The sequence below is a fragment of the uncultured Pseudophaeobacter sp. genome, from assembly GCA_905479575.1.
Classification (GTDB): domain Bacteria; phylum Pseudomonadota; class Alphaproteobacteria; order Rhodobacterales; family Rhodobacteraceae; genus Pseudophaeobacter.
Genome location: CAJQNB010000020.1, coordinates 1 through 57279, shown reverse-complemented (window position 1 = coordinate 57279; position 57279 = coordinate 1). Strand labels below are relative to the sequence as shown.

Genomic DNA, 57279 nt, shown 5'->3' with positions numbered 1-57279 from the left:
CGGCCTCGCCACCGCTTACGAGCTGTTGCAACGCGGTGCCAAGGTGACGCTGTTTGAACGCGGGCCAGGCCCGGGTGCGGCCAGTGTGGCGCGCTTTGCCGGCGGTATGTTGGCGCCCTTTTGCGAAGGCGAAAGCGCCGAAGAAGAGGTTGTCAGCCTCGGCAGCCGCGCCTGTGACTGGTGGGCCAAGATCACACCGGTGCATCGGCGCGGCACGCTGGTGGTTGCGCCTGCCCGCGACCGGGCCGAGCTCACCCGCTTTGCCCAACGCACCCGGGGCCACCAGCTGCTGGGCGGCAGTGATATCGCCGAACTGGAACCCGCCCTGGCAGGTCGCTTTGCCGGTGGCTTGTTCTACAAGGACGAAGCCCATCTCGATCCGCGCCGCGCGCTGGTTGACCTTGCCACCGCCGTAGAAACCCTCGGCGGACAAATTCGCTATGACACCCCGGCTCCACCGCGCGTGGATCTGGACTGCACCGGCATGGCCGCCGCCCTGCCAGACCTGCGCCCGGTGCGCGGCGAAATGGCGCTGCTGCACTGCCAGGGGGTCGAGATCAACCGCACCCTGCGACTGCTGCACCCGCGCATTCCGCTGTATCTGGTGCCGCGGGGCGACCAGCATTTTATGATCGGTGCCACCATGATTGAAAGCGCATCCACCCGCGCGCCCAGTCTACGATCGGTCAATGAGTTGCTCAGCGCCGCTTTTGCGCTGCACCCCGGCTTTGGCGAGGCCAGCGTGGTTGAGCTCGGCGCTGGTCTGCGCCCCGCCTTTGCCGACAACCTGCCCCGCCTGATCGAACAGGACGGCGTGCTGCACCTCAATGGGCTGTACCGCCACGGCTTTCTTCTGGCGCCAGCCATGGCGCGCCGTGCCGCCGAACGGTTGCTGCCACAGCCCGCAGACCTCGTGTTACTGGAGACCTCTGGATGAACATTACCGTAAACGCCAAACCGCATGACATCTCTGCCACCACGCTGGGCGCCGCCCTGCACGAGCTGGGCCTGACCAGCCCGGCGCTGGCCACCGCCCTGAACGGCAGCTTTGTTTCGCGTGCGAAACGTGTTGACACCCCGTTAACTGAAGGCGACCGGATCGAAGTCCTGGCGCCGATGCAGGGAGGCTGAGCCATGCAGTTTTACGGCACCACGCTCAGCTCTCGGCTGTTTCTGGGCACCGCGCAATACCCCTCCCCCAAGGTGCTCTGTGAGGCCATTGCCGCCAGCGGTTGCGAGGTCATCACCCTGTCCCTGCGCCGCGAAACCAGCGATGGCGCCGGCACCGGGTTCTGGCAGATGCTGCGCCAGACCGGCGCCCGTATCCTGCCCAATACCGCCGGCTGTCACAGCGTGCAGGAGGCGGTGACCACCGCTCAGATGGCGCGCGAGATCTTTGACACCGACTGGATCAAGCTCGAGGTCATTGGCCATGCCGACAGCCTGCAACCGGATGTCTTTGGCCTGGTGGAGGCCGCAAGGATCCTTAGCGACGATGGCTTTAAGGTCTTTCCCTACACCACCGAAGACCTGGTGGTGGGCGAGCACCTGCTGCAGGCCGGTTGCGAGGTCCTGATGCCCTGGGGGGCGCCGATTGGATCTGGCCAGGGGCTGCGCAATCCCGATGGGCTTCGGGCCATGCGGGCGCATTTCCCGGACACGCCCTTGGTGGTGGATGCCGGCATTGGCCGCCCCTCGGATGCGGCGGCGGCGATGGAGCTGGGGCTGGATGCGGTGCTGCTGAACACGGCGGTGGCCAAGGCCGGGGACCCGGTCGGAATGGCCCGCGCCATGGCCCAGGCCGTGGCGGCCGGTCAGGCCGGATATCAGGCCGAGCCCATGCCGCGCCGCGACATGGCGGTGCCCTCGACCCCGGTTTTGGGACTGGCAGAGCTGACATGAAGGACGATCAGGCAATGGAACGGTTTTATCTCATCGTCGGCCACGTGGGCCGGCTGGAATTGCTGGTGCCCCAGGGGGCCAGATTGGTGCAGCTGCGGATCAAGGACGCCTCCGAGGCTGAGCTGCGCCGCCAGATCGCCCGCGCCCGTGATTTCTGCGCCGTGCATGGCGCGCAATTGGTGGTCAATGATCACTGGCAGATCGCGCTGGATCTAAACTGCAGCTTTGTGCACCTGGGTCAGGAGGACATGGAAACCGCCGATTTTGCCGCGCTCAACCGCGCCGGGGTGCGCTATGGGCTGTCGACCCATGACGAAGCAGAACTGGAGCGGGCGCTGCGCCATGATCCCGCCTATGTGGCGCTGGGGCCGGTCTATCCGACCCTGTTGAAGAAAATGAAATGGGGGCCGCAGGGGCTGGACCGCGTCAGCCGCTGGAAACAGATCGCGGGGCAAACCCCGCTGGTGGCCATCGGCGGCCTAACGCCCGAGCGCCTGCCCGGTGTTTTTGCCGCCGGCGCAGATAGCGCCGCCGTGGTGACCGATATTCAACAGGCACCGGACCCCGAGGCGCGCTGCCGCCAATGGGCCGAGGCCTGCGCCTGATGTCGCGCTACGCCCGACAGATGACCCTGCCCGAGGTCGGCGCTGTGGGCCAGGCACGACTGGCCCGCGCCCATGTGCTAGTGGTGGGCGTTGGCGGGCTGGGCGCGCCGGTGTTGCAGTATCTTGCCGGTGCCGGTGTCGGGCAGCTCACCCTGCTGGATCCAGACCGGGTGGAGGCGAGCAATCTGCACCGTCAGGTGCTGTTTACCATGGCCGATATCGGCCAGCCCAAAGTCCGCGCGGCGCAGGCGCATCTGATGGCCAGAAACCCAGGCCTGACAGTGCACCCCCTCGCAGAGGCTCTGAGCGCGGCAAATGTGGCGCGGTATCTGGGCGACAGGGATCTGGGCGACGGGGATCTGGGCGCGGTGGATCTGGTGGTGGATGCGGCGGATAGTTTTGCCACTTCCTATATCCTGTCGGATGCCTGTCTGGCGCGGGGATTGCCGCTGATCTCGGCCTCGGTGCTGGCGCAACGGGGCTATGTCGGTGGCTTTTGTGGCGCGGCGCCCTCGCTGCGCGCCCTGTTTCCAGAGCTGCCAGAAAGTGCCGCCAGCTGCGCCAGTGCCGGGGTGATGGGACCGGTGGTGGGCGCCATTGGCGCGCTGCAGGCACAGATGGCGCTTAAGACCCTGCTGGGCCACAGCCCCGCGCCGCTGGGCCGGGTGATGCAGATAGACATGGCGGATCTGACCCTGAGCAGTTTTGACTTTAGCTCTGCCTGCGAACCCGCAGATCCCCTGCGGTTCACCAGCCCCGAGCTGATCCCGGCGCAGGCCCAAGTGATAGATCTGCGACCCGTTGAAGAAGCGCCCCAGCCTGCTGTCAGCGGGGCGCGGCGCTGCCTGCCCGATGACCTGATTGCTGCAAATAGCATCGCCGCGGCCCCGGCCCCTGCCAGGCTTGAGCCCAGGCTGCCAACGGTTCTGTGTTGCCGATCCGGCGTCCGGGCATGGCGCACGGGGCGCGCGCTACAGGCTCAGGGTTTTAACCAGATTGAAATTCTCGCCGTTGGTGACCCCGCATGAGCCGCATTCTGGTGGTGGCCGGCACCGACAGCAGCGGCGGTGCCGGCCTGAGCCGCGATGTGGCCATGGCCCAAAGCCTGGGCTGTTCGGTTGCACCGGTGGTGACTGCCGTCACGGTGCAGACCAACTCGGCGCTGATTGCCACCCAGCCAATCCCACCGCAGATTATCGCAGATCAGGTCACAGCCGCCTTTGATCCGGCGGGGCAGATCCCACGCGCCATCAAGATTGGCATGATCGGCACCCCAGAAGCCGCCCGGAGCCTGGCACAAGCGCTGCCCGCCCAGGTGCCAATTGTGCTGGATCCCGTCCTAAAAAGCTCCTCTGGCGGCGACCTGATGTCTTTGGAAGCCCTGACGCCCCTGCTGCCAAAAGTGACGGTGTTGACCCCTAATCTGGAGGAAAGCGCCCGGCTTGCCAGCACCTGCCACTACCCCCAGGAGCCGCCAGAACTGGCAGAATTGAAAATTCGGGCGCAGATCATTTTGGCGACGGGCGTTGCTGCGGTATTGATCAAGGGTGGACATGGCCAGGGCACCCACAGCACGGATCATTTGTTTACCGCTGACAGCCATCAGATGTTTTCAGCCCCACGTCTGCCCATAAGCAAACGCGGCACCGGCTGCAGCCTGGCAACCGCTCTCGCCTGTGCGCTGGCGCAGGGCGCATCTGTGACAGAAGCCTGCGCCCAGGCCAAGGCGCAGATGACCCTTTGGTTGAGCAATCCAGGTTAAGCCATAAACCCTGTTATCGCGGCAAAATCCCAGGATCAGCCGGATTGGCCGTTATTTTCATCCTGGCCAATGCGCAGCATGGTCAGGGTGCGCAACAAAACCGATTTACTGATAGGTTTTTGCAGAAAATAATCCATCCCCGCAGCCAGACAGGCCTCGCGGTCGGATTCAAAGGCATTGGCGGTCAGCGCAACAATCACCGGCTGCTCGATCTCAAGAGCGCGAATTTCCCGCGTTGCCGCAAGCCCGTCCAGCTCGGGCATGGACATATCCATCAAAATGATATCCGGCGCCATTTCCTCCTGACACAGGGTGACTGCCTGTCGGCCATTATGGGCTTCGCTCAGGGTGATGCCCAGATCGGCCAGATACTTGCGGACCAGCAAACGGTTGGTCCTGTTGTCCTCTGCCAGCAAAACCCGGCAGCCTGCCAAAGCTGCAGTGTCCATCATGGTCTCAACCCGAGAGGCGCCGCTGGAATTGACCGCCTCGGCCAGTTGAACTTTCAAGCGAAAGCACGAGCCCTTTTCCTTGAGACGACACAGATCAATGCCGCCTCCCATGCGCTTTGCCAGGATGCTGGAAATCGTCAATCCCAGCCCAGTGCCGCCAAAGGCCCGCGTGGTGGCCGCATCCGCCTGCTTGAAGCGATCAAAAATATATTCGGCCTGGTGGTCTGAGATACCAATGCCGGTATCATCCACCGCAATCACCAGATTGTAGGGGTCGTCTGCGCGGCAGCTGACGCTGATGTCCACGCCGCCCTCAGAGGTGAATTTCACCGCATTGCCGATAAGGTTCACCAGAATTTGCCGCAAGCGGCCATCGTCACCATGCACCCGTTCCGGCAGGTTGTCCGCAAAACTCACCGACACCCAAAGGCCTTTTTCCCGAGCTTTGGGCCGCAACAGATTGACCGCGCCAGCCACACAGTTTTGCAGATCAAAATCAATCGGGCTGATCGCCAGGCGCCCCGCTTCGAGACGCGACAGGTCAAGAATATCGTTGATGATTTTAAGCAGCGCGTTGGAGGAATCCTGAATGGTGCTCAGATATTGTCTTTCCTCCGGGCCCAGATCGAACTCCGACATCAGCTCCGCCATGCCCAGAATGCCATTCATCGGCGTGCGGATCTCATGGGACATGTTGGCCAGAAATTCCGATTTGGCGCGATCGGCACTTTCAGCTGCGATCTTGGCATCATTCAGATCATTGTTGCGCTGCAACAGCGCCGTATTTGCCTCGATCAGCTTTTCGCGCAGTTGCACGTCCTGGGTCACATCCAGATTGACCCCGACCATCCGCAGCCAGCCATCGCTATCGGCATAGGCGGTTCCCATACTGCGGATATGGCGCACCTCCCGGCTGGGCAAAATGATGCGGTATTCCGATCTGTAGCTGCCCCCGACGTGACAGGCATTGCGGAATTCAAGAACCGTCTTCTTATGATCATCGGGGTGCAGGCAACTCTCCCAGGTGTCAATCGACAGCGGATCATTGAGCTTGAACCCATAGATTTCGCGCAGGTTTGGATCCCAGACGGTTGTACTGTTCTTGGTATTCAGCTCCCAAATGCCGATCTTTGAAATATCCACCGCAATCTCAAGCCGCCGCGACAGGGTCTCCAACTGCCGTTCGCGCCGCTTTAAGGTTCGAATTGCATCGCGCCGTGCCGCCGACAGGCGACTGATCATATAGATCGGCACAACAATAAATCCGCCGGCAATAAAAACCAACAGACGCCAGGGCCAGGGATTGGCCCTGCTGGCCGACCACCCGCCCTTGGGGCGCGCTGCAATTTGCCAGGACCCAACCGGGAGCGGGATATCCAAAAGGACCGGGTTATCGGTAAAAACGGATGGGTCGCCAAAGAACTGTACGCCCTCGGCCCCCATACCGTCCTGTCCCCGTATTCCAACCTCGATGCCCAGGTCGGGAGAGTTGAACCCATGCGACTCGTACAGAGGTTCAGCCTTCATGACCGAGGATAAAATCCCCCAAAACCGGCGATTTTCCCCTGTTCCGACAAAGACCGGAAAGCGGCCAATAAAGGCCTCATCGCCCTGCACCAGCTGGACCGGACCTGCCAGAACCACTGCGCCCTTATCGCGGACTTTGTAGGCAGCCTCTCGCTGGGCGGCGTTTTGGTTATAATCCAGTCCCAAGGCCGCCTCGTTGCCGTGCAGCGGGTAGATCATCGAAACCACAAGGTCCGGCGCCGCTGCAACATGGCTAATGCCCGATTGTCTGCCCAGCACCATTTCCCCCAGCTGGGTGAACCGCTCCTGTGACATGTCCGGCTCGGTGGACAACACCGCAACCAGCCCGCGCACCAGCTGAAGATCGGCATTGAGCGCCCCTTCAAGACTGACCTGCAGCTCGTTGACTTCGCGGCGCACATCGGCCCGCAGCGCCTGATTATGGATGATGTCGTTTTGTTGTTCTGAATAATAGCCCGCAGCCAGAACCATAACGAGAGCGACCAGAACCGGGATATGGGCGCGTCGCACTAGCCCGCCAATGGGTTTTGCAGAAGAACCTCTCACGGAACAGACACCACTCAACCTTACCCATTTTGGCCCTTCATATAAAAGACCAAACCAATTCACCATTATCTATCGTTCGTCATGCAAGCTGCCGCACAGATGTTCATATCTGCTTAAAAACGCTTCCATTCAACGAAGTTCTTTACAGACCTAATCCTACCGTAACATTTACATGTCACAAAAAGCAGAGCGTTTATCAGATGAATTCATCACCACCACCCCCTGCAGTCATTGCCCCGACCGGCCCCTAGTGGCGCTGGATGTCCAGGCTGGCGCGCAGCCCCTGGCTGCCTTGATCGAACCGCAGCGTGCCGCCATGCTGTTCTGCGACGGTGGCAACGATGGTCAACCCCAGGCCAAACCCGTCAATAGCAGAGCTGTTGGCACCGCGCTGAAACGGGGCCAGAACCTCCTGGATCTCGGCCACGGTCAATTCAGATCCCTCGTCCTCAACCGTGATCACCGCCCGCTCGGCGCTCGCCTCCAGCCGCACCACGGCACGGCGGCCGTATTTCAGGGCATTGTCCACCAGATTGGTCAGGGCGCGCTGCAACAGGATCGGCCGCGCCGTCACCAGCACCCGGCGCGCATCCGGCAAGGCGCCCTGCCCCGCGCGGGCTGAAAACAGCGACTGCGCCCCCTGAACCACCTCGGGCTGCATCCGCACATAGCTCACTGGCTTGTCCAGATCCTGATAATCCGCCACCAGCGCCTCCACCAGCGCGGTGAGCGAGATCTGGCGCGGCACTTCCAGGCTGAGTTCCGAGCGGGTATAGGTCAGCACGCTTTCGATCATGCCGGTCATACTGTCGATATCCGCCTCCAGCTTGCGGCGCAGGGTCTGGTCCTGGATCAGTGCCGCCCGCAGGCGCAAGCGGGTGGCCGGCGTGCCCAGATCATGGCTGACCGCCGACAGAACCGTGGCGCGTTTCTCGATCTGCGCCCGTGCCCCGGCCAGATGATCATTCACCGCCGCGACAATCTCCTGCAGCTCTGCCGGGCCGGGGGCGGAGTAGCTATCCGGCCCCCCCAGCACCCGCGGCTGACGCAGCAGCCGGGCGAAGGCACCAAACCGCGCCGAGGTCTCGCCACTTTGGCTGAGCACAATCGCCAGCCCCACCGCCGCCAGGATCACCGCCAGCAGGCGCAGATCCGTCGGCGCCGCCTGACAGCCCCAGTAGGAAGCCCCCTCGACCTGCCGCCAGCCCCTGTCGCCATATTGGGCAAAGACCAGCGGATCGCTGCAATGGCGTGCCAACAGGCGGGTGACCGCCCCCAGCTGCTGCGCCGCCGTTTGCCGGGGCGCGGTTTGCAGATCGGCAACCCCGTAGCGCAGGCGATCTGACACAATCATCAACCGCAATACCGTGCCGGTGCTTGCCCCCATGCCAGGCCCAAAACCTGACCCCAACCCCAACGCCCGCCCTGTTTCCCCCAAGATCGAGATTTCGGTAACAAAACCGCCGCCCGGCACCTCAGGGCGTTGACCGCGCGGATGGTCGTTGGCCACGTCTGACTGCAACGACAGAGCCTGGACCTGCAGACCTGCGGGTGCAGGCGCATTGCCCTGCAGGGCCTGATACAGCAACACCCCCGCCATCTGGCTGCGGGCCAGATGCTGCTCCCAGGCGCGGGATGATTGCAGCCACAGAAAGGCCGCCCCCAGGCCAATGGCAAAGCCGACAAAGATCCACAGGCGCGCCTGGGTTTTCAGATCCCAGATGCGGCTCACGCGGTCTGCTCTTCCGCCACATCCACGGCCAGGACATAGCCAATGCCGCGCGCGGTGCGCAGCATCTGCGGATCTTTGGGGTCGCTTTCGATCTTGGAGCGCAGCCGCCCCACCAACATGTCGATTGCCCGCCCGGAGCCGTCGGGCTCTGCACTGCTGCCACTGCTGCCACTGGCAAAACCTTCCAGCAGGCCCGCCTGGATTTCCTCGCGTTTCAACGGAATATGCGGGTTGGCCAAAAACACCTTGAGCAGGCTGGTCTCCCGCTGCGACAGCGCCACCTGAAACCCCTGCGGCGAGAGCACCTCATCGCGTTTGCCGTCATAGGTCCAACCGGCAAAGCGGAACAGCGCCAGCCGCCGCCGATGAACCAGCGAGGCACTGCGGTTGGCCCGCTGCAAAACCGCCCGCACCCGCGCCAGCAGCAGCTCAGGGTTAAAAGGCTTTGCCACATAGTCATCCGCCCCGACCTCATAACCCGCCATGCGCTGGTGATCCTGAGACAGCGCCGAGACCAGAATGATCGGAACATCCTGTTCGCGGCGCAAGCGGGCACAGATCTCGACGCCGCTTTCCGATCCCAGCATCACATCCAACAGGATCAGATCCACCCGCCCCGCCTGCATCAGCGCCCGGATCTCTGCCTCATTTTCGGCGGCATGGGCGATAAAGCCGTTTTGCTGCAAAAACTGGGTCAGCATGGCACGGGTCTCCGCATCATCATCCACCACCATAAGCCGGGGTATCGTCATAGCCTCTTACTGCCTCTTACTCTCTCTGCCTTTGCCTGCCAGACTGCCCCATTTTTGCGGCCAAAGGTACAGCTAGGTAACAAGTTGTAACGGAAGTGACGGATTTCTGCGCTCTGACCACTGCAGTGGTCGGCTCAACCATTGCGACAGCCCCCTCCGTCAGCGCAGGCTAGGGCAATACCGTCGCCTTCAGTGGCGGCATCTGCGCCACTGCATCTTGGAGGAAGAGGTGGCGTAGTTCAAAGGGGCTGGTTGAGCTCTTGACGACTTTAGGGAGGAAGACAAAATGAAAAGATCCGTATTTACGGCCGCGTCCACGCTGGCGGTTGTCGCTGCATCCGCAGTATCCATGGCCCAGGCCGGTCCGGAGGCAGAGGTGCTGCATTGGTGGACATCGGGCGGGGAAGCCAAATCCGTCGCCGTATTGCAGCAGGAATTTTCCGCCAATGGCGGCACCTGGACCGATATGCCAGTGGCAGGCGGTGGCGGCGATGCCGCCATGACGGCGCTGCGGGCGCGGGTTTTGTCCGGCAATGCCCCCACTGCGGTGCAGCTGAAAGGCCCCGCCATTCAGGAATGGTACGAAGAAGGCGTTCTCGCTGATATCTCGGCCGTGGCCGAGGCCGAAGGCTGGGACAAGGTGCTGCCAGCCTCCATTGCGGCCCATATGAAATGCGAAGGCCAGTGGTGCGCCGCGCCGGTGAATGTGCACCGGGTGGACTGGCTTTGGGCCAATGCCGAAATCCTCGCCGCCAATGACATTGCGATGCCAACCAGCTGGGACGACTTTAACGCCGCCGCAGACAAGCTGATGGCGGCCGGAGTGATCCCGCTGGCTCATGGTGGTCAGGCCTGGCAGGATGCCACAGTATTTGAAGTTGTCGCCCTTGGCCTTCTGGGCCCGGATGGGTTCCACCAGGCCTTTGTCGATCTGGACCCTGAAATGCTGGGATCGGACAAGATGGTCGCGGTTTTTGACCAGATGCGCAAAATGCGCGGCTATGTGGACAGCAATTTCCCCGGTCGCGACTGGAACCTTGCCACCTCGATGGTGATGAACGGCGAAGCGGCGTTTCAGATCATGGGCGATTGGGCCAAGGGCGAATTCCTTGCTGCTGGCAAGGTGCCGGGTGAGGATTTCCTCTGCGCCTCGGCACCGGGGGAAGGCTTTCTCTATAATGTTGACAGCTTTGCCATGTTTGATGTCAGCGGCGACGACAAACAGCAGGGTCAGGCCCTACTGGCCAAGCTGATCGTCGGCCAGAATTTCCAGAAGGTCTTTAACCTCAACAAGGGCTCTATCCCAGCACGGGTTGATGTTGCCATGGACGATTTTGACTCCTGTGCGCACCTGTCATCGGCAGAGATGACCACCAGCTCCAAAGACGGCTCCCTGCTGCCCAGCTATGCCCATGGCATGGCGATGCGCGGCGCCCAGTCCGGGGCGATCACCGATGTGGTAACCGCGCATTTCAATTCCGACATGTCCTCGGCTGAGGCGGTTGAAATGCTGGTCGCCGCAGTGGAAAACTCGCTGTAATATCACCCGACCAAACGACCCGCTCCACTCACATGAGCTGTTCCGCCCGGGCAATTTTGCCGGGGCGGGACAAAACATAAAGGCACGATCCAATGCGCGCATGGCTGGAACGCCAGATCCCCAAGATGGTACTGGCCCCTTCGTTTGTGGCGATCCTCATCTTTGTTTATGGCTTCATCGCCTGGACAGCCTGGATCTCTCTGACCCGTTCAAAACTACTGCCCAAATACGATCTCTATGGGGTCATCCAGTATAAGCGGCTGTTTGCAGCATCGCGCTGGGACACCGCCATGGACAACCTGTTCCTGTTTGGCGCGCTATTCATCTGCATTTCCATGGCACTGGGACTGCTGTTGGCAATCCTGCTGGACCAGCGCATCCGCGTCGAAGGCGTGCTGCGCACCATCTATCTGTACCCCATGGCCCTGTCGATGATCGTCACCGGCACCGCCTGGAAATGGATCATGAACCCCGGCCTGGGGATCGAGGCCATGGTGCGGAGCTGGGGCTATGAGAGCTTTCGCTTCAACTGGGTAATTGACCCCGACATGGCGATCTATGCGGTGGTGATTGCCGGCGTCTGGCAGGCCTCTGGCTTTGTCATGGCGCTGTTTCTGGCCGGGCTGCGCAGCGTCGACGGTGAAATCATCAAGGCGGCGCAGATAGATGGTATTCCCGGCTGGCGGATCTATTCGGCCATTATCCTGCCCTCGATGGCGCCGATTTTCCTGTCCGCCTTTATCGTGCTGGCCCATCTGGCGATCAAGAGCTTTGATCTGGTGGTCGCCCTCACCGGGGGCGGCCCTGGCTATGCCACCGATCTGCCCGCAACCTATATGTATGCTATGGCCTTTTCGCGTGGTGACATTGGTCAAGCGGCGAGTTCCGCCATGGTGATGATGGGCGTGGTCTTTGCCATTGTTGTTCCCTATCTCTATTCCGAACTGAGGGCGAAACATGTCTGATTTTTCTGCCGCTCCTGCCGTGTCACCGCCCCTGCGCCCGGGGCAAATTGCCCTGCGCTGGCTGCTGTTTTCCCTGCTGGGCCTGTTTGCGCTGTTCTACCTGATGCCGCTTTTTGTCATGCTGACCACCTCGCTCAAAAGCCTGGAGGAAATCCGCAGTGGCAGTCTGGTGGCGCTGCCCCGCGAAGTCACGTTTGACGCCTGGCGCACCGCCTGGTCCGAGGCCTGCACCGGCATTCAATGCGAAGGACTGCGCCCCTATTTCTGGAACTCGGTGCTGCTGGCGGTGCCAGCTGTGTTGATCTCCACCTTTCTGGGCGCCGCCAACGGCTATATCATCGCCCAGTGGAATTTTCGCGGCGCCAATCTGATCTTCTCGGCGATGTTGTTTGGCTGCTTCATCCCCTTTCAGGTGGTGCTGCTGCCCATGGCCCGGATGCTGGGGCTGATGGGGCTGGCGGGGACAATTCCGGGGCTGATCTTTGCCCATGTGGTCTACGGTATCGGCTTTACCACACTGTTTTTCCGCAACTTCTACGTCACCATCCCCGGTGATCTGGTGAAAGCGGCCAAGGTTGACGGCGCCGGATTCTTTCGCATCTTCTGGTCGATATTCCTGCCGCTGAGCCTGCCGATTATCGTCGTCACAGTGATCTGGCAGTTCACCCAGATCTGGAATGATTTCCTGTTTGGCGTTAGCTTTAGCCAGGCGGGCACCCAGCCGGTGACTGTGGCGCTGAACAATATCGTCAACTCCACCACTGGCGTCAAAGAATACAACGTCGACATGGCCGCCGCGATCATTGCCGGTCTCCCCACCCTGTTGGTCTATGTGGTTGCAGGAAAATACTTTATTCGCGGCCTCACCGCCGGCTCTGTAAAAGGCTAATGTTATGACCCCGATCCTGGACATCCAGTCCCTCAGCAAAAACTACGGCGCGGTGGAAATCCTCAAGGAGGTCAATGTCGCCATCAACCCCGGCGATTTTCTGGTGCTTGTCGGCCCCTCGGGCTGTGGCAAATCCACCCTGCTCAACTGTATCGCCGGGCTGGAGCCTATTTCAGGCGGGTCGATCCGCATTGGCGGGCGCGACATGACCCAGGTCAGCCCCAAGGACCGCGATATCGCCATGGTGTTTCAGTCCTATGCGCTCTACCCCACCATGACGGTGGCCAAAAACATCACCTTTGGCATGAAGGTGCGCGGCATAGATGCCGCCACCCAGGCCCGCAAACTGGCCGAGGTGGCGCAGCAGTTGCAGATTGAGCCGCTGCTGGATCGTCGCCCCGGGCAGCTGTCAGGCGGCCAACGGCAAAGGGTTGCCATGGGCCGCGCCCTGGTGCGCGACCCCAAGCTGTTCCTGTTTGACGAGCCGCTGTCGAACCTGGATGCCAAGCTGCGGGTCAGTATGCGATCAGAAATCAAGAAACTGCACCAGAACCTGGGCGCTACCATGGTCTATGTCACCCATGACCAGATCGAGGCGATGACCCTGGCGACCAAAATTGTGGTGATGAAGGGCGGCGTGGTGCAGCAAATCGGCACCCCAGCCGAGATCTATAACCACCCGGCCAATCTGTTTGTCGCCGATTTCATGGGCTCCCCTGCAATGAACCTGATCCCGGCGCGCACCCAACAGGCAGGCAACGGGACCCAGATCGAAATCGCCCGCCCCGAGGGCGCCCCGATGGTGCTGCAAAGCCCGCATTCGCAAGACCTGCCCGAGGATGTCATCCTGGGCCTGCGCCCCGAAGATATCGCCGAAGCCGGGTTCCGCAGCGGTGCATCGGTTCAGGCCGCCCAATGCCGTATTGATCTGGTGGAACCGGCCGGCGCCGATACCTATGTGGTCTCGGAACTGGGGGGCAAACAGGTCACCGCACGGCTGCATGCCGAAACCAAAGCCCAGCCTGGCACCCTGCTGGATCTGGCCTTTGATCTCGGTAAGGTGTCCTTCTTTGCGCCGGATACCGGCGAGCGGTTGAACTAGATGCGGCGTCTGGTTGCGGATCTTGGCGGCACCAATTGCCGTCTGGCGCTGAGCACGGCAGCAGGCCAGCCTTTGCAGGCGGTGCAGAGCTACCGGAACGAAGATTTTGCCAGCTTTTCAGATCTGCTGGGGCGGTATCTCCGCGATACAGCACAGACCGCAATCGCTGAAATGGTGATTGCCGTTGCTGGTCCGGTCAATGGGCCTGCGGGGGATCAAAATACCCAGATGACCAATCGCGGCTGGAATCTCTCGTCGCGGGAACTGTCCCAGAATATGGGCAATATTCCGGTCTGTTTGTTAAATGATCTCAGCGCAATGGGGCATAGTCTCGCCGAGCTGTCGGAACACGAACTGGTCGAGGTCCAGCCACTGAACGCGGCAGATCCTCTGGGGCAAAAGCTGGTCATCGGGATCGGCACCGGGTTTAATGTCAGCCCGGTGATTGCTGCGGATCACGGCGTTGTCAGTCTGAAATCTGAATTTGGCCATGTCGCCTTGCCGCTGGATCTGTATCAGGCGCTGCAGGCGCAGATCGGCGCCAAAGCCACTGATTTCACCACCATAGAGCGCTGCTTTTCCGGCCGTGGCTTTGCGGCGCTCTATGCGGCCTGGGCACCGGATGCCCCGCAGCTGCACAATGCCGCTGCGATCATGGCAGCGGCCTCTCACAATGATAGCGTCGCGGCCTTTACCGGGTTCTACGCAGAACTCCTGGCGCTGCTGAGCCGCAACCTCATCAAGGGATTTTTGCCCCGTGGTGGGCTGTATTTTGCCGGAACCCTGGCCCGTAATCTGCTGACGAGCCCCGCCAAATCCGCCTTTTTACAGGCCTATGGGCGGCCAGATCCCCAGTTCCCGGACCTGACCGCCCCGGTGTTTTGCATCCTTGATGACGGGGCCGCCTTGAAAGGCTGCGCCGGGGTTGCGCTGCCAAACCGGTGATCTCTGGCCTCCTGACCTGCGTAAACCAGTTGGGGTGCCGATACACCGCTGCCAACTCCCCTGCCGCCTGCTCTGCCTGTGCCCCTTGCCCTGCCAGTGCCCCTTGCTCTGCCTGCGCCCCCTGCTCTGCCTGCGCCAGCCAGAACAACAGGTCGGGGGTGCAGTCTTTGGTGTCTTTTGCAGGTGCCAACAAAGACAAGGCCCTGTGAAACTTCCCTTGCTTGGCCAGGCAAATCCCCAAGGCAATCGAGATATCCGATCGGGTCGCACCAAGTTTATTGGCGTGCACCAACACCGCCGTTGCGTCGTCCATGCGGTCCACCTGCTGCAGGAGCTCCGCATAGATCACCTCAAGCTCACGTATCCGCTTACCGGCCAAATGAGTGCTGGCGCTGGCGCGCTATCTCGACCTCTGTCAACGCCGCCTGCGGGTTCTGCAAGCGCAGCAACGCCTGCGCCCGTGCCCCGTGCCAGGCCAGGGCAGGAACCCCCTTGGGTGGCAGCAGGTCGGCAGTCTTGATCCAATCCGCCAGCATATCAGTGCACTCTTTCCCCATATCCAAGGCCAGCTGATCGGCAACCAAGGCCGCCCAGGGTGGAAAAAACATGGGTGCGCCGCCGTTTTTCAGCCCGAATAGCCTCCCCGCCCCAGGTCGGATCCACCGGCCACTGTCTGCGAAACACCGGCCCATGATCGATAACCGTCAGGCTGGCAGGCGCAGACCCCAACGCTGCAAGCTGGCGCGCGGTTTCAAATGCCTCGGCACCGACATAGGAAAACCCGGTCAGATGCAGTTTGGCCTCTGGATCGCTGTGATCCAGAACCCTTGCATAACAGCGCGTGTGATCCGCAAAGCTGCGCGGGGTGGCCAAGGCCGCAGCCACAGGTCTTTGCATTAAATAGCAGTTCAGATCCTGGGGCGCCTGGGCCATCATATCCGTCAGATTTGGCCCTGTCGGCACCAGGCCGGGCAGAAAGACAAGCGGGTCCGGTCCACTGCCTGCTTTGGTGCAGACCAGGGCTTGGTGCCATCCTTGCAAAATAGCCGGAGCCAGATCCGCTCCGATGTCCCCTTCTGCACCGCCATGCAAGCGGGGTGCGGGGTTAAATTATGGGTCATATGCCGCATTCCGGGATGTAAAACGAGTCGCAAAGAGCGCCTTGCTACGACGCGGCAGCGCTCTGCGGTCCAGTTTGCCCGAGGGGGTCAGAGGCAGCGCATCACACTGGGCCACCAGTGCTGGAACCCAGGCCGAGGACAGATTTGCCTGCAATAGCATTCCCCACAAAGAGGCTGTGGCAAAGAAATGATGCGGCGCGGTATCGCGCAGGCACTCAACAATATGCCAGGGATCACGGCGCTGGTCGACAGCAGCCGATCACCAGAGCGCAGGGCGGGTTGGTCCCCATAGTGATCAAAGGCCCGGGCCAACAGCTCTCCCACCGGCGGGCTTGGGGCGACGACATCACAGGAAAGCACCCGCGAGCGCCCCTCCTGGGCGCTGACCTGGGGGATGCCCAGCGCCAGAGCCTGCTCCAGTGTCTGCGCCAAAGCAGCACAGATATGGGCGATACATGCAGGGATTTCGCCATCGCCTCAAGGGCAGACCAGGTCTGCGCGCCAATCTGCAGCGGCGTGCTTTTGCCACCATAAGAAGGCTGTGTCGGCGGGGCAAAGTCAAAGGGCAGCGACAGCTCTGGCAGCGGTGCGAATGAGGCCGGGTTCTGCGCGACAGCCGCCCCCTGGGGCTGCTGTTCCAGATCTCGGGCGTGATCGGCAAAATCATTCAGAGGGCGATCCGCTTTCCCGCAGAGATTTGCACCGGCTTTTGCACCCGCATTTGCACCGGCTTTTGCACTGGAAGACTGCCCATAGAGCTGCCCCAGCTCCTCGCAGAACTGCCCAACTGACCAGCCATCCATGATCGCGTGGTGATAGACCAGATGCAGCAGCCAGGCCTGTTAACCAACCCGGCAAGCCCGCAGACGCAACAGCGGGTCGCCCCGACGGGGATGGCATCGACCACTGCGGTCTGGCTGGGGACTTTGTAGTCAATCAGCCGGGCAAACAGTTGGGTGCGGGTTGCCTCCGGGGTGAGACCTGCGTCGTCGCCCAGGTAGACTGCCACCACAAGATCCTCGCCAAGGCTTTGATGTGGTTATACAAAAGCCACTGCATCGGTGATGCCGTCGATGTCGAGCAGGGCCTCGTCGATTTCGCGCGGAGAGATCTTTTGCCCGCCGCGATTGACCTGCTCCTTGCGCTGCCCGGTGAGGGTCAGATAGCCCTCATCGTCCAGCTGCCCCCGAAACCAACGCGGCCCCGAGGCAGGCCATCAATCCATGGATATGAAACAGCGGCATGGCGCAGAGCGAGATATCCTGATCGCTCAGCTCCTGAGACTGGGCGAAATTGCCGCAGGAGATCGCCAGATTCTGCTGGGTCAGCTGCACCATCTTGGGGCGCGCCGTGGCGCCGGAGGTATGCAGGATAAGCCCCGCTGCGCCGGGCTCAGACATGGCTGGCAGATCGGACCCCGGCGGGGGGGACTGAAACAGTGCGTCATCAAGCGTCAGGCTGGCAAGACCCGCAGCGGCAACTGCGGCATGGGCTGCGGCGCTGGCGCCCTCTCCCAACAGCCCAACCACGGCTTGAGATAAAAAGAAATTCTTCGGTGGTGTAGTCTGGGTGCAAAGGCGCCACCACTTGGGCGTGCAGGCAGGCCAGAAACCCAAGCGCAGCATGACGGGCCAGCGCACAATTGTCCTCCAAATGTACCACAGCCCCCAAATTTAACGATACAATGCCGCAGGACGACGAAATCGATTGAATAAAAGTCTCCTATTCGCCGTACCTTGAAAGATCAAAAGATCCGTTCCTAAACCCGCGTTTTGCGTTAACTTTGGTTAACGACTGGGCCGGGATGGTCATAGTTGCGCCAGTTGATCTACTGTTCCTTTGCAGGGCCTGCGCCGATCTTTCGCTGCATCAGCCATTCAAAAAGCCCCGGCGACACTCGATTGATGATCCAGGACAATCGCGCCACCCGCCCCACGGGAATGATGCTTTTGCCCCGCTTCAGCCCCTTAAGGATCTCTGCCGCAGCCTCTTCGGGGGTCATGTAATCCACCCCGTCCACCGCCGACCCTGGGCGGGCAATGCCATTGGTTTTGGCCTCGGATCGGCCAATATTGGTCGCCACAAAACTGGGCGCGGCAATCGCCACCCGGACCCCATATGGCTTTTCTTCGCAGCGCAGGGATTTGAAGAACCCCTCCAGCGCGTGTTTGCTGGCGGCATAGGCGGTGCGGTGCAACAGCGGGCTAAACCCGGCAACCGATGAAATCGCCAGATGGGTGCCCTTGGCCCGGCGCAGGTCCCCGAGCAGGGCCTGAGCCATTTCCGTTGCCGCAAAGTAATTGATATCAAAAACCTTTCGATGCGCCTCTGGGCTCAGATCGGCGCAGGCGCCAATCCAGGTGATGCCCGCATTATAGACCACCAGATCAATTGAGCCCTGATCGTCACGGATCTGCTCACACAGCGTGCCCATGGCGGCGGCATCCGTCAGATCACAGCCAATGATTTGCCGCCCCTTCACTGCAGGCAGGGCCGCAAGCGCAGGTCCCGGCAAGTCGATCAAGACTGTAGACCAGCCCGCCTGCCGCAACCCGGCATCCAGGGCCAGGCCCAGCCCCCCTGCTCCGCCGGTGATAATAGCCGTTTTGTTGTGGTTCCCGTTTGTCATCACAGCCCCGCCGCCTTTTGCCACAGCGCAAAGACCTCGGCGCTGGTCAAATCCGGCACATAGCCAAACCGCGTCTTCAGGGCGCTGTTATCCAGCACCGGACGATATTGCAGGAACCGCACCTGAGCCGGACCATAGCGCGACAGTTTCAAAGGATGAGCGATGGCCAGCGCCACCTTAAGCCCCCAGGCCGGCAGGCGCAGCACTGGTTTATTCATCGCCCGCGCCAGATCCGAAACCCCCAGCGCCCCGTCGCCGGCCACGTTGAAAATTCCCGGCGGCCCCTCTGCCACTGCCCGTTTCAGAATCCGTGCCAGATCGCGGGTCCAGATAAAGACAAAGGGGCTGTCACAGCCCGCAATGGCCAACAGGCGCGGTTTGTGAAACAGCGCGGTGATTTGGTTCTCCAGCCCCGCCCCCAGCACGGTCCCAACCCGCAGCACCACCTGCTCCAACGCAGGGGTATCGGCGCGGGCTGTCGCCAGCATTTCTTCGACCTGGCGCTTATGGTCCGAATAGGCGAACTCGCGGTTGCCCCGGAGGGGATCGCTCTCAGTCAGTGGCTGCGCATTGTCCGCATGATAGCCATAGGCCGCCCCGGAAGAGGTCACCACCAGACGTTTGACCCCGTGCCTCACACAGGCCGCCAGCACATTGCGCGAGCCAACAACATCGACGCCATGGGCAAAATCACGCGTCGTTGGCGCAACAATGGAGGCCAGATGGATCACCACATCCGGGCGCTCTTGCCCGATCAGCCGATCAGGATCATCGCCGCGCACATCCAGCGGTTCAAACCGGATCCCCGCAGGCAGAACTACCGGCGACCGTATATCTGTCGCCACCACCTCATAGGGACTACCCTCAGCCTGCGCCAACGCGTGCAGCAGGGCCGAGCCAACATCCCCTGCCGCGCCAGTGATCAGAACCTTTGTCATCGTCTTGCCTCCCGCCGGGACATGATTTGGGCCAGGCAGAGACCGGACACCGCGTGCCAAATCCCCCAAAGTGCCGCCACCACGGCCATGCCGCCCAGACCGTTAAAAAAGCCAAAGATCAGCACCAGCCCCAGGCCCGAGTTCTGAATGCCGGTCTCGATGGTGATGGCACGCCGATCATAGTCGCTCAGCCCCGCCAGCGAAGCGGTGCCATAGCCCGCAGCCAGCGCGATGGCGTTATGCAGCACCACCAACCCGCCCACAAAAGGCGCAAACTGCAGAAAGAAGGCCCAATTCGCCGCAAGCGCAAGCACCACAAAGGCCAGAAAAATCAACATCGACAGGTTCTGCATTGGCCGCCGCACCCGGTCGGCCAATGCCGGGCGGCGACTGTTGAGAAAGATCCCCAGCACCAGCGGCAGCACCAACATCAGCGACACCGTTGTCGCAATCTGCACCGGGTCAATCTCCACCCGGTTCAAAATCTCCCGCGTCGGCGCGTAAAGCTGGCCCCAAAAGGCGATGTTGAGCGGAGTGATCAGGATCGCCCCAACGGTGGCAAAGGCGGTCATCGACACCGACAGCGCCGCGTTGCCCCCGGCCCGATGAGTGATGAAGTTTGAGATATTGCCACCCGGACAGGCGGCAACCAGGATCAGCCCCAGCGCAATAGAGGCCCGAGGCTCCACTATAAGCACTAGCAAAAAGCTCAGCGCGGGCAGCACGATAAACTGCGAAATCAACCCGGTCACTACAGGTTTGGGAGCCCGTGCCAGTCGGGCAAAGTCGCTGGGCTTCAGATCCAGCGCGATGGAAAACATCACGATGGCAAGAATGGCGTTCATCACCATCAAGCTGGCACCGCTGAAGTTCAGAACAACTGTATCAAGATCGGTCATGCCCGCCCCCCGGTCAGGGCCGCGATCCAGCCGGTGACGGCCTTGCGGTAGGTTGCCTTGTCCACGTAATAGGCCATACGCGCCAGTTTCAGGTAATTCATGCCGCCGGTTGCCCGCTCAAACCCTGCGGATTTTTCCCGTTTCAGCTGCGCCGCCCCCGCAGAGCCATCCCGCAGCCCCTTGATATAGCGCGCCACCATTTCCGCCTGTTCATGGCGCCCCTGCCAGCCCAGCCCCGAGGCCTCGACCATGCCCAGCACAAACAGGTCGTCGCGTTTGGGATGCATGCAATTGAGGTAGAGATGTGGTGCCGCGCCTTGCCAGTTCAGCAGCTCTTTGTCGATAAAAGGGTAGTGCAGCAAATAACCGGTGGCGGTCAGGATCATGTCATAATCCGCCTGTGAGCCATCGGTAAAATGCACCGTTTTGCCGTCGATATGGTCGATATCAGGGCGCACAGTCAGGTCGCCATGGCCCGCATGAAACAGGATCAGCGAATTCACCACCGGGTGGCTCTCATAGAGCGCATAATCCGGCTTGGGAAAGCCGTATTTTTGCGGATCGCCAACAAACCATTTCAGGATCATCCCATCGACCCGGCGCTTTAGCCACATCGGCAGGCGAATGGCACCGCCCATGGTATCCGCCGGTTTGCCAAAGACGTATTTGGGCACAAAATAGTATCCGCGCCGCATCGAGATATCGCAGCTCACCCCGTGGTGGATGGCATCCACGGCAATGTCGCAACCGGAATTCCCCGCCCCGACAATCAACACCCGCTTGTCGGCAAACTGGCGCGGGTCGCGGTACTGGGCCGAATGGATCTGCTCGCCGTCAAAGTGACCTTTGAAGCTGGGTAGATTGGGCTCTGCCAGGGTGCCATTGGCGATCAATACACCGGCAAAGATCGCGCTGTGCTCCTGCCCCTCGCCATCGCGCCAGGTCACGCGCCAGCCATCGCCGCTGCCCCCCAGGGGATCACAGGACAGCACCTGACAGTTAAAAGCGTAGTCTTTGTAGAGATCATAGTGACGGGCAAAATCGCAAAAATAGCGGCGCATTTCCCAGTGCGAGGGGTATTCGGCAACCTCTTCGGCCATTGGAAAGTCGTGAAATTGAGTCATCTTTTTGGACGAAATCAAATGCGCGGTTTCATACATGGTCGATTGCGGCGCATCGATGTCCCACAGCCCCCCCACGTCCGAATGCAGCTCGAACCCCTGAAAGGGAATGCCCTGTTCTTTCAACAGTTTTGCCATGGCCAGCCCCATGGGCCCCGCCCCAATCAGTGCAAACCTATCCGCCGCGACGCTCTCTTGCGCCGCGTTTGTCTGTGCCGTCATCATTTTTCCTCCCTGGTGCGCCATCAGGCGCTCTTTTAGATTGAACGACTGTTAAAAATAGGGCAAGGTATTTCTGCCATGACCGAAAAAGTGAAAGAAAATCAACGACAACGTGCGCCGAGCAAGCGCTCTTTGGCGACTCGTGAGCGCATTTATGATGCCGCAGAGCAGCTGTTTTCAGAGCGTGGGTTTGAAGGGGCTTCGATTCGTGACATCGCCCGCGCCGCCGATGTGCAGGGGGCCCTGGTCAATCATCACGGCGGCAGCAAAGAGGCGCTGTTTGCCACTGTGGTCACCCGGCGGGCGCAGGAACTGGCCCGGCTCAGACAAGATGCCCTTGCCTTAGCCAAAACCGAAGGTCCGCTCACCCTGCGCCGGATTCTGACCTGCTTTATTGCGCCTTTCATCGACAAGACCCTGAATGGCGGCGCCGCCTGGTCGGCCTATGGTCGGCTGATCGCCCATGTCTCGTCGGATGTGCGCTGGCAGCATATTGCACAGCGCTGTTTTGACCCAACCGTCAGGGTCTTTCTTGCGGAGATTGCAGCAATCCTGCCCGAGAGCTCGCAGCAAAAGATCAGCACCCATTTTGTCTTTATGGTCTCTGCAATGCTGTCCCTTTGCACCTCGCGCTGGCGAATTGCAGGCCTCGCAGACAGCGCGCGCCCGCAGGATGCAGCCGGGGACCTGGCTGCGGATCTCACCGCGCACTTGTTGGCCTTTTGCGAGGCGGGATTTAGATCCTAGGGCCAGGCACCCGGCCCCACACAACGCGCCAGTGTCAGTGCCAGAGCCTGTGCGAGAACCTGTGCCTAAACGGCAAGTGCCGCCTGTTCCGTCCAAACATGGTCCAGCGCCAGCAACCTGCGCTGCACCCGGCCTGGGTAGTCGGTGACAATGCCATCAACGCCCAAAGCAATCATCCGGTCGATGTCTTCCATCTCATTCACCGTCCAGACCGCAACCCGCAGGCCCAGGGCATGTGCCCGCGCCACCTGCGCCGCGGTCACATCCAGGTAATAGGGGCACCACAGCGCGCCACCTGCTGCGGCCACCAGGTCAGGCGGGCTGGCGTCGGCCTCAGTCAGACCGGGAACCGCAGGGGTGGCGTGATCTTCGCCGATATCCGCTGCATTTTGCGGCATCTGCGTGAGAAAAGAGGTCGGCATTTCAGGTGCCTGGCGGGCACATTCCGCCAAAAGCGCCCAGTCAAAGCTGTGCATCAAGGTGCGCTGCGTCAGCCCCAGGGCGCGAACGTCAGCCACCACCGCCGCCACAACGGCGGCGCGGGCCGAGGCATCCTGTAGTGTCTCAGGGTCGGATTTGATCTCCAGCATCAGATGCACATCCTGATAACCCGGCTGGGCAATCAAGGCACAGAGATCGCTGAGACGTGGAATGCGAGCGCCATAGAGAAAAGCCTGATCGGGAAAGCGCTGGCCGTATTCGCTGCGACCATCCAACCCGCCCACATCCATCTCGGCCAGATAGGCCCAATCCAGATCAGACACCCTGGGCTCTGCCCCCTGCAGCCAGTTGCCGGCCCCGTCCCGCACGATCGAGCCGGTCAGGCTGTGATTATGGGTGATCACCGGCACCCCGTCGCGGCTCATCACCACGTCGAATTCCAACAGGCGCACCCCACAGTTCAGGGTGAAGGCAAAGCCCTCCATGGTGTTTTCCGGCATCACACCGCGCGCACCGCGATGCCCGATCACCCGGATCAGACCATCGCCACCGGTAAAGGCCGCCAGCTGGGGGAACTGCATCACGCCTCCAGCCGTTTTTCGGTCTTGGCGTCGAACAGGTGCAGCAGCTCTGGTGCGGCAGAAAACCGATGCTGCGCGCCGGTTTGAGTAGACACATGCCCCGAAACCGAGGCCACCATGGCATGGGTGGTGCCGCTGAGCATGCCATGCAACAGCGTGTTGGCGCCCAGTTGTTCCACCATATCCACATCAATGGCAATGGGGCCGTTTTCATCCGCCACCAGATGTTCGGGGCGAATGCCCAACAAAACCGACCCCGCCTGCGCCTGTGCCTCAGACAGCTGCGGCGCCGCAAGTTTGGCGCCATTTGGCAGCCCCATGCCGTCGGCCGCTACCGTGACGGGGATAAAGTTCATCGCCGGACTGCCAATGAAACCGGCCACAAAGACCGACGCCGGGCGGTCATAGAGCTCAATCGGGGTGCCGAACTGCTCAACATAGCCACCATTCAACACCATCAGGCGATCGCCCAGGGTCATCGCTTCGACCTGATCATGGGTCACATAGATCGAGGTCACCCCCAGGCGCTGCTGCAGCTTGCGGATCTCCAGCCGCATCTGCACCCGCAGTTTGGCATCCAGGTTCGACAGGGGTTCGTCAAACAGGAACACCTGCGGATCGCGCACGATGGCCCGCCCCATGGCAACCCGCTGACGCTGGCCACCGGACAATTGCCGGGGTTTGCGGTCCAGATACTGACGGATTTCCAGAATATCGGCGGCCTCTTCAACACGCTGATTGATCTCAGCCTTGGAGAGTTTGCGGATCTTCAGCCCGTAAGCCATGTTTTCACGCACGCTCATATGCGGATAAAGCGCATAGTTCTGGAACACCATGGCGATATCGCGCTTTGATGGCTCCAGCTCATTCACCCGGCGTCCCGCAATTGCGATCTCGCCAGAGGTAACAGTCTCCAGCCCCGCCACCATGCGCAGCAGGGTGGATTTGCCGCAGCCCGAGGGGCCAACGATGACGATGAATTCGCCATCTTTGATCTCGCCCTCAACATGGTGCAGCACTTCGGTGGGGCCATAGGATTTGGTCAGGTCGGTCAGTTTAATTTCAGCCATTGAGGGGCGTCCTATTTATCGGTTTCCGTCAAGCCCTGCACAAAGAGCTTTTGCATCGAGATGACGACAAAGATCGGTGGGATCATCGCCAAAAGGGCGGTCGTCATGATGATATTCCATTGCGGGCTTTGCTCGGCCGCCTCCAGCATCTGTTTGATCGACATGACGATGGTGGTCATCGAGGTATCCGTGGTGATCAGCAGCGGCCAAAGGTACTGGTTCCAGCCAAAGATGAAGAGGATCACAAACAGCGCCGCGATATTGGTGCGCGACAGCGGCAGCAGAATATCCCAGAAAAACCGCATCGGCCCTGCCCCATCAATGCGCGCACTTTCCAGCATCTCATCCGGCACCGTCAGGAACACCTGACGGAACATGAAGGTCGCCGTCGCAGAGGCAATCAGCGGGATCGACAACCCCCAATAGCTGTTCAGCATGCCAAGGTTGGCCACCACCTCAAAGGTGGGCAGGATCCGCACCTCAACCGGCAGCATCAGGGTGATGAAGATCATCCAGAAACAGGTCATACGGAAGGGAAAGCGGAAATAGACGATGGCAAAGGCCGAAAGCAGTGAGATGGCGATCTTGCCCAGCGCAATCATCATCGCCATGGCCAGACTGTTGAACAACATCAGCCAGACCGGCGCGCCTTCGGAGCCGCTCAGCCCAGAGCCAAACAGCGTCTGTTTCAGATTGTCCCACAAATGCGTTCCCGGCCACAGGGGCAGCGGCACCTGGTTCATACGAAACTGATCATGGGTGGCGGCGACAAAGGTGATCCAGATCGGCAAGGCAATGGCGATGACGCCAAGCACCAGCACAAAATGGGTGAGCAATGCAGTAAGTGGACGATTTTCAACCATCAGTATTCCACCTTTCTTTCAACATAGCGGAATTGGACAACGGTCATGGCAATGACCAGCACCATCAGGATCACCGACTGCGCTGCAGAACCGCCGAGATCAAGCCCCACAAAGCCATCGTTGAAGACCTTGTAGACAAGGATCGTGGTAGAGGAGCCAGGCCCGCCTTGGGTCACGGCATGGATGATGCCGAAGGTTTCAAAGAAGGCGTAGACCATGTTGATGACCAGCAGGAAAAACGTGGTGGGCGAGATCAGCGGCAGGATGATGGAAAAGAACCTGCGCCCCGGCCCGGCGCCATCAATAGCGGCGGCCTCGATGACACTGTTCGGGATCGATTGCATGGCGGCGAGATAGAACAAAAAGTTATAGGCCACCTGTTTCCAGGCGGCAGCCATGACCACCAGCGCCATGGCCTGATTGCCGTTCAGGTAGTGGTTCCAGTCGATGCCGAAAAAGTCCAGAAAATAGGGGAAAATCCCCAGTGTCGGGTTGAACATAAACACCCACAGCGCCCCGGCCAGAACCGGCGCAACCGCATAGGGCCAGATCAGCAGGGTGCGGTACATCATGGCGCCGCGCACCACCCGCTGGGCAAATCCTGCCAGGATCAGCGCCACCCCCATGGACAGCGCCGCCACCAAGAGCGAGAAAATGGCCGTCCGCCAAAAGGCATCCAGATAATGCTGGTCCCCCCAAAGAGCCTGGAAGTTCTCAAACCAGACAAATTCGGACCCCAGGCCAAAGGCATCCTCGATGAGAAACGACTGATACATCGCCTGGCTGGCGGGCCAGATAAAGAAAACCAGCGTAATCGCCAGCTGCGGTGCCACCAGCAGATAGGGCAGTGGCGAAGAAGGAAAATGGACGCGTTTCAGCATGGAGTGCCCCGTGTAGTGCCCGGTAGAGAGTGATGCCCGGTAGAGATGCGCCGCTTGCGGCAGCGCGCAAAACGAGACCATGCCGCCCGAGGGGCGGCATGGCTCAGATCATCACGCAGTGCTTATTTCGCGGAGCGTTCGAACTTGCGCAGCAGGGTGTTGCCACGCTCGGCCGCTGAATTCAGCGCGTCGGTTGCAGACTTGTCGCCTGCCCAAAGGGCTTCCAGCTCTTCGTTGATCACGTCACGCACCTGAACAAAGTTGCCAAAGCGCAGGCCGCGGCTGTTCGGGGTTGGTGTGTTCAGGCTCAGCTGTTTGATGGCGATGTCGGTGCCGGGGTTAGCTTCATAGAACCCCTGCTCCTTGGACAGCTCATAGGCGGCTGTGGTGATCGGCACATAGCCGGTTTCCTGGTGCCACCAGGCCTGTACTTCTGGCGAAGACAGGTAGGTCAGGAACTTGGCAGTGCCTTTGTACTCTTCGTCCTCGTGACCGGCCAGAACCCACAGGGTTGCGCCACCGATAACAGAGTTCTGCGGTGCATCGGCCAGGTTGGTGTCCAGCGGCAGCATGGTCTGACCAAATTCAAAACCGGCCTGGCTTTTCATCGAACCATAATAGGCAGAGGAGTTCATCCACATGCCGCATTCACCATTGGTGAACATCGGCAGGCTGTCGCCGCGACGGCCACCGTATTTGAACAGGTTGCCTTCGGTCATCGAGGCAATGTCGTCCAGACGGGCAGCAACCGCAGGGTTGTTGAAGTTGAACTCGGTGTCGAAACCGGCAAAGCCGTTTTCCTTGGTACCCATTTCCATGTTGTGCCAAGCCGAGAAGTTCTCGATCATCACCCAGGACTGCCAGCCAAAGGAGACACCGCATTCCATGCCGTTGTCGACCAGTTTTTGCGCCGCAACCTTCACATCATCCCAGGTTTCTGGAACCGATGCACCCGCCGCGTCCAGCGCGTCTTTGTTGTACCACATGACCGGGGTGGAGCTGTTGAAAGGCATCGACAGCAGCTCACCTTCGGGGGTCTCATAGTAGGACACAACCGCAGGCAGGAAGGCGTCGCCATCAAAGGGCTCGCCGGCGTCTTTCATCAGCTGCTCGACAGGATAGATCGCGCCCTTGGCTGCCATCATGGTGGCGGTGCCGACTTCAAAAACCTGCACGATCTGCGGGTGTTCTTTGGCACGGAAGGCCGCAATCGCGGCGGTCATGGTTTCGGTATAGTTGCCCTTGTAGACAGGAACGACCTTGTAGTCGCTCTGCGTGGCGTTGAAATCTTCGGCGATTTTGTTAACGCGTTCGCCATTGGCACCGCCCATGGCGTGCCACCACTGAACCTCGGTTTCGGCAAAGGCAACACCAGCGGTCGAGGCCAGGATGGCCGACGTGCAAAGAAGTGATTTGATAGACATATGAGATCTCCCCGTTCATCTGATGCCCAAAGAGTGAGCAGAAACAGGCATAATGCAAGTGAAAGTTTTTTGACATCAGGCATAACACAATGTTATGAATAGCCTCAGATATTCCGTAAATTTGAGGCTAAGCCATTGAAATTCAAGCTGAGGCAGTTGGAGGCTTTTCAGGCCGTTGCGCAGACGGGGTCGGTCACCCGTGCTGCAAAAACTTTGGGCATCTCACAACCCGCCACCAGTCGGCTCTTGTCAGACTTTTCCAACTCGGTCGCGATCGAGCTGTTCCAGCGCAAGGACGGCATGCTGATTCCCACCAGCGAAGCGCGCTATCTGTTGTCCGAAGTCGGCCGGGTCTTTGACAGTCTGCGCCATCTCGAAGAACTCAACCGTGACTTGACGGATCGAACGGCCGGGCATCTGCGGATCGCCTGCCTGCCGGGCTTTGCCAGCTCCCATCTCCCCAAACTGCTCGCCAAGTTTCTACAGCAACGTCCGGGGGTGAATCTCACGCTTGAGCCGGACCGCCCGGAGCGGATCCTGGAGTGGATCATAGGCGAACAATATGACTGTGGCATAACAGATGGGTTCACGGGCCATCCAGCCGTTGAGCACATTGATATTGCGATCAAAACGGTCTGTATTTTTCCACGCGGTCACCGGCTGGCCAAGCTGGAGCAGATCTCGCCGATGGATCTGGCGGATGAAAAAATCATTCACGCCCGCAAAGGCAGCCCGTTTTTCAACAGCCTGTCGCAGGCCTTTGCCGACCATGGTGTCTTGTTGAATTCCTGGGTCGAGGTCCGCCAGTTTTCAACCGCTTGCCTGATGGTGGCCGAAGGTCAGGGGGTTTCCGTTGTCAGCGCCCTGGACGCCGATCAGTTCAAATCAAAAAACGTCCAGTCCAGACCCTTTGACCCAGAGATCTCTCACTGGCTGTCCATTTTGCGGCCTGTCTCTGGCAGCAGGTCGCTGCTGTCGCTGGACTTTGTCGATACCTTTTTGGAAAGCCTGCAGCCCTATATCGCCGAGACCGCGTCGCGCTAGCCCATGGGCGCCCAGCCTATAGCCTAGGACGCCGCGTCGGGGGTGTCTGGGTTGGGAGTGCCTGGGTCGGGAGTGCCTGGGTCTGGACTATCTGGGCAGGGGCTATCTTGGAGGGTTGCGGCATCAGGGGAAAGCGCCTGCATGTCGCGCCACAGGCGGTTCAGCGTCGGTTTGCTGTTTTCTTTGTCCCGGTAAAGCCGGATCTCCAGCGCGTGGCAGTGTTGCGGGCCACCAACGATCTGCATCCGCCCCTCTGCCAACTCTTCCTTGCACAGCTCCCGTGGCAGCCACCCCAGGCCAAAGCCCTCGAGCACCATCGCCTTGACAGAATTGGCCAGCGCGCTTTGGTTCACCACCAGCATCTTGGGGCCGTCAGCATTTTGCCGCAGGGCGTGTTCCACCACCGAGCGCAGCGCCGAAACCGTCCCGTAGGACAACAGCGACACTGGTTTCTTGGGGGGGGCGTCAAAATGGTGCAGCGGCCCATCCGGCCCGGTTTTGGACACCGGCACAAAGCTGTCTTTGGTCAAGGTGATATAGTCACATTTCCCCAGCGCCAGTGGCGCCAGCGCATCCATGGACGGGTGCCAATAGGTCAGGATCACATCGCAATAGCGCTGCTGCAGGGCCGACACAAACTGATCCGCCGCCCAGCCGGTGGAGTTCAAATCAATCTCCAAGCCCCCCTCATCGACCATCGGGGCGATGTGGGTTTTGTAATGGGTCATGTAAAGCGACTGGGAGGTGGCGAAGCGGATGACATTTTCGCCAGCCGCATCAATGATCTGGCAGCGCTCCAGCGTCTCGTCATAGGTGCGCAGCATCACCCGCGACTGGGCCAGAAACACCTCTCCCGCCGGGGTCAGCGACAGCGGCAGGGTTTGGCGATTGATCAGTTTGACGCCAAACTCCTCCTCCAGCGCCCGAATGCGCCGAGAGAAGGCCGGTTGGCTGACATTGCGCTCTTCCGCCGCGCGCGAGAAATTCTTCTGCGCGACCAAAGCCTCAAAGTCTCTGAGCCAGGCTATGTCCACTGTGTCATTCCGTTCCGCGCCGTTTTGACCCTAGCCGTCCAGCCGGTCTTCTTCGACGGCATGGCAGGCCACCAGGGCGCCGTCTGGCTGTAGCTGGGGACGAGGTTTTTCATTCTGGCACCGGCTATTGGCATGGGCACAGCGACTTTCAAACGGGCATCCCTGGGGCAGGTTGATCGGTGTCGGAATTTCGCCACGCAATCTGATGTGATTGGGATGATCATCTTTTAACTGCGGAACCGCCGAAAGCAAAGCACGGGTATAGGGGTGCTTGGGGTTCTCAAACAGCGTCGCTGTGTCCGACAGCTCGCAGACCGAGCCCAGATAAAGCACCGCAACCTTGGTGCCAAAGTGCTGCACCACGCTCAGATCATGGGTGATGAACAGATAGGTGAGGCCGCGCTGGTCCTTGGCCTCCAGCATCAGGTTCAGCACCTGCGCCTGGATCGACACATCCAGCGCCGAAATGGGTTCATCGGCGATAATGAATTCAGGATCCACCGTCAAAGCCCGCGCAATGGCGATCCGCTGGCGCTGCCCGCCAGAGAATTCATGGGGGTAACGCCCAGCCCAACTGGGGTCCACACCCACCGAGCGCATAACCTCCGCCACCTTGTCGCGCACCTCGCCCCTGGACAGGGCAGGATTGTGATAGCGCACGGGTTCCTCCAGCGCCTGCTGGATGGTCATGCGCGGGTTCAGCGATGCATAGGGGTTTTGAAAGATCATCTGCATCTTTTTGCGCAGCGGCATCATTGCGCGGCGCGAGCGATTATCAATGCGCTCCCCTGCATAGTGGATCTCACCACCGCTGGGCGTCAGCAGGCCTGCAATCAACCGGGCCACGGTGGATTTACCACAGCCGCTTTCCCCCACCACACAGAGCGCCTCTCCGGCGGCAACGTCCAGCGAGATATTGTTGACGGCATGGACTTCGCGCTTTTCCTGAACCAGCTTGCCGCCCTTGAATTTCAGGGTTTCCAGAAAGCCACGGTCCAGCTCAAAGCGCTTTTCCAGGTTGTCGATCTTCAACAGGGGCTGAGGCGTCGTCATCAGTTCATCTCCTCAGCTTTGTCGCTGTGCAACCGGTTGACCTCGTGGCAGGCCACCTGAACATGGGTGTATTGCACCGGCTTTGGCGCCTCGGTGCGGCAGTGATCCTGCACATATTCGCAGCGCGGACTAAAGGGGCAGCCCTTGGGGATTGAGGTCAGCGAGGGCATATTGCCCGGGATCTGTTTCAACCGTTGGCCGGGTTTGGTCTGCTGCGGCAGCGCGTTGATCAGCCCCTGGGTATAGGGGTGCTGTGGGTCGTTGATGATCTCGCGGGTACGGCCAGCTTCGATGATGCGCCCGGCATACATCACCAGGGTGCGTTCGGTCATCTGGCTGACCACGCCCAGGTCATGGGTGATCAGGATCAGGCCTACCTTGTTGGAGTCGCACAGCTCCAGCAACAGCTCCATGATATCGGCCTGAATGGTCACATCCAGCGCCGTTGTCGGCTCATCGGCGATGATCAGCTGCGGATCCAGCAGCAGGGCAATGGCGATGATGATCCGCTGGCGCATGCCCCCCGACAGCTCGTGTGGGTATTGATCCAGACGCTCCTCTGGCGACGGGATATAGACCTCCCGCAGCTTGACGATGGCGATCTGTTCCGCCTCCGCCTTGCTGAGCTTGCGGTGCGCCATCAGGGTTTCCACCATCTGCTGGCCAATGGTCAGCACCGGGTTCAGCGTCACCATCGGATCCTGAAAGATCATCGCCATCTGATTGCCGCGAATGCCGCGCATCTTGGCCTCGGACATCTCGGCGATGTCGTCGCCCTGAAACAGGATCTGGCCACTGTCAATAAAGCCAGGGCGGCTGAGCAGGTTCATCAAGGCAAAACCGGTGATGGATTTGCCCGCGCCGGATTCACCGACGATGCCCAGGCGTTCGCCCTTGGCCAGATCAAAACTGATCTGATTGAGAGCGGTTACGGTATTGTCGCGCATGGCGAATTTAACGCTCAGGTCGCGCACGGAAAGCAAGGACATTGCGCTTATCCCTTATACAGTTTGGGGTTCAGGGCATCCCGTAGCCAGTCGCCCAACAGATTGATCACCAGCACCAGAACCACCAGCACGATGCCGGGAATGGCGGTGATCCACCAGCTTCCCGAAAAGATATAGTCAAAGCCGGAAGAGATCAGCGATCCCAGCGACGGCTGGCTGGGCGGCATGCCCAGCCCAAGGAAGGACAAGGACGCCTCGGAAATGATCGCATTGGCCACCTGCACGGTGGAGATCACAAAGATCGGTGACAGCGAGTTGGGCAGGATATGGCGCACCATGATGCGCAGCGGGCCAAAGCCCAGCACCCGGGCGCTGTCGACATATTCCTTTTTCTTCTCGGCCAGAACGGTGGCCCGCACGGTACGGGCATATTGCGGCCACTCCGCCACGCCAATCACCGCAATCAGGAAATAGATCGCATATTGGTTGAAGGTCTCAGAGCCAAACATCGCCTGGGTCACCGCCAGAAAGATGATCGCCACCATCAGGGTGGAAAACGACAGCTGGATATCGGCCAACCGCATCAGCAGGCTGTCGATCCGCCCGCCCACATAGCCGGCGATCAACCCGATCGAGATACCAAGAAAAGCCTGCAGCCCCACCGCACAGATGCCAATCAACAGCGACAGGCGCGTACCATAGAGGATGGTCGACCACAGATCGCGGCCCTGATCATCGGTGCCCAGCATGAACTGCGCATCGGCGCCCTGCACCCAAACCGGGGGGTATTCGCTGTTCATAATGTCGATCTGACCCGGATCATAGGGATCAAAGGGCGCAATCAGCGGCGCGCAGAACGACATCACCGCAATCACCATAAAGACGGCCAGCGACACCATGGCAACCGGATTGCGCCGGAAGCTATAGCCGATGTTGGAGTTCCAGATCTGCGCCCAGCGCGATGGTTCGGCGGTGGTATTCAGGCTGCTCATGCGCCCATCCTCGCAAGATTGACGGTGGGATTGACCAGCCCGTAGATCAGGTCAACGATTGTATTGGTGACAACAAAGATAAAGCCAACAACGATGAGATAGGCGACGATCAGCGGGGTATCGACACGGTTCACCGCCTCCAGGAACATGAAACCCATGCCCGGCCACTGAAACACCGTCTCGGTCAGGATGGTATAGGCCACCATGGTGCCGATCTGCACCCCGCCGACGGTGATCACCGGCAGCAAGGTGTTCTTCAGCGCGTGCACAAAATAGATCCGCCAGGGCCGGATGCCCTTGGCTTTGGCGTATTTCACATATTCGCTCTGCAGCACTTCCATCATTTCGGCCCGGATCAGGCGGACAAACAGCGGCAACATGATAGAGGCCAGCGCGATCGAGGGCAGCAGGATATGCATCCAGCCATCCACCGTGGCAAAATTGGTGTCCCAAGAGCCAAAGACATGCACCACGTCCCCGCGCCCATAAGAGGGAAACCAGCCGTATTCGACTGAAAACACATAGATCATCAGGATCGCGGTCAAAAACACCGGGATCGAAATACCAATGATCGAAATCCCCATAACCAGACGGCTGATTATCGTATTGGGATAGATGGCGGTGTAGACGCCCACCGGGATTGACAGGCCGATGATGATGACAGCGGCGCCCAGGACCAGCTCCATGGTGGCGGGCAGCTTTTTCAGGATCACATCCAGCGCCGGCTCTTTGAAGAAATAACTGGTGCCCAGATCACCCTGCAGCGCATTGCCGGCAAAGCGCAGATATTGGGTGAGGAAACTGTCGTTCAGCCCCAACTCGTCGCGCAGCTCCTGGCGAACCTCTTCGCTGACGGATTGTCCGACAAGCTCTCGCAGCGGATCACCAAGGTTATCCTGAATGGCAAAACCGATCAGCGAGATGACAAACATCACCGCGATGGCCTGGAACACGCGTTTCACAAGGTAAGCAAACATGCTTTGGCACCTTCCTGGGGCAATTGGTAGTGGGGTCGTTCGGCCTGGAACGAAGAAGAGGGCCTGAGACAAATGGCAAAGGGCATCAAACCTCGCCTCCCTGTGCAGTCAGGAAGCATACCCTTGGCAAACTGTCTTGGAAAGAAGCCGGAACAGGTCACAATGACCCGCCCCGGCTGAAAGTTGGAACGTTCCTTAATCGACGACAAGGTCACCAAAGTAAGGGAAGTTCAGTGCGTTCACGATGGATTCAGCGTGAACACCTTTGCGCGCACCCCAAGCGAGGTTCTGCCAGTGCAGCGGGATGAAAGCGGCCTCGTCATAGAGGATAGTTTCCATCTGCTGCAGCAGCTCAGCGCGTTTTTCAGAATCGGTTTCCGAATTGGCCTTGGCCATCAGCATGTCAGCTTCTTCGTTGCAGTAGTTGCCCGAGTTATACTGCCCATTGCCGGTTTCTTCATTGAAGCAATGGCTCAGGAACTGGTGGAAGTTGGCCGAGTCTTCGGTATCCGAGTGCCAGCCGATCATCATCATATCTGCTGCGCGCTCGTCAAAGGCGGGCCAGTACTGGGCCTTTGGCATGGTCTGCAGGTCAACCTTGATGTTGATCTTTGCCAGCATCGAGGCAACCGCCTGAGCGATCTTGTCGTCGTTCACATAGCGGTTGTTGGGCGCCATCATGGTCAGTTCAAACCCGTCGGCATAGCCTGCTTCGGCCATCAGTTCCTTGGCCTTGGCAACGTCAAAACGTGGGGTCAGATCAGCATTGTGACCCAAATAGCCAGCGGGGCTTGCCTGGGCGCCAACGGTGCCAAAGCCACGCATGATGCGATCGACGATACCAGCATTGTTGACGGCATAGTCGATGGCCTTACGGACGCGGGCATCTTTCAGCGCTTCGACACGGTCCTGGTTCATCTGGAAGGTGATGATCCGGGTGCCGGGCATGGTGATCAGATTGGTGCCGTCGTTATCGTCAACACGGGCCAGATCGGTGGGCGGAACCGGCGCGATGAAATCAACATCGCCCGACAACAGGGCGGCCACACGGGTGGGGCTTTCCTTGATCGGGGTCAGGATGATCTGATCCACGTTGCCAGCGGTTTCGGTATCCCAGTAGCCGTCAAAACGGTCAAAGACCATCTTTACGCCCTGCTCCCGCGAGGTGACCACAAAGGGGCCGGTGCCGGAGACATTGCGCGAGGCAAAGCTGTCGCCGTGCTTGACCAGCTCAGCGCGATCCTTGCCGTCGTCAGTGGTGCCCGAATAGAACTTGCTGTCCATCGGGAAGATATAGGTCACTGTGTGCAGCACCAGCGGATAGGGCTCCGAGGTGATCAGATCAAAGGTATTATCGTCGATCACTTTCACATCGGTGAACAGGCTGAAGATCCCCTTGAAGTCGGGGCTTTCTTTCAGGCGGTCAAAGGTCCAGTCGACATCCGCTGCGGTCAGCATGTTGCCAGAGTGGAACTTTACACCTTCGCGCAGGTGAAACCGCGTGGTGTTTTCGTCGATCTGCTCCCAGCTGGTTGCCAGACGGGGCTCAAACTGCAGGTCCTGGGTCCAGCGGACCAGCGGGTCAAAAGACATATGCGAGAACTGCAGCGTGCCCCCGGACAGTTGCTCATGTGGGTCCAGTGACACCGGATCGGCGTCATAGGCGACTTTGACTGTGACTTCGGCCTGAGCCACGGCGCCAAAGGCGAGCGACATCACACCAGCCGCAGCGATGCGGATAAATTGGTTCATTCTTCCCTCCATGTCGGACGCCTTGGTTGGCCTCCTGAAACAGTGAGAGATACCTAAGCCATGGCGCCCAACAGGGGCCAATGCCAATTTCAAATCACCCATGCAAATCCGGAATAGAGCGCATATCGCCCAGGCGCCAAACCGTAAACAGCGCCCTGCACACTACGATGCAAAGCGCTGTTCTGAATAGGCTATACTCCAATCAGGACGATGTGCCCCCTGCCTGCCCCCGGCGTCTGCGTTGGCCGATCTACCGCTAGACTGAGACCTTCGGCAGCACCTCTTCGCGGCTGGTGCTGGCCTTGTCGCCGTCAAAGATCACCTCGCCCCGGCGCAGCACCACGATGTGATCTGCCAGCTCATAGGCAAAATCAAAATACTGCTCCACCAGCACAATGGCCATGTCGCCGCGATCGCGCAGCAGCCGGATCACTTCGCCGATCTGCTGGATTACATTGGGCTGAATGCCCTCGGTTGGCTCATCCAACAGCAAGAGTTTGGGCCGGGTGATCAGCGCCCGCGCAATGGCCAGTTGCTGCTGTTGCCCACCGGACAAATCGCCACCGCGCCGATCAATGAAATCCTTCAGGATCGGGAACAAATCAAACAGCTCATCCGGGATGTGATGGTCGGATTTGGGCAGACAGGAAAACCCGGTTTCCATGTTTTCGCGCACCGTGAGCTGCGGAAAGATCTCGCGCCCCTGCGGCACCACAGCAACGCCTTTTTGCGCCAATTTATGCGCGGGCAGCGCAGGCAGTTCTTCGCCATCCAGAACCATGCGCCCACCTGTGCGCTGATGCTGGCCACAGATCGCCCGGATCAGGCTGGTCTTGCCCACCCCATTGGTGCCCATTACACAGGTCACCGCACCCGCCTTGGCCTCTAGCGAGACCCCATGCAGGATTTGGGAGTGACCATAATGCAGGGTGAAATCGTCGAGTGTCAGCATGTCTCAGCGCCCCAAATATACATCAATGACCTGGCTGTTTGCGGTCACGTGATCCAAAGAACCTTCCGCCAGAACCGCCCCCTCGTGCAAGACCGTGACGCGGCAATCCAGCCTGCGCACAAACTCCATGTCGTGTTCCACCACCACCACGGCGCGGGTTTTGGCGGCCTCCACCAGAATGGCAGTGGTTTGCTCGCGCTCAGCCGGGGTCATGCCAGCTGCCGGTTCATCCACCAGCAACAGGCGCGGCTCTTGCGCCAGCAACATGCCAATTTCCAACCACTGTTTCTGCCCGTGGCTCAGCTCGCCGGATTTACGCCCCAGCGCCTCTGACAGGCCAATCTCAGTGGCCAGCTCATCAACCCGCGCCAGATCGGCAGCGGTGGCGCGATAAAACATCACCGCAAAAGGGCTACGGTTGGAGCGCAGCGCCATCAGCAGGTTTTCCAGCACCGTCTGGTCCTCAAACACCGTGGGCTTCTGGAACTTGCGCCCAACGCCCTCGCGGGCAATGCGGGCCTCGCTCATCCCCAAAAGCGAGATATTGCGCTCGCCCCAGGTCACCCTGCCCTCGTCTGGTTTGGTCTTGCCGGTCACGATATCCATGAAGGTGGTTTTGCCCGCCCCATTGGGACCGATGATCGCCCGCATTTCCGCCTGGCCAATGGCAAAGCTGAGGTTGTTGATTGCCTTGAACCCATCAAAGCTGACGGAGACACCAGAGACTTCCAGAAGCATGCTCATTCATTCGCCTCCTTTTCGCGCAGGGCGCCGGCGCCCGGTCCCAGATCGGCACCGTGACGGTCGGGCCGTCGCCGCTCGCTCCACAAATCAACCAGCCCACCAATGCCGCGCGGCGCAAACAGCGTCACCAGAACAAAGCTGAGCCCCAGCACAATGAGCCACCAATCGACCCATTTCAGGGTGTAAAAGCCAAGATTCACATCCGGCGCCTGACCGCCGGTAAACCAGGACGACACCAGGCTGACAAAGATGGCGCCGATCACCGCACCGTACAGCCGCCCTCGGCCACCAATGGCCACCCAGACCGCCAGATAGATCGAGGCAACAGGGGCAATTTCCGCCGGGTTGATAATCCCCGCCTGCGGGTAGTACAGCGCCCCGGCGATACCTGCGATAATGGCGGTGACAGTAAAGATGAACAGCTTGTAGCCCTCGACCGAGTAACCAAGAAAGCGCACCCGCGCCTCGTTGTCGCGAATACCACGCAGCACCGAGCCAAACTTGCCCGAAACAATCCAGGCGGCAAATAGGTAGCCCAGCGCCAGGGCCGCCGCCGAGGCCCAGAAAAACCAGATCGACATGGTGGCCTGTGGCACATGATCCAGCCCCGGCAGGTTTTGCAGGCCTGACAGCCCATTGTTGCCGCGCAAGCCGCTATCGTTTTGAAACAGATAGAGCGCCAGCCCCAGGGTCATCGCCTGGGTCAGGATCGACAGATACACACCGGTGACGCGCGAGCGGAAGGCCAGCCAGCCAAAGACCAGCGCCAGCACACCCGGCACCGCCACCACCAGCACAAGCTGCAGCAGCAGACTGTCAGAAAACATCCAGATCATAGGGAACTCGCTGGATCCCACCACGCCGAAGATCTGATTGCCAATAGCATCGACAACCTCGCTCTCGGTGGCGGGGATCGGGGCCTCGGCCAGCGACGAGACAACAATCGCTTGCGTGCGGGCATACATCAGCCACATGCCGATCATGTAGCCGCCCAGGCCAAAGAAGGCAAAATGGCCCAGCGACAGGATACCCGTGTAGCCCCAGACCAGATCCATCGCCACCGCCACCAGGGCCAGACACAGCGTCTTGCCCAGGGTTTTGACAAAGCTGGTGGAGATCACCCCGGCCCCTGCCCCTTCGGCCAACAGGGTCACGCCCAGCACGAACAGCGCCAGCACAGCCAGAAACACCAGGGTCGAGGGGTTACGTTTGAAGAAAGTGTCGGACATCGCTTAATCTCCCGCCGCCCGGCCTTTGAGGGCGATGATCCCTCGTGGGCGAAATTGAATGAAGACGATGATAAAGACGATCATATAGGTCTGTGCGGCCAGGGTGTTTGACGGGTTCAGCCACTCGACGCCCTTTTGGAAGAAACCAATCATGGTGGCCCCTGCCAGGGTGCCCCAGATATTGCCAACGCCGCCAACAACCACGGTCATAAAGCTTTGCACGATATAGTCCGAGCCGAGCTCTGACGTGACCTTGGCAAACAGCCCGATGGCGACGCCCGCGATGCCGGCAATGCCGGACCCCAGCCCAAAGGTGAGCATATTCACCCGTTCCGGGTTGATCCCCATGGACCCGGCCATGGCCCGGTTCTGCGTCACCGCACGGGTTTCCAGCCCCAGCCGGGTGCGCCGCATGATGAACAGGAACACGCCCAGAAAGATCAGGGCCAGCATGAAGATGGCGATGCGAATATAGCTGATCGACACCACATCGTTGATGATCCATGCTCCATCCAGCCAGCCCGGCGCCGTCAGCGGGCGCGCCTGGGTGCCAAAGATGTTCTTGGCCAGCTGCTGCAGCGCAATCGAGATGCCAAAGGTGGCCAGCAGGGTCTCTAGCGGGCGATTGTAGAGCCAGCGAATAACCAGCCGCTCCATCGCCACCCCGGCGGCAAAGGTCACCGCAAAGGCCAGCGGCACCGCCACCAGGATCGACACCGTATGGTTCGGGATCACCTGCTGCACCACATAGCCGGTATAGGCGCCCATCATGATGAATTCCCCATGGGCCATATTGATCACCCCCATCACCCCAAAGGTAATCGCCAGACCAATGGCGGCGAGGAAATAGATCGAGGCCAGCGACAGCGCATCCAGCGTCAGGTCCACCGTCTGACCAATCGCCACCTGGGTGGAAATGCTCTTGAGCGCTTCGCTGGCTGCACTGGTAATAGCCGCCGCAGGTTCATCGTAGATTTCGGCAAACACATGCGCGTTCAGGCTCTGGGTGATTTGTTCAGCACTGACCAGCGCCGGGGCCAATTTGGCCGCAACCAGCGCCCCGTAGGCTCGGGTCCGTGCGTCCTCTTGGCTCAACTGCGCCAACGGCACCCCGCCGACCCGGCCGCCGTCGATATGGGCTGCCAGCGTGGTGCGGATCTCATCACTTGAAACACGGGCCGGGGCCAGTTTGGCCGCAACCAACAGGTCGTAGGCCGCATCCTGCGACAGCGCGTCCTGCCCCGGTTCCACCCGGCGCGCGACATTCAAGCCCGCAGGGATATCCCCGGCAAAGGCGCGCAGCTGGGTCGAAACCAGCGGGTTCAGCGTCGCCCGCACATCCAGCCCCAGATCCCCGGACAGGGATTGAATAGTGGCGACGCGGCGGGTCTCATCCGTGTCATAGGCAATGGTCAAAAGCTGCTCAATGCGGGTTTTTCGCGCTTTCAGAACCGGATCTGTCTCGCCGGGGATCGAGGCGCGCAGCGGCGCCAGCAGCGCGCCAGCGGGGGCGCGCTCAATGGCCAGCAATGCTTCCTGGCGGCGGGAGGGATCCGGGTCCGACAGCTGAAACTGCACCAAGGCGGTGGCGATCAGCGCCCGAACGCCGCTGTTGGGTTTGATCTGTTTCAGATCCGATTTGGCCGCATCCCCGATGGCCTCTCCGGTATCAAAATCAAACAGGCGATAGCTTTTGCTTTCCAGCTTTTCGCCGCGAAAGAACAGCCCGTCAGACTTGCGCATCCACAGGGCCTTGACCTGCCAGGCCTGCAGCACCGCCTGCGCCTGGGGCAGCCCGCTGTCAGCGATCGCTGCAATCGCCGGGGCAATGGTCTTGCGTGAACTCTTCAGGATCAGCGCGCTTTGCTCTTGTAAGAGGCTCTGCATTGCTGCCGGTTGCGTCAAATTTGTCTGGGGGGAGACCTGCTGCGCCAGGGCAGCAAGGTTCGATAGAAGGACCAGAAGGCCCGCCAAAAAGGAAGTTCTCATGATGCTGGTGCCTTCAATGTCCCGCAGAGCCGAGGGGCCCTGCGGGACTGTTACGATCAGTAGTTCGAGTTCAGCTGAACGCAGGTTTTGGTTTCGGTGTTATACATGCCGCAACCGATGTCTTTCCAATCAGACATCAACACCGCACTGTCAGGCAGGAAGTCGGTCCAGGCATCGCCGGGGACTTCGGTGGTCTGGCTGATGATGTCAAACTGGCCGTCTTCCTGGATTTCACCAATCAGCACTGGCTTGGCCAGGTGGTGGTTGGGCAACATCACAGCAGTGCCGCCGGTCAGGTTGGGGAACTCCTGCCCATACATGGCGGTCCGCACCGCATCCACATCAGCGGTTTTTGCCGCTTCCACCGCGTTCACCCACATGTTGAAGCCAATGTAATGGGCTTCCATCGGGTCATTGGTGACGCGCTCGTCGCCCATGGTGGTTTTCCAGGAGTCGATAAAGGCGGTGTTGGCCTCGCTTTCAGCCGACTGGAAGTAGTTCCAGGCCGCCAGGTGGCCCACCAGGTTCGAGGTATCCAGACCCGACAGCTCTTCTTCGCCAACCGAGAAGGCAACCACGGGGATGTCATCCGCCGAAATACCGGCAGCGGCCAGTTCTTTGTAGAAACCGATGTTGGCGTCACCATTGATGGTGGAAATCACCCCAACCTTTTTGCCGTCTGCGGCCAGCGCCACAACATCTGCAACGATCTTGGACCAGTCAGAGTGACCAAAGGGGGTGTAGTTCACAAAGATGTCTTCGCTGGCGATGCCCTTGGACTGCAGATAGCTTTCCAGAATGTTGTTGGTGGTGCGGGGGTAGACATAGTCGGTCCCCAGCAGGGCAAATTTTTCAACACCCAGCTCTTCGAGGAAGTAATCCGTCGCCGGGATTGCCTGCTGGTTGGGCGCCGCACCAGTGTAGAACACGTTCTTGGAGCTTTCTTCGCCCTCATACTGCACCGGGTAGAACAGCAATCCGTTCAGCTCTTCGATCACCGGCAGAACCGATTTGCGGCTGACGCTGGTCCAGTTGCCAAAGATCACATCCACATCATGCACCGTCAGCAACTCGCGCGCCTTTTCGGCAAACAGCGGCCAGTCGGAGGCCGGATCGACAACAACGGCTTCCAGCTCACAGCCCATGACACCGCCGGCAGCGTTCTGCTGGTCAATCAGCATCAACATGGTGTCTTTCAGTGTGGTCTCGGAAATCGCCATGGTTCCGGACAGAGAATGCAGCACGCCCACTTTATACGTGCAATCCGCTGCCAGAGCTGGCGTGCTGAGGGCGGCGACAGCAGCTGTGGCTGCCAAAGTGGTTTTTAGATTGATCATGTTTATCTCCCGGCGGAGGGGGTCGGGGGTGCTTGCGTCAACGCGCCTCTTTCCGTACCCAGTCCCCGCAACCTTTGTTGCACCCGTGTGGCGGCCGGTCAGAGCTGCAATTCGTCTGGTCGTCACACACCCTTCAAAAACAATTGCTCCTGGCAGGCACATACAGTGCTTCTGCATCGCAGCAATTGAAGCAACGTGCGGCGCCGACTTTTCCCGCGCCATACTGCAAATTGATCAAAAATTGGGCTGCACGGCGCTCTGCGCGCTAAAAAACAGGCAATGCGTTTTTCAAAAGCGGAATTTTGCAAGTTTTTGTGGAGCCTCCGATCGGAACTGCCGAAAAAAAAGGCAACCGACTTGCGGCTGACATGCTGCTGTCGCCCGAAAGATCCGGCCTGAAGATCTGGCCAAAGGATCTGACCCGATAAAGGAGACCGGCATTACTCTGACCGCCGACATATCGCAGCAAGCCGCCCGGCCTGTGCCCCCTGCCCGCCCCAGCCAACCGCGGGCACAGGGCGCTGTTGACCTTACGGTCAAGCAGACGTCGCGGGGGTCGGTGCTGCGGGGGCTGCGGCAGTCTGGCTCGTTCAGGTGTTTGTTTCCACGAATAAAAACCACAAGCCTCGAGGCGGTGCTGATCAATACGGCCGGTGGCATCACCGGCGGCGATGACATGCGGATCACTGCCGGTATCGGGGCCGGTGCTGCCTTGACCCTGACCACCCAGACGGCTGAACGCGCCTATCGCGCCCAGCCCGGTGAAGTGGGGCAGCTGCAAACCAAACTGAACGTCGCCGCAGGGGGGCATGTGAACTGGCTGCCACAGGAAACCATTCTGTTTCAAAGCTGCGCCCTGTCGCGTCGGCTCGATGTGGATCTCGCCCCGGATGCCACCGCCCTGCTGGTGGAGCCGCTGGTCTTTGGCCGCCTGGCCATGGGAGAAACGGTGACACAGGGGCGCTTTCATGACCGGATTGTGCTGCGCCGCAATGGCACAGAACTCTACCGCGACGCCATGCGCTTTGACGGTGACATGCAGGCACAGCTGGACCGCCCGCATGTGGCCGCCGGGGCCCGGGCGCTGGTCTCGGTGATCTATGTGGCGCCGGATGCCCGCGGCCAGCTGGCCCCCTTGCGGGCCATGTTGCCACCCCAGGCCGGGGCCTCGGTGATTGGGGATGACCTGTTGCTGCTGCGCATTCTCGCGGCTGACGCCTATGAGCTGCGCCGCAGCCTGATCCCGATCCTGAACCGCCTGACACAGAACTGCCCACCACAGAACCGCCTGACACAGGGCACCCTTCCCCGATGCTGGATGATCTGACATGAACCTGACCCCCCGAGAAAAAGACAAACTGCTGATCGCCATGGCCGCCGAGGTGGCCCGCCGCCGCCTGGCGCGCGGCGTCAAGCTGAACCACCCCGAGGCCATCGCCCTGATCACCGATGCGGTGGTCGAGGGCGCCCGTGACGGCCGTTCCGTCGCTGACATGATGGAGGCCGGCGCCGAGGTCATCAGCCGCGACCAATGCATGGAGGGCATCGCCGAGATGATCCATGACGTGCAGGTCGAAGCCACCTTTCCCGATGGCACCAAACTGGTGACCGTGCATAACCCCATCCGCTAAAGGAAATCGCTCATGAAAACTCTGTCTCTTGCCGCCACTTCCGCCCTGTCTCTTGCACTGCTGGGCACGCCCGTGCTGGCCCATGGTGCGGTGGAAATCCACACCCATCCCAAAGACATGCTGGGCCTTGCGGCGCTTGTGGCGCTGATCGTCGTCGGTGGCTATATCGCCTGGAAGGCGCGCACATGATCCCCGGAGAGCTGCTGCCTGCGCCCGGCGATCTGACGCTGAATGCAGATCGTGAGGCGGTAACGCTGATGGTGGCGAACACCGGCGACCGCCCGGTGCAGGTTGGCTCGCACTACCATTTTGCCGAAGCCAACCCAGCGCTGGAGTTCGACCGCGAGACCGCCCATGGCCATCGCCTGGACATTGCAGCGGGCACCGCCGTGCGGTTTGAACCCGGCCAGCGCCGCGAGGTGCAGCTGGTGCCCTTTTCCGGCGCCCGGCAGGTCTTTGGCTTCAACCAAAAGATCATGGGCGCGCTCTGACCGCCGCTGCCCCCTCTCAGGCGCATGCCACTGCGCCCAACACCAAACTGTTTTGCTGAGGTTTCAACCCCATGCCCACCCAGATTTCCCGTGCCGATTACGCCGCCATGTTTGGCCCGACCACCGGCGACAAGCTGCGCCTTGCCGATACGGACCTGATCATCGAGGTCGAGCGCGACCTGACCGCCGAGCGCGCCTCGGGCTCAGGAAATGCGCCGCTCTATGGCGAGGAGGTCAAATTTGGTGGCGGCAAGGTTATCCGCGATGGCATGGGGCAATCCCAAGTGACCCGCGCCGCCGGAGCGGTGGACACGGTGATCACCAATGCGCTGATCATCGACCACACCGGTATCTACAAGGCCGACGTGGGCCTAAAGGACGGGCGCATTGCCAAGATCGGCAAGGCGGGCAACCCTGATACCCAGCCCGGAGTGGATGTCATCGTTGGCCCCGGCACCGAGGTCATCGCCGGCGAGGGGCGCATCCTGACCGCAGGGGGATTTGACAGCCATATCCACTTCATCTGCCCGCAACAGATCGAAGACGCGCTGCATTCCGGCCTCACCACCATGCTGGGCGGTGGCACCGGCCCGGCCCATGGCACCCTGGCCACCACCTGTACCCCCGGCCCCTGGCACATTGGCCGCATGTTGCAATCAGCCGATGCCTTTCCCATGAATCTGGCCTTTGCCGGCAAGGGCAACGCCGCGCTGCCCGCCGCCCTGGAAGAGCAGGTTCTGGGCGGCGCCTGCGCGCTGAAACTACATGAGGACTGGGGCTCGACCCCGGCCGCCATCGACTGCTGCCTCTCGGTAGCAGACGCCTGGGACGTGCAGGTGATGATCCATACGGATACCCTGAATGAAAGCGGCTTTGTTGAACATACCGTCGACGCCATCAAGGGCCGCACCATCCATGCCTTTCACACCGAAGGCGCCGGTGGCGGCCATGCGCCGGATATCATCAAAATCTGCGGCGAAGAGCATGTGCTGCCCTCCTCGACCAACCCGACGCGCCCCTTCACCGTGAACACGCTGGAGGAACATCTGGACATGCTGATGGTCTGCCACCATCTGGACAAATCCATCCCCGAAGACGTCGCCTTTGCCGAAAGCCGCATCCGCCGCGAAACCATCGCCGCCGAAGACATCCTGCACGACATGGGCGCGTTCAGCATCATCGCCTCCGACAGCCAGGCCATGGGCCGGGTGGGCGAAGTCCTGATCCGCACCTGGCAAACCGCTGATAAGATGAAAAAACAGCGTGGCCGCCTGGCCGAGGAAACCGGCGACAACGACAATTACCGGGTGCGGCGCTACATCGCCAAATACACCATCAACCCGGCCATTGCCCACGGAATATCCCATGAAATCGGCAGCCTGGAAGAGGGCAAACGCGCCGATCTGGTGCTGTGGAACCCAGCATTTTTTGGCGTCAAACCCGAAATGGTGCTGCTGGGGGGCTCTATCGTGATGGCGCAGATGGGCGATCCCAATGCCTCAATCCCGACACCACAGCCGGTCTATTCCCGGCCGATGTTTGGCGCCTTTGGCCGCGCCGTGGAAAACGCGGCTGTCACCTTTGTCTCTGCGGCCGCGCAAGACGCTGGCATCGGCCAGAACCTGGGGTTGGCGAAACAAACAGTGGCGGTGCAAAACACCCGCAACATCGGCAAGAAAGATCTGCTGCTGAACACCGCCACCCCGGTGATGGAGGTGAACCCCGAAACCTATGAGGTGCGCGCCGATGGGGAGCTGCTGACCTGCCAGCCCGCCGAAGTGCTGCCCATGGCACAACGCTATTTCATGTTCTGAGGAGGCCACAATGGACCTGCCAACCGCCCGCGAAGTGATCCACAGCCACCATGGCGACGACCAGGTGACGCTCACCTATGATGCACGGTTTTTGCGCCGCAAGGTTTTGACCGCCACCTCTGGGGCGCAGTTCCTGGTGGATCTGGCCCAGACGTCCTCAGTGGGTGGTGGGGATGCGTTCAAGCTCTCTGACGGGCGGCTGATTGAGGTCATCCCCGCCACTGAAACCCTGCTGGAAGTCACCGGCGATCTGCCCCGGCTCGCCTGGCATATCGGCAACCGCCATACCCCCTGCCAGGTCGAAGACAACAGGCTGCTGATCCAGATGGACCATGTGCTGCGCGATATGCTGGAAAAACTGGGCGCTGATCTGCGCCAGGTCGACGCGCCCTTTACCCCCGAAGGCGGGGCCTATGGCCACGGACGCACCCATGGTCACAGCCACTAGCGCCCAGATCCTCACCCTCAGCCAATGGCTGTCACCGGCCTATCCGGTAGGCGCCTTTGCCTACAGTCACGGCCTGGAAGCGGCTGCGGACCAGGGCTGGCTCCGTGATGGCAGCGATCTGGAGGCCTGGCTACAAGAGGTGCTGGAGCACGGTGCCGGGCGTTCGGATACGCTGTTTCTGGCCGCTGCCTGGCACGCGAATACGGCCGCTGATCTGGTCGCTGAACTGGCCGCGATCGACGCCACCGCCTGTGCCTTTGCGGCGTCACAGGAACGGCTGTTGGAAACCCGCCAGCAAGGCCGCAGTTTTGGCCTTGTGACCGAGGCGATCTGGGGCGCGCAGCTTGCCGGGCTCACCTATCCGGTGGCACTGGGGGCGGCGGCAGCGGCTGAGGGCCTGCCGCTGGAGCTGACCCAGGTGATGTATCTGCAGGGGTTCTTGTCCAATCTGGTCGCGGCGGGCCAGCGGCTGCTGCCGGTGGGCCAGACCCAGGGACAGCAGATCCTGCAGCGGCTCAGCTGCCGCCTGCCCGCCATTGCGGACCAGACCCGCGATGGCGATCTGAGCCAACTGTCAGCCACCGCCTTTCTGGCCGATATCGCCGCGATGAAACACGAAACTCAACGATCAAGGATATTTCGCACATGACGAGCCCCAATGGCCCCCTTCGTATTGGCATCGGCGGACCGGTTGGCGCCGGCAAGACCACGCTGACCGCAGCCCTGGCCGAAACCCTGCGGGACAGGCTTTCCATTGGTGTGATCACCAATGATATCTACACGCAGGAAGACGCCGAGGCGCTGGTGCGCATGCAGGTGCTGCCCTCGGACCGGATCATCGGGGTGGAAACCGGCGGCTGTCCGCACACCGCGATCCGCGAAGATGCCTCGATCAATCTGGCAGCGGTGGCTGAAATGGTCGACCGCCACCCGGAGGTCGAGGTCGTGCTGATCGAAAGCGGCGGTGATAACCTGTCGGCCACTTTCAGCCCCGAGCTGGCGGATCTGACCATCTATGTGATCGACGTGGCCGCGGGCGAGGAGATCCCCCGCAAGGGCGGCCCGGCGGTGACCCGTTCGGACATTCTGGTGATCAACAAGACCGATCTGGCCCCCCATGTGGGCGCCAGCCTGGAGGTGATGGAGCGCGACGCCGCCCGCATGCGCCAGGGGTTGCCGACCTATTTCACCAACCTGAAGGCCCGCGTCGGTGTCGATGAGGTCTGGCAAGAGATCCGCAACATTGGCGGCCTGCCCTCGGCGGCGTAGCCCCCGCCATATGCGCAGCTGACCCAACGTGACACTGGTGCTGGGCGACAAAGGAGGTCAGCCTGTGAGACAGGACACAGCACCACTGGGTCAGGAGGCCAGCATGTTTACCGTACATCATCTCAACAACTCACGTTCGCAGCGGGTTCTTTGGCTGCTGGAGGAACTGGGCCTGCCCTATGAGATTGAACACTATCAGCGCGATAGCGTGACCAATCTGGCGCCCCCTGCCCTGCTCGCCAAACACCCCTTGGGGAAATCCCCCATGCTGGAGGTAGACGGGCGGATCATCACCGAAAGCGGCGCAATTGTTGACTATCTCTGCGCCGGCTTTGGGCCGCAACTGGTGCCCGACCGCGACACCGACGCCTATATCAGCCATCTGGAGCTGATGCATTTTGCCGAAGGCTCTGCGATGACGCCCATCCTGTTGCAGCTTTATGTGGGCAAACTGGGCGAAGCAGGCGCACCGCTGGCACCGCGCATCACCCAACAACTGGAAAGCCACTTTGTTTATATGGAGAGCCTGCTGCGTCCCTCGGGGCATTTTGTTCAGGATGAGCTGTCCGCTGCGGATATCATGCTGAGCTTTCCCGCCGAAATCGCCATCGCCCAGGGCCAGGGGAAAAACCTGCCAAAACTGGCGGGCTTTGTGGCCAGTATGCAGGCGCGGCCGGCCTATCAGCGGGCGCTTGAAAAAGGCGGCGCCTACGCCTTTGCCTAGGGGCTGGACCGATTGTTTCTGAGCTCCAAGCCCTGGTGTGCCGGGCCTGCTTGGGGCTCGGCTTCCTGCCTTTCATCTCTGGCCACAGCAGTCCCCGGAATCCGGGAGACTGCACTACCGTGCACTCTGACCCTGCGTTTAGCCAATTTGCGCCAGCACTCGCAAAGGTTGTGACCAACCCCTTAGCCGGTCAGCTGACCCAGCGCTTTAGATTCTGCTGATCCGGTTCGCCCAATCATCCCCAACGCCGATGCGCTCTGTGTCAGTGGCACCGCCAAACGATCTAACGGCTCTGGCAGGTTTCGCCCCCTCACCCGCGCCTATAATTTGAACACAAAGCCTGGAATGAACACGAAGAGCTGAACCGGGCAAACCCAGCGCGGCGGGTCAGGCGCAGGGGCAGCCCAGCCGCCGTGCAAAACACGGCCCCCTCCTGCAGGGTCTTGCGGCTAAATCAATTTGCCCACCCGTGTACCAGCCTGTCGTGCAACAGATTTAGCCTCCCTGCGAGGGGTCCCAGCAGGTCGCTGTCTACGGGGCATCTGGTCAAACGGAACCGATCTGCACTGCGCAAACATTTCTGCGCGGCCACCACAAACCGTCGCGTGGAAAAATTTTTCCTTTGGTTTTATTCAATTACCACTTTACCCGCAGCCTTGCTGCACTGCTCATTGATGCTTTTTGCACGAGGTGCGCCCCCATCAGGATCCTCAACAAAGCGCATGGTTGCGATTGACGGGCTTGATCATGGGGCACCCAAAGGGCAACACTTAACGAAAGATGGAAACACGGTCCTGCTTTCGGTGCGAGGTATTTCTACCACCCTGTGCCGATTAAGGGACCGCTCACCTTTTAATCCTACGCTGCGCGCAGGAGTTCGTGTCTATTTTAAGGGGTTGTTAACGGTTGCTACCGGCGCTTGGTTTGCCAAACAAGGAACGATGTGAAGGACACCGCAAGGACAATGCGAATGTTGAAATTATCACCAGACCTTAAGGCTTCGGTGTGCGCCCAAAACCAGCTGGTCCGCGAAGACATGCCGTCTCGGTTTGCTTCGATCACCGTCATTTCGCTCTTGTCGCTCTACTACCTTCCGTTTCAGACGGTTTGCTTTTTCTATGTCGCCATCGCCCTCATCGAACTTGTCGGATTGTATGTGTACACCAAGATAAGGCGCAAGGTGACTCTCGCCGGGGTTGTTATTTTTTCCCTCTCAGCCTTCATTGGCATCTTGCTTTTCAATGCCATCCCGATCCTGCTTTTCCTAGAACCCGACGCCTTTCCCAAGCTCGCCGGGGCCATGCTATTGGTGATCGCGCTCAATCACAGCGTGGTGGCCCGCTCTGAGTGGATGTTCTTTGGCCTGCTGACCGCTTTGCCAATCATTTTCGCTGTCGGCTATATGATTGTCAGTTTTCTCCACTCCTTTGCCAGTCCGGTTGAGATTGGCATCGCCGTTGTCATTCTGGTGTTGGGGGCGGGCTATGTCGCCCATAGCATGCGAGCGCTTAACAAAATGACCGATCGTCTGCGCCAAGCCCTGAGCGCCGCTGAAGCCGGAAGCCGTGCCAAGAGCAGCTTTCTCGCCGCCATGAGCCATGAGATCCGCACTCCGCTGAACGCGATTTGCGGCATGGCAGAACTCATCGACGAAGAGGACACAGATCCAAAAACAAAACAGGAGCGCAGCCTGTTGCTGCGGCAATCCGCCCAGGCGCTTACTGGTATTTTGAACGATGTTCTTGACCATGCCAAAGTGGAATCCGGTCATATCGAAATCAATGTCACCGCTGCCTCGCCCCAGATTGAAATCACCAGTGCGGTAGAGATGTTTCGGGCCCCTGCCCGGGCCAAGGGCCTGCAGTTCAGCCTGAATTTTAGCGAGGATCTGCCACGCTACGCTGAATTTGATGCCTTGAGACTACGGCAAGTGATTGGAAACCTGGTGTCCAATGCAGTCAAATTTACCGAGACGGGGCATATCAAGGTTCAGGTGTCATCGCAGCAGGTTGATGCGACCTGCGTTCTGACCGTCCAGGTTTCGGATACCGGGCGTGGGATCGCCGCAAATCAGATCCCTCATCTTTTTGCTGAGTTTTATCGGGCCGTGGATAAAAACGCGCCAACGGTCCCGGGCACCGGCCTTGGGCTTTCGATTGCACGTCGGTTCGCCCGGATGATGGGGGGAGACATTTCAGTTCGTTCTGTTCTCAAGGCGGGAAGCTGTTTTTCTTTCACCAGTCAGCTCAAAACCCTGGAAGAGCCACAATCCCCGCCGGAGTTTCCCAGCGCCAAACACGTCACAGACAACCCGCAAGCGCTTGACCACGATCTAGGCGTCAAATCCATATTGCTTGTCGATGACACCCAGTCCAATCGCATGGTTGTGCGCTCCTTTCTGAAAAAGAGCAATGTCGAGATTATCGAGGCCGAAGATGGCGCCAAAGCATTGAAATGCCTCGAACAGCGCCCTGTGGACCTTGTTTTGCTGGACATGAAAATGCCAATCATGGATGGTGAGGAAACCTTGTTGGAAATGGCGCGGCGCGGCGGCCGAATTGCTGCAACGCCGGTGATCATGCTCACCGCCAATGCCGCAACCGAAGATCGCCAACGGTTCCTTGCGCTTGGGGCCTTGGGCTATATCGCCAAGCCCGTAAAGAAATCGGTCCTGTTGTCTGAGATCCGCAGCGTTTCAGCCGTCAGCCATGAGGCAAAAACCGCGCTTTAAACCGCAGACATCCCGCCTCGGGGCCTCATAAATCTTAAAGTGACCCTATGTAAGTTAATGTAATATTTACGATTGCCTGTAAAAGTTGTTTTAAATTTTAGCAAATCCCCAAGACTAAGTCTTGAGAGATTCTAACAAATGGGTAGGCACCCAAATGCAATCGACAGAGATCACCTTTGATAACTTGGGTGAAACCGGTACATTATTCACGGCGCTTCTGCGCGCACGGTATCATCACTTCATCGAAACGCGCGGTTGGAAACTCCCCAATACGCGTGGGCTCGAATTTGACCAGTATGACACCCCGGAAAGCATCTATTGTACCATACATGATGGGCTGACCGTTTATGGCGGCCTGCGGGTGACGCCCACTACCGCCCATAACATCAACGCCAGCTACATGCTGCGCGATGCGCAGCTTGGCCTGTTACCGGATATGCCGACGAACCTGCTTGACGAACCTGCACCACAGGATCCCGGCACATGGGAGGTCAGCAGAGTTTTTGTGACCGATACCCTGAGCAGTCGGGACCGAATGCGGGTGAGAAGTGAAATCGGCTTGGCCCTCGCCCGTTTGGCAGAGACTTGGAAGTTTGACTCCTATATCTGCCTGACCTCTGTCGCCGCAGGCTTGCTCATGCGCCGCACGGGGCTCACAATTTCGCCGGCAGGCCCGCGCCTCGAAGTCGGTGGCGAAACCTGCCAAGCCTATCATCTGAAGGTGGACGCCAAGAACGTGCGTAGCCACGCGGCCTGATCTAGCCGCCCCAGATTTCTCCGCTCCAGATTTCTCCTCTCCTGGGCGTAAAACGAGCCCCGCAGCCCTGTCGCAGCTTTGCGCACATCGTTTGGTGCCAATGGATACATGCCTGTTCTCAGTGGAAATCCCGGCTTGGGAACAACCGCTTTGCCTGCTCGCGCGGGTGACGGGCGGAGGTTTTGTAGCCTCCTCTGGGGGCGCCGTCCGCCTGGGGCTGGGTGATGCCCACCGCGTCATCAAGAGGATGACCCAACTCAGAAAGCCGGTGGGAGAGGTCCTCGATGTGATCGGCGATGAGATGCACAACGATGCCTTCACGCTCCAACCGGCCTGTCACCCGCAAAAGCCGCCCCCCCATGACCACCCGCCGAAAGCGTTTATAGACCTTGGACCAGACCACCACATTGGAGACGCCAGTTTCATCCTCAAGGGTCAGGAAAATCACGCCAGACGCGGTGCCGGGGCGTTGGCGTGTAATGACGAGGCCGCAAACACTGGTGCGTTTCAGGGGGGCCTCGGGCAAACGGTCATGCGGCGTCAGATCGGGGATCATCGGGCGCAACAGCTCCATCGGGTGGGCGCGTAACGTGAGCCGCATGGAGACATAGTCTTCGACAACTTCTTCTCCCAGATGCATGTTGGGCAAATGCACCTGGGGTTCGTGAATGCCCTCTCCGTCCATTGGATTGGCAAAAAGCGGCAGTGGTTTGGCGGCGCGGATCGCCCGGACCTGCCACAGTGCATCACGCCGTGTCAGCCCCATGCCGATAAACCCATCCGCCTCTGCCAGCCGTTCCAGCACCGAGGGCGCAACCCCCGCACGCAGCCAGACGCTTTCGGGGTCCTGATAGCCGTTGCCCCGCGCCGCCCTGATCCACCCCGCATCCTCCTTGCGAAACCCTTTGATCTGGCGAAACCCAAGGCGCAGCGCCAGCGCCCCATCGGCGCGCCGTTCCAGACTGTTGTCCCACTCGGAGTAATTGACGCAGACCGGTCGCACCTCGACGCCATGATCGCGCAGATCACGCACGATCTGGGCGGGGGCATAAAACCCCATCGGTTGGGAATTCAGCAGCGCGCAGGCAAACACCGCCGGATGATGGCATTTGAACCACGAGGAGACATAGGTCAGCATGGCAAACGCAGCCGCGTGGCTTTCGGGAAAACCGTAGTCAGCAAAACCCTCGATCTGCGTAAAACAGGCCTCGGCCACCTCTTGCGGATAGCCGTTGTCCAACATGCCCTGCACAAACCGGTCGCGATGCTCACCGATGGTGCCCATACGTCGAAACGACGCCAAAGAGCGGCGCAGTTTGTCGGCCTCTTCCGCCGTGTAGCCCGCGCCGACCACCGCGATCTGCATGGCTTGTTCCTGAAACAGCGGTACCCCAAGAGTTTTGCGGGTCACCTCTGCAAGTGCGGGACCAAAGGGTTCGGGGGCCTCTAGCCCCTGCCGCCTGCGGATATAGGGTTTGACCATGCCCCCCTGGATCGGGCCGGGGCGCACAATGGCGACCTCAATCACCAGATCATAAAATGTCGCGGGTTTCATCCGGGGCAAAAAATTCATCTGCGCCCGGCTTTCCACCTGAAACACCCCCACCGCATCCGCCCGCTGCAGCATCTCATAGGTGGCACGATCCTCCTGCGGCACGGTGTCAAGAGCCAGCTGCCGCCCCTCGAACTCCGCCAAAAGATCAAAGCATTTATGCAGGCAGGTGAGCATCCCGAGAGAGAGCACATCGATCTTCAGGATGCCCAGCGCATCAATGTCATCCTTGTCCCACTCAATCACGGTGCGATCTTCCATCGCGGCATTCTCGATGGGGCATAGCGCGTCAAGCCGCTCATGGGTGATGATGAACCCGCCGACATGCTGGGACAGGTGACGCGGAAAACCGATGATCTCGCCAATGAGTTTGAGCGTCTGCGCCAGCCGCAGATCCGTCGGGTCCAGACCCAGCGCTCTGACCCGGTCCATGTCTACCCCCGCATTGGTCATGCCCCAGATATCGCCCGACAGCCGCGCCGTCAGGTCCTGGGACAGGCCCATGACCTTGCCCACCTCGCGGATTGCAGCGCGGGTGCGAAAGTGGATCACCGTGGCGCAAAGCCCCGCACGGTGTCGGCCGTATTTCTCATAGATCCACTGGATCACCTCTTCGCGGCGCTCATGTTCGAAATCCACGTCGATGTCGGGCGGCTCGCCACGGTATCGGGAGATGAAGCGTTCAAACACCATGCCGATCATGTCCGGGCTGACATCGGTGATGCCCAGCAGGTAACAAATAATGGAATTGGCCGCCGAGCCCCGGCCCTGACACAAAATGCCACGCGCACGGGCTTCCTGCACGATATCATGCACCGTCAGGAAATAGGGCGCGTACCCCAGCTCACCAATCACCGACAGCTCCTTTTGCATCAACTGATGCACCCGCGCCGAGGTCCCATCCGGATAGCGTCGGCGCAGCCCTTCCTGGGCCAGGCGGGTGAGCCGGGCCTGCGCGGTTTCACCTTCGGACATCTCGTCGGGGTATTCATAGCTCAGGTCCGACAAATCAAACCCACAGCGCGCGGCAATTTCCAGCGTCCGTTTCAGCGCCGCCGGATGCCGCTGATAGAGCCGCGCCATGTCGCCAGCACCTTTGAGACGGCGCTCGGCATTGGGCAGGGCCTTGGTGCCGATCTGGTCAATCGGGACGCCGTCGCGCAGGCAGGTGAGCACATCCGCGAGCTGTCGGCGTTTGCCGTGATGCATCAGCACATCCCCCACCGCCACCATCGGCGCAGAACAGCGTAGCGCCATGGCAGCACAGGCATCGAACCAGGCCTGATCGGAGCCGTCATAGCGCGGCGGCGCAGCAAAAAAGACCGCGCCGGGAAACCGCCGCCCCAGTCGCTGCACCGGTTCCTGCGCGCGGCTCAGATCCGCAGGCGGCAGGGCAATGAGGATCATCCCCAGGCAGCCCGCCTCCAAGTCTTGCAGGTCCAGGTGACACTCCGCCTTGTCGGCCCGCCGCTTGCCAAGGGTCAAAAGCCGCGACAGGCGGCGGTAGGCGGCACGGTCTGTGGGCAGAGCCAGCCAGTCCACCGGGCAATCCCGCAGCACCAGACGGCTGCCGACGATCAGTTTCGGCAGATGCGGTGCTTGGGATGTATGGGGCACCTGAGGCAAGGGCAAATCCTGCGGCTGCCCGACCTGTTGGCGCGAACAGGCATCCACCTGATGCGACGAGCGCACCCGCAAGCTCTGACTCGCCTCGTCGCGCAGGGTTTTCAACGCGGAATAGGCCCGCACCACGCCAGCCAGCGTGTTGCGGTCAGTGATGGCGATGGCTTCCAGACCCAGCTCCGCCGCGCGCAGCACCAATTCCTCCGGATGTGAGGCTCCGGTGAGAAAGGTGAAATTTGTTGTCACACACAGCTCCGCATAGCCCGCCTTGTCACGGTGCCAGAGCATGGGGTCAAAGCGGCGGGCCTCCTCCTGCCCTTTGTCACGCCCCCCCTGGGTCATGTGAATTCACCCTGTGCAAACCAGCCCGGGTTCTGCGGGGTATAAAACAGCCAGAGCCGCCGCCCTTCGCGGGTGTCCACCTGCCAATAATCACGCAGGCCCGTACGCCAGGTGTCATCCGAGAGCCACCATTCCGGCGCGATCCGTTCGGGGCCGATGGCACGGCCCGTTGTGAGCCGCATCCGCCGCCAGCGAAACTGAACCGGGGGCTGTGGTCCACGGGCCGCGATCGGCTCGGGGGGGAACAGGCACAGCGGGCGCGGACGCGGTGCGACCCAACCAGTCTCGGGTTTGCTAAAGGCAGCGGGCGCAATGGAAAAGGCGCGTTCGGGGATATGGCTGTCGGCGGGCAGGAAGCGCTGGATATTCTCCAACCCAATCCGGGTGCCGATGCGGGTGATCAGATCGTTGAGTTGGTCGGGAGAGCTCTGGCCGCTGCCAATCTGTTGGGCGGGGAGCGGCTCGATCAGCGTCGCCTCAATCCGCATTTGGTCGATCCCGAACCCGGCGTCGACCTCGTCCACGCCGCGCTCAAACAGCGGCAAAATGCGGCTCGGGTCGCGCATTGGCGCCGCCAGGCGCAGCTCGACCTGCTGGTGCCCCTGATCAACCCGCCGCAGGGTGAGACAAAGGCGGCGCGCGCCCATTTCCTGGGCTTTGAGCTCGTCGCACAGCGGTCTGAGCAGCCGTGCGGTGATGCCCATCACGTCCTCGGTCAGGCCAATCGGGTCAGGCAGGCTCATCCGTGTGGCAAACTGCGGCGCCACGCTTTCGGGCATGATCGGCTCAGAGACATGCCCCATCGCCTGATCCAGCCGCAGCATCAGGTCGGGGCCAAACCGACGGGCCAGCGGAGCGCGGGCCGCCACAGTGAGATCGCCGATACAACGCAGACCAAGACGTTGCAGCGCCGTGACCATCTGATCGTCAATCCGCAACGCAGCAACGGGCAAATCGGTGAGCGTGCTCTGTGCCGCGCCGTAATGTGCCCGCGCCCAGGCCGCGCCACGGCTCTCCCCCAGCCCAAGCCGCAGCTCCAATCCCGCACGGCTGGCCCGCGCCCGCATATCAGCCAGCATCATAGGCTCACCGCCCCAAAGATGGGTCGCGCCGCTGACATCAAGCACCAGACCATCCACCCCCTCATAGCCCACCCAGGGGCAATAGCGCGTCGCCCAGCGGCGCAGGCTGGCAAGGAAAGCCCTGTCGAGATCAGGACGGGCGGGCTGGCTGATCAGATCGGGGCAAAAGGCGCGCGCATCAGCAAAGCTCATCCCGCGGCCCAGGCCGGCCTGTTCCGCCGCCCGGTTGAGGCAATAAATTCGTTCGGTATTCTTGGCCTTCAGCGTCAGCGCAAAAGCCCCGTCAACCGGGCGCGCCCGCAGAACCCGGTCGCTCGCCAACCGGGGAAACCACATCGAGACGACTCGTTTGCTGATCCCATCGCACATGCCAGGCTCCCAATGTTCCTGATTTGTTCTTGGTAATTTCCCAGCGCTTCAGAGTCGAGTCTTCTTGTTCAAAATCAAAAACCGGACGGGCGTGCCAGCGGGTTTCCGCAGCATTCGACCCCATGCCTTCCGGGATAATGCACAGCCCCGTCGTACCCCCCGCCTTGGCCGCCAATTGCAACCGCCGCCCCTCGCGCAGATCAAGCGGACGGGTTATTTCGAGCACCACATGGGGCAGCGCCCCATCTTTGAGACCTTCTTCGGCCACCGCAAGCGCGTCCAGCTGATCCTTGGGGCGGGCCAGCAACATCTGCGCCGGGTCAAAGAACGGCAGCATCCCCTGTGGCGTCAGGGTCTCGGACAGCCACGCTTGCCGAATCCAAAGCACAGGCCCCCGTGCGGCCAGCACCGCAAACCCCATGGCTCCGGCCCCGCAGACCTCATGGACGCGGGCACGGCGCAGGGGAAAAACATTATGAAACTCGACTCGCATGCGCGTGAACATAAAGGGAACAAATGGGCGCATCAATAACCCTGCTCTGGTGCAACAAAGTCGCCCAGTCCGCCACCTGCAGTGCTGCGGGTCGTGTCGCGAAGGTGGTGGAAATTTGAAGGTGGCGTAATCTCCGGGTGAACTGAACCCACCCAACCGGCGGCAGCAACCGCCAGGGAGATCACGCCATGAAGAACAATACCGACACTGCCGCGCTTTCGCTACT

General features: G+C 60.4%; 54 protein-coding genes (1 of these 54 only partly in view). 24 read left to right on the top strand and 30 right to left on the bottom strand.

Annotation, left to right across the window (positions count from 1 at the left end):
• The 6 genes in view from QZ268_RS07740 to QZ268_RS07715 are tightly spaced (at most 14 nt apart) and all read left to right on the top strand, a layout consistent with a single transcriptional unit that may run on beyond the window.
• On the top strand, window positions 1-937 hold the 3' portion of the coding sequence (locus QZ268_RS07740; RefSeq protein ID WP_295450524.1) for an FAD-dependent oxidoreductase. 29 nt of this gene lie to the left of the window's left edge; only the last 937 of its 966 coding nucleotides appear in the window; its start codon lies beyond the left edge, outside the window; it ends in the stop codon at window positions 935-937.
• A complete protein-coding gene (gene thiS / locus QZ268_RS07735; protein WP_295450522.1) occupies window positions 934-1131 on the top strand; it encodes a sulfur carrier protein ThiS in 198 nt (65 codons plus the stop codon). Before QZ268_RS07740 ends, thiS begins: the two co-directional genes overlap by 4 nt.
• Before the next feature lie 3 nt (window positions 1132-1134).
• The gene (locus QZ268_RS07730; protein WP_295450521.1) at window positions 1135-1902 is read left to right on the top strand and encodes a thiazole synthase; all 768 of its coding nucleotides are present in this window, start codon (window positions 1135-1137) and stop codon (window positions 1900-1902) included.
• A gap of 14 nt (window positions 1903-1916) precedes the next feature.
• Window positions 1917-2507 carry a thiamine phosphate synthase gene (locus QZ268_RS07725; RefSeq protein WP_295450642.1) on the top strand — a complete coding sequence of 197 codons (591 nt, stop codon included), beginning with the start codon at window positions 1917-1919 and terminating at the stop codon, window positions 2505-2507.
• On the top strand, window positions 2507-3535 hold the full coding sequence (locus QZ268_RS07720) for a HesA/MoeB/ThiF family protein (RefSeq protein WP_295450519.1): 1029 nt from the start codon (window positions 2507-2509) through the stop codon (window positions 3533-3535). The genes QZ268_RS07725 and QZ268_RS07720 overlap by 1 nt, the downstream gene beginning before the upstream one ends.
• Window positions 3532-4269 (top strand): hydroxymethylpyrimidine/phosphomethylpyrimidine kinase, encoded by a 738-nt coding sequence (locus QZ268_RS07715; protein ID WP_295450517.1) that lies wholly within the window; start codon window positions 3532-3534, stop codon window positions 4267-4269. The genes QZ268_RS07720 and QZ268_RS07715 overlap by 4 nt, the downstream gene beginning before the upstream one ends.
• Before the next feature lie 35 nt (window positions 4270-4304).
• Here QZ268_RS07715 and QZ268_RS07710 read toward each other — a convergent pair whose 3' ends face one another.
• The 3 genes from QZ268_RS07710 to QZ268_RS07700 all read right to left on the bottom strand — a co-directional run bounded on the left by QZ268_RS07710 (window position 4305) and on the right by QZ268_RS07700 (window position 9299).
• On the bottom strand, window positions 4305-6815 hold the full coding sequence (locus tag QZ268_RS07710) for a response regulator (protein WP_349376700.1): 2511 nt from the start codon (window positions 6813-6815) through the stop codon (window positions 4305-4307).
• A 247-nt stretch (window positions 6816-7062) separates the two neighbouring features.
• On the bottom strand, window positions 7063-8547 hold the full coding sequence (locus QZ268_RS07705) for a HAMP domain-containing sensor histidine kinase (RefSeq protein ID WP_295450515.1): 1485 nt from the start codon (window positions 8545-8547) through the stop codon (window positions 7063-7065).
• Complete coding sequence (locus QZ268_RS07700; protein WP_295450512.1) at window positions 8544-9299, bottom strand: response regulator transcription factor; 756 nt, start codon at window positions 9297-9299, stop codon at window positions 8544-8546. Before QZ268_RS07700 ends, QZ268_RS07705 begins: the two co-directional genes overlap by 4 nt.
• A 286-nt stretch (window positions 9300-9585) precedes the next feature.
• On the opposite strand from QZ268_RS07700, the gene QZ268_RS07695 reads away from it, so the two are divergent.
• From QZ268_RS07695 to QZ268_RS07675, 5 genes are all read left to right on the top strand, one after another.
• Entirely contained in the window at window positions 9586-10839 is a 1254-nt protein-coding gene (locus QZ268_RS07695; protein ID WP_295450511.1) for an ABC transporter substrate-binding protein, read from the top strand.
• A gap of 92 nt (window positions 10840-10931) precedes the next feature.
• Complete coding sequence (locus tag QZ268_RS07690) at window positions 10932-11804, top strand: sugar ABC transporter permease (RefSeq protein ID WP_295450509.1); 873 nt, start codon at window positions 10932-10934, stop codon at window positions 11802-11804.
• The gene (locus QZ268_RS07685) at window positions 11797-12693 is read left to right on the top strand and encodes a carbohydrate ABC transporter permease (protein WP_295450508.1); all 897 of its coding nucleotides are present in this window, start codon (window positions 11797-11799) and stop codon (window positions 12691-12693) included. Before QZ268_RS07690 ends, QZ268_RS07685 begins: the two co-directional genes overlap by 8 nt.
• 4 nt (window positions 12694-12697) lie before the next feature.
• Complete coding sequence (ugpC, locus tag QZ268_RS07680; protein ID WP_295450506.1) at window positions 12698-13795, top strand: sn-glycerol-3-phosphate ABC transporter ATP-binding protein UgpC; 1098 nt, start codon at window positions 12698-12700, stop codon at window positions 13793-13795.
• Entirely contained in the window at window positions 13796-14740 is a 945-nt protein-coding gene (locus QZ268_RS07675; protein ID WP_295450504.1) for an ROK family protein, read from the top strand.
• 368 nt (window positions 14741-15108) lie between these two features.
• On the opposite strand, the gene QZ268_RS07670 is transcribed toward QZ268_RS07675, so the two are convergent.
• The 8 genes from QZ268_RS07670 to QZ268_RS07635 form a co-directional block, all read right to left on the bottom strand.
• Entirely contained in the window at window positions 15109-15276 is a 168-nt protein-coding gene (locus QZ268_RS07670) for a hypothetical protein (protein ID WP_295450500.1), read from the bottom strand.
• 1 nt (window position 15277) lies between these two features.
• Window positions 15278-15637, bottom strand: a complete 360-nt coding sequence (locus QZ268_RS07665) for a thioesterase domain-containing protein (protein ID WP_295450498.1) — start codon at window positions 15635-15637, stop codon at window positions 15278-15280.
• 457 nt (window positions 15638-16094) lie between these two features.
• On the bottom strand, window positions 16095-16664 hold the full coding sequence (locus tag QZ268_RS20170; RefSeq protein ID WP_365321675.1) for a hypothetical protein: 570 nt from the start codon (window positions 16662-16664) through the stop codon (window positions 16095-16097).
• Between the two features lie 366 nt (window positions 16665-17030).
• Window positions 17031-17501, bottom strand: coding sequence for an AMP-binding protein (locus tag QZ268_RS07655; protein WP_295450493.1), 471 nt, complete (start codon window positions 17499-17501; stop codon window positions 17031-17033).
• Between the two features lie 188 nt (window positions 17502-17689).
• A complete protein-coding gene (locus QZ268_RS07650; RefSeq protein WP_295450490.1) occupies window positions 17690-18490 on the bottom strand; it encodes an SDR family NAD(P)-dependent oxidoreductase in 801 nt (266 codons plus the stop codon).
• Complete coding sequence (locus QZ268_RS07645; RefSeq protein ID WP_295450488.1) at window positions 18490-19428, bottom strand: SDR family oxidoreductase; 939 nt, start codon at window positions 19426-19428, stop codon at window positions 18490-18492. Before QZ268_RS07645 ends, QZ268_RS07650 begins: the two co-directional genes overlap by 1 nt.
• On the bottom strand, window positions 19425-20327 hold the full coding sequence (locus tag QZ268_RS07640; RefSeq protein ID WP_295450485.1) for a bile acid:sodium symporter family protein: 903 nt from the start codon (window positions 20325-20327) through the stop codon (window positions 19425-19427). The genes QZ268_RS07645 and QZ268_RS07640 overlap by 4 nt, the downstream gene beginning before the upstream one ends.
• The gene (locus QZ268_RS07635; RefSeq protein WP_295450482.1) at window positions 20324-21670 is read right to left on the bottom strand and encodes an NAD(P)-binding domain-containing protein; all 1347 of its coding nucleotides are present in this window, start codon (window positions 21668-21670) and stop codon (window positions 20324-20326) included. Before QZ268_RS07635 ends, QZ268_RS07640 begins: the two co-directional genes overlap by 4 nt.
• A 78-nt stretch (window positions 21671-21748) precedes the next feature.
• Here QZ268_RS07635 and QZ268_RS07630 point away from each other — a divergent pair, with 78 nt between their 5' ends.
• Window positions 21749-22417: a TetR/AcrR family transcriptional regulator gene (locus QZ268_RS07630; RefSeq protein WP_295450479.1), complete on the top strand. Its 669-nt coding sequence runs from the start codon at window positions 21749-21751 to the stop codon at window positions 22415-22417.
• A 65-nt stretch (window positions 22418-22482) separates the two neighbouring features.
• Here the strand turns inward: QZ268_RS07630 and QZ268_RS07625 are convergent, their stop codons facing one another.
• The 5 genes from QZ268_RS07625 to ugpB form a co-directional block, all read right to left on the bottom strand.
• Window positions 22483-23439 (bottom strand): glycerophosphodiester phosphodiesterase family protein, encoded by a 957-nt coding sequence (locus QZ268_RS07625; protein WP_295450476.1) that lies wholly within the window; start codon window positions 23437-23439, stop codon window positions 22483-22485.
• A complete protein-coding gene (locus QZ268_RS07620; RefSeq protein WP_295450473.1) occupies window positions 23439-24509 on the bottom strand; it encodes a sn-glycerol-3-phosphate import ATP-binding protein UgpC in 1071 nt (356 codons plus the stop codon). Before QZ268_RS07620 ends, QZ268_RS07625 begins: the two co-directional genes overlap by 1 nt.
• Before the next feature lie 11 nt (window positions 24510-24520).
• On the bottom strand, window positions 24521-25372 hold the full coding sequence (gene ugpE / locus QZ268_RS07615; protein ID WP_295450470.1) for a sn-glycerol-3-phosphate ABC transporter permease UgpE: 852 nt from the start codon (window positions 25370-25372) through the stop codon (window positions 24521-24523).
• Entirely contained in the window at window positions 25372-26253 is an 882-nt protein-coding gene (gene ugpA, locus QZ268_RS07610) for a sn-glycerol-3-phosphate ABC transporter permease UgpA (protein WP_295450467.1), read from the bottom strand. Before ugpA ends, ugpE begins: the two co-directional genes overlap by 1 nt.
• Before the next feature lie 122 nt (window positions 26254-26375).
• Window positions 26376-27677: a sn-glycerol-3-phosphate ABC transporter substrate-binding protein UgpB gene (gene ugpB, locus QZ268_RS07605; protein WP_295450464.1), complete on the bottom strand. Its 1302-nt coding sequence runs from the start codon at window positions 27675-27677 to the stop codon at window positions 26376-26378.
• A gap of 135 nt (window positions 27678-27812) precedes the next feature.
• Here ugpB and QZ268_RS07600 point away from each other — a divergent pair, with 135 nt between their 5' ends.
• Window positions 27813-28721 (top strand): LysR substrate-binding domain-containing protein, encoded by a 909-nt coding sequence (locus tag QZ268_RS07600; RefSeq protein WP_295450461.1) that lies wholly within the window; start codon window positions 27813-27815, stop codon window positions 28719-28721.
• A gap of 23 nt (window positions 28722-28744) precedes the next feature.
• Here QZ268_RS07600 and QZ268_RS07595 read toward each other — a convergent pair whose 3' ends face one another.
• The 11 genes from QZ268_RS07595 to urtA form a co-directional block, all read right to left on the bottom strand.
• Entirely contained in the window at window positions 28745-29755 is a 1011-nt protein-coding gene (locus QZ268_RS07595; RefSeq protein WP_295450459.1) for a LysR family transcriptional regulator, read from the bottom strand.
• Between the two features lie 30 nt (window positions 29756-29785).
• Window positions 29786-30808, bottom strand: a complete 1023-nt coding sequence (locus tag QZ268_RS07590) for an oligopeptide/dipeptide ABC transporter ATP-binding protein (protein WP_295450457.1) — start codon at window positions 30806-30808, stop codon at window positions 29786-29788.
• Window positions 30808-31797 carry an ABC transporter ATP-binding protein gene (locus QZ268_RS07585; RefSeq protein ID WP_295450455.1) on the bottom strand — a complete coding sequence of 330 codons (990 nt, stop codon included), beginning with the start codon at window positions 31795-31797 and terminating at the stop codon, window positions 30808-30810. Before QZ268_RS07585 ends, QZ268_RS07590 begins: the two co-directional genes overlap by 1 nt.
• A 5-nt stretch (window positions 31798-31802) precedes the next feature.
• Entirely contained in the window at window positions 31803-32747 is a 945-nt protein-coding gene (locus tag QZ268_RS07580) for an ABC transporter permease (protein ID WP_295450453.1), read from the bottom strand.
• Window positions 32744-33724, bottom strand: coding sequence for an ABC transporter permease (locus QZ268_RS07575; RefSeq protein ID WP_295450450.1), 981 nt, complete (start codon window positions 33722-33724; stop codon window positions 32744-32746). The genes QZ268_RS07580 and QZ268_RS07575 overlap by 4 nt, the downstream gene beginning before the upstream one ends.
• A gap of 195 nt (window positions 33725-33919) precedes the next feature.
• Window positions 33920-35476 (bottom strand): ABC transporter substrate-binding protein, encoded by a 1557-nt coding sequence (locus QZ268_RS07570; protein WP_295450447.1) that lies wholly within the window; start codon window positions 35474-35476, stop codon window positions 33920-33922.
• A 256-nt stretch (window positions 35477-35732) separates the two neighbouring features.
• On the bottom strand, window positions 35733-36428 hold the full coding sequence (urtE, locus tag QZ268_RS07565) for an urea ABC transporter ATP-binding subunit UrtE (RefSeq protein ID WP_295450446.1): 696 nt from the start codon (window positions 36426-36428) through the stop codon (window positions 35733-35735).
• Between the two features lie 3 nt (window positions 36429-36431).
• The gene (gene urtD, locus QZ268_RS07560) at window positions 36432-37172 is read right to left on the bottom strand and encodes an urea ABC transporter ATP-binding protein UrtD (protein ID WP_295450443.1); all 741 of its coding nucleotides are present in this window, start codon (window positions 37170-37172) and stop codon (window positions 36432-36434) included.
• Window positions 37169-38401: an urea ABC transporter permease subunit UrtC gene (urtC, locus tag QZ268_RS07555; RefSeq protein ID WP_295450441.1), complete on the bottom strand. Its 1233-nt coding sequence runs from the start codon at window positions 38399-38401 to the stop codon at window positions 37169-37171. The genes urtD and urtC overlap by 4 nt, the downstream gene beginning before the upstream one ends.
• Window positions 38402-38404: 3 nt before the next feature.
• On the bottom strand, window positions 38405-40390 hold the full coding sequence (gene urtB, locus QZ268_RS07550; protein ID WP_295450438.1) for an urea ABC transporter permease subunit UrtB: 1986 nt from the start codon (window positions 40388-40390) through the stop codon (window positions 38405-38407).
• A gap of 56 nt (window positions 40391-40446) precedes the next feature.
• Window positions 40447-41727, bottom strand: coding sequence for an urea ABC transporter substrate-binding protein (urtA, locus tag QZ268_RS07545; RefSeq protein WP_295450433.1), 1281 nt, complete (start codon window positions 41725-41727; stop codon window positions 40447-40449).
• A gap of 634 nt (window positions 41728-42361) precedes the next feature.
• On the opposite strand from urtA, the gene QZ268_RS07540 reads away from it, so the two are divergent.
• From QZ268_RS07540 to QZ268_RS07490, 11 genes are all read left to right on the top strand, one after another.
• A complete protein-coding gene (locus tag QZ268_RS07540) occupies window positions 42362-43054 on the top strand; it encodes an urease accessory protein UreD (RefSeq protein WP_295450431.1) in 693 nt (230 codons plus the stop codon).
• A gap of 1 nt (window position 43055) precedes the next feature.
• A complete protein-coding gene (locus tag QZ268_RS07535) occupies window positions 43056-43358 on the top strand; it encodes an urease subunit gamma (protein WP_278921113.1) in 303 nt (100 codons plus the stop codon).
• A gap of 12 nt (window positions 43359-43370) precedes the next feature.
• On the top strand, window positions 43371-43547 hold the full coding sequence (locus QZ268_RS07530; protein WP_295450425.1) for a hypothetical protein: 177 nt from the start codon (window positions 43371-43373) through the stop codon (window positions 43545-43547).
• Entirely contained in the window at window positions 43544-43849 is a 306-nt protein-coding gene (locus QZ268_RS07525) for an urease subunit beta (RefSeq protein WP_295450422.1), read from the top strand. The genes QZ268_RS07530 and QZ268_RS07525 overlap by 4 nt, the downstream gene beginning before the upstream one ends.
• 71 nt (window positions 43850-43920) lie before the next feature.
• Complete coding sequence (ureC, locus tag QZ268_RS07520; RefSeq protein ID WP_295450419.1) at window positions 43921-45663, top strand: urease subunit alpha; 1743 nt, start codon at window positions 43921-43923, stop codon at window positions 45661-45663.
• Window positions 45664-45673: 10 nt separating this feature from the next.
• Window positions 45674-46111, top strand: coding sequence for an urease accessory protein UreE (locus tag QZ268_RS07515; protein ID WP_295450417.1), 438 nt, complete (start codon window positions 45674-45676; stop codon window positions 46109-46111).
• Window positions 46095-46760 carry an urease accessory UreF family protein gene (locus tag QZ268_RS07510; protein WP_295450415.1) on the top strand — a complete coding sequence of 222 codons (666 nt, stop codon included), beginning with the start codon at window positions 46095-46097 and terminating at the stop codon, window positions 46758-46760. Before QZ268_RS07515 ends, QZ268_RS07510 begins: the two co-directional genes overlap by 17 nt.
• Window positions 46757-47380: an urease accessory protein UreG gene (gene ureG, locus QZ268_RS07505; RefSeq protein ID WP_295450412.1), complete on the top strand. Its 624-nt coding sequence runs from the start codon at window positions 46757-46759 to the stop codon at window positions 47378-47380. Before QZ268_RS07510 ends, ureG begins: the two co-directional genes overlap by 4 nt.
• Window positions 47381-47483: 103 nt before the next feature.
• On the top strand, window positions 47484-48104 hold the full coding sequence (locus QZ268_RS07500; protein ID WP_295450410.1) for a glutathione S-transferase: 621 nt from the start codon (window positions 47484-47486) through the stop codon (window positions 48102-48104).
• 970 nt (window positions 48105-49074) lie between these two features.
• Window positions 49075-50835 carry an ATP-binding protein gene (locus QZ268_RS07495; protein ID WP_295450409.1) on the top strand — a complete coding sequence of 587 codons (1761 nt, stop codon included), beginning with the start codon at window positions 49075-49077 and terminating at the stop codon, window positions 50833-50835.
• 154 nt (window positions 50836-50989) lie between these two features.
• Window positions 50990-51592, top strand: coding sequence for an acyl-homoserine-lactone synthase (locus tag QZ268_RS07490; protein WP_295450407.1), 603 nt, complete (start codon window positions 50990-50992; stop codon window positions 51590-51592).
• Window positions 51593-51710: 118 nt separating this feature from the next.
• Here the strand turns inward: QZ268_RS07490 and QZ268_RS07485 are convergent, their stop codons facing one another.
• From QZ268_RS07485 to QZ268_RS07475, 3 genes are read right to left on the bottom strand one after another with little or no spacing between them, the layout of a single operon-like run.
• Window positions 51711-55055, bottom strand: a complete 3345-nt coding sequence (locus QZ268_RS07485) for an error-prone DNA polymerase (RefSeq protein ID WP_295450638.1) — start codon at window positions 55053-55055, stop codon at window positions 51711-51713.
• A gap of 50 nt (window positions 55056-55105) precedes the next feature.
• Window positions 55106-56560, bottom strand: coding sequence for a DNA polymerase Y family protein (locus tag QZ268_RS07480; RefSeq protein ID WP_295450405.1), 1455 nt, complete (start codon window positions 56558-56560; stop codon window positions 55106-55108).
• On the bottom strand, window positions 56475-57086 hold the full coding sequence (locus tag QZ268_RS07475) for a hypothetical protein (protein ID WP_295450402.1): 612 nt from the start codon (window positions 57084-57086) through the stop codon (window positions 56475-56477). The genes QZ268_RS07480 and QZ268_RS07475 overlap by 86 nt, the downstream gene beginning before the upstream one ends.
• Window positions 57087-57279: the final 193 nt, after the last annotated feature.

Coding starts and splice junctions, on each gene's coding strand:
- thiS (WP_295450522.1), top strand. CDS start 934: ATGAACATTACCGTAAACGCCAAACCGCATGACATCTCTGCCACCACG.
- QZ268_RS07730 (WP_295450521.1), top strand. CDS start 1,135: ATGCAGTTTTACGGCACCACGCTCAGCTCTCGGCTGTTTCTGGGCACC.
- QZ268_RS07725 (WP_295450642.1), top strand. CDS start 1,917: ATGGAACGGTTTTATCTCATCGTCGGCCACGTGGGCCGGCTGGAATTG.
- QZ268_RS07720 (WP_295450519.1), top strand. CDS start 2,507: ATGTCGCGCTACGCCCGACAGATGACCCTGCCCGAGGTCGGCGCTGTG.
- QZ268_RS07715 (WP_295450517.1), top strand. CDS start 3,532: ATGAGCCGCATTCTGGTGGTGGCCGGCACCGACAGCAGCGGCGGTGCC.
- QZ268_RS07700 (WP_295450512.1), bottom strand. CDS start 9,299: ATGACGATACCCCGGCTTATGGTGGTGGATGATGATGCGGAGACCCGT.
- QZ268_RS07695 (WP_295450511.1), top strand. CDS start 9,586: ATGAAAAGATCCGTATTTACGGCCGCGTCCACGCTGGCGGTTGTCGCT.
- QZ268_RS07690 (WP_295450509.1), top strand. CDS start 10,932: ATGCGCGCATGGCTGGAACGCCAGATCCCCAAGATGGTACTGGCCCCT.
- QZ268_RS07685 (WP_295450508.1), top strand. CDS start 11,797: ATGTCTGATTTTTCTGCCGCTCCTGCCGTGTCACCGCCCCTGCGCCCG.
- ugpC (WP_295450506.1), top strand. CDS start 12,698: ATGACCCCGATCCTGGACATCCAGTCCCTCAGCAAAAACTACGGCGCG.
- QZ268_RS07675 (WP_295450504.1), top strand. CDS start 13,796: ATGCGGCGTCTGGTTGCGGATCTTGGCGGCACCAATTGCCGTCTGGCG.
- QZ268_RS07670 (WP_295450500.1), bottom strand. CDS start 15,276: ATGCTGGCGGATTGGATCAAGACTGCCGACCTGCTGCCACCCAAGGGG.
- QZ268_RS07665 (WP_295450498.1), bottom strand. CDS start 15,637: ATGCAAAGACCTGTGGCTGCGGCCTTGGCCACCCCGCGCAGCTTTGCG.
- QZ268_RS20170 (WP_365321675.1), bottom strand. CDS start 16,664: ATGGATGGCTGGTCAGTTGGGCAGTTCTGCGAGGAGCTGGGGCAGCTC.
- QZ268_RS07650 (WP_295450490.1), bottom strand. CDS start 18,490: ATGACAAACGGGAACCACAACAAAACGGCTATTATCACCGGCGGAGCA.
- QZ268_RS07645 (WP_295450488.1), bottom strand. CDS start 19,428: ATGACAAAGGTTCTGATCACTGGCGCGGCAGGGGATGTTGGCTCGGCC.
- QZ268_RS07640 (WP_295450485.1), bottom strand. CDS start 20,327: ATGACCGATCTTGATACAGTTGTTCTGAACTTCAGCGGTGCCAGCTTG.
- QZ268_RS07635 (WP_295450482.1), bottom strand. CDS start 21,670: ATGACGGCACAGACAAACGCGGCGCAAGAGAGCGTCGCGGCGGATAGG.
- QZ268_RS07630 (WP_295450479.1), top strand. CDS start 21,749: ATGACCGAAAAAGTGAAAGAAAATCAACGACAACGTGCGCCGAGCAAG.
- QZ268_RS07625 (WP_295450476.1), bottom strand. CDS start 23,439: ATGCAGTTCCCCCAGCTGGCGGCCTTTACCGGTGGCGATGGTCTGATC.
- QZ268_RS07620 (WP_295450473.1), bottom strand. CDS start 24,509: ATGGCTGAAATTAAACTGACCGACCTGACCAAATCCTATGGCCCCACC.
- ugpE (WP_295450470.1), bottom strand. CDS start 25,372: ATGGTTGAAAATCGTCCACTTACTGCATTGCTCACCCATTTTGTGCTG.
- ugpA (WP_295450467.1), bottom strand. CDS start 26,253: ATGCTGAAACGCGTCCATTTTCCTTCTTCGCCACTGCCCTATCTGCTG.
- ugpB (WP_295450464.1), bottom strand. CDS start 27,677: ATGTCTATCAAATCACTTCTTTGCACGTCGGCCATCCTGGCCTCGACC.
- QZ268_RS07590 (WP_295450457.1), bottom strand. CDS start 30,808: ATGACGACGCCTCAGCCCCTGTTGAAGATCGACAACCTGGAAAAGCGC.
- QZ268_RS07585 (WP_295450455.1), bottom strand. CDS start 31,797: ATGTCCTTGCTTTCCGTGCGCGACCTGAGCGTTAAATTCGCCATGCGC.
- QZ268_RS07580 (WP_295450453.1), bottom strand. CDS start 32,747: ATGAGCAGCCTGAATACCACCGCCGAACCATCGCGCTGGGCGCAGATC.
- QZ268_RS07575 (WP_295450450.1), bottom strand. CDS start 33,724: ATGTTTGCTTACCTTGTGAAACGCGTGTTCCAGGCCATCGCGGTGATG.
- QZ268_RS07570 (WP_295450447.1), bottom strand. CDS start 35,476: ATGAACCAATTTATCCGCATCGCTGCGGCTGGTGTGATGTCGCTCGCC.
- urtE (WP_295450446.1), bottom strand. CDS start 36,428: ATGCTGACACTCGACGATTTCACCCTGCATTATGGTCACTCCCAAATC.
- urtD (WP_295450443.1), bottom strand. CDS start 37,172: ATGAGCATGCTTCTGGAAGTCTCTGGTGTCTCCGTCAGCTTTGATGGG.
- urtC (WP_295450441.1), bottom strand. CDS start 38,401: ATGTCCGACACTTTCTTCAAACGTAACCCCTCGACCCTGGTGTTTCTG.
- urtB (WP_295450438.1), bottom strand. CDS start 40,390: ATGAGAACTTCCTTTTTGGCGGGCCTTCTGGTCCTTCTATCGAACCTT.
- urtA (WP_295450433.1), bottom strand. CDS start 41,727: ATGATCAATCTAAAAACCACTTTGGCAGCCACAGCTGCTGTCGCCGCC.
- QZ268_RS07535 (WP_278921113.1), top strand. CDS start 43,056: ATGAACCTGACCCCCCGAGAAAAAGACAAACTGCTGATCGCCATGGCC.
- QZ268_RS07530 (WP_295450425.1), top strand. CDS start 43,371: ATGAAAACTCTGTCTCTTGCCGCCACTTCCGCCCTGTCTCTTGCACTG.
- QZ268_RS07525 (WP_295450422.1), top strand. CDS start 43,544: ATGATCCCCGGAGAGCTGCTGCCTGCGCCCGGCGATCTGACGCTGAAT.
- ureC (WP_295450419.1), top strand. CDS start 43,921: ATGCCCACCCAGATTTCCCGTGCCGATTACGCCGCCATGTTTGGCCCG.
- QZ268_RS07515 (WP_295450417.1), top strand. CDS start 45,674: ATGGACCTGCCAACCGCCCGCGAAGTGATCCACAGCCACCATGGCGAC.
- QZ268_RS07510 (WP_295450415.1), top strand. CDS start 46,095: ATGGTCACAGCCACTAGCGCCCAGATCCTCACCCTCAGCCAATGGCTG.
- ureG (WP_295450412.1), top strand. CDS start 46,757: ATGACGAGCCCCAATGGCCCCCTTCGTATTGGCATCGGCGGACCGGTT.
- QZ268_RS07500 (WP_295450410.1), top strand. CDS start 47,484: ATGTTTACCGTACATCATCTCAACAACTCACGTTCGCAGCGGGTTCTT.
- QZ268_RS07495 (WP_295450409.1), top strand. CDS start 49,075: ATGTTGAAATTATCACCAGACCTTAAGGCTTCGGTGTGCGCCCAAAAC.
- QZ268_RS07490 (WP_295450407.1), top strand. CDS start 50,990: ATGCAATCGACAGAGATCACCTTTGATAACTTGGGTGAAACCGGTACA.
- QZ268_RS07485 (WP_295450638.1), bottom strand. CDS start 55,055: ATGCTCTGGCACCGTGACAAGGCGGGCTATGCGGAGCTGTGTGTGACA.
- QZ268_RS07480 (WP_295450405.1), bottom strand. CDS start 56,560: ATGTGCGATGGGATCAGCAAACGAGTCGTCTCGATGTGGTTTCCCCGG.
- QZ268_RS07475 (WP_295450402.1), bottom strand. CDS start 57,086: ATGCGCCCATTTGTTCCCTTTATGTTCACGCGCATGCGAGTCGAGTTT.